At 66.7% G+C, this 48,960-nt stretch carries 39 protein-coding genes (1 of these 39 only partly in view); 22 read left to right on the top strand and 17 right to left on the bottom strand.

The window, feature by feature from the left end:
* The first annotated feature begins 480 nt into the window (after positions 1-480).
* The 12 genes from AC3A4T_RS03045 (at position 481) to AC3A4T_RS02990 (ending at position 18,602) form a co-directional block, all read left to right on the top strand.
* Positions 481-1,425: an energy transducer TonB gene (locus AC3A4T_RS03045; RefSeq protein WP_487674018.1), complete on the top strand. Its 945-nt coding sequence runs from the start codon at positions 481-483 to the stop codon at positions 1,423-1,425.
* 63 nt (positions 1,426-1,488) lie between these two features.
* Positions 1,489-2,772, top strand: coding sequence for a bifunctional tetrahydrofolate synthase/dihydrofolate synthase (folC, locus tag AC3A4T_RS03040; protein ID WP_487674040.1), 1,284 nt, complete (start codon positions 1,489-1,491; stop codon positions 2,770-2,772).
* 367 nt (positions 2,773-3,139) lie between these two features.
* Entirely contained in the window at positions 3,140-4,216 is a 1,077-nt protein-coding gene (locus AC3A4T_RS03035) for an SPOR domain-containing protein (RefSeq protein ID WP_487674017.1), read from the top strand.
* A 74-nt stretch (positions 4,217-4,290) separates the two neighbouring features.
* Complete coding sequence (locus AC3A4T_RS03030) at positions 4,291-5,160, top strand: CvpA family protein (RefSeq protein WP_487674016.1); 870 nt, start codon at positions 4,291-4,293, stop codon at positions 5,158-5,160.
* A gap of 193 nt (positions 5,161-5,353) precedes the next feature.
* Positions 5,354-6,823: an amidophosphoribosyltransferase gene (purF, locus tag AC3A4T_RS03025; RefSeq protein WP_487674015.1), complete on the top strand. Its 1,470-nt coding sequence runs from the start codon at positions 5,354-5,356 to the stop codon at positions 6,821-6,823.
* A 13-nt stretch (positions 6,824-6,836) separates the two neighbouring features.
* Entirely contained in the window at positions 6,837-7,652 is an 816-nt protein-coding gene (locus tag AC3A4T_RS03020) for a ferritin-like domain-containing protein (protein ID WP_487674014.1), read from the top strand.
* A 109-nt stretch (positions 7,653-7,761) separates the two neighbouring features.
* Complete coding sequence (locus AC3A4T_RS03015; RefSeq protein WP_487674013.1) at positions 7,762-10,212, top strand: S9 family peptidase; 2,451 nt, start codon at positions 7,762-7,764, stop codon at positions 10,210-10,212.
* Between the two features lie 11 nt (positions 10,213-10,223).
* Entirely contained in the window at positions 10,224-10,649 is a 426-nt protein-coding gene (locus AC3A4T_RS03010; protein WP_487674012.1) for a hypothetical protein, read from the top strand.
* Positions 10,650-11,241: 592 nt separating this feature from the next.
* On the top strand, positions 11,242-13,689 hold the full coding sequence (locus AC3A4T_RS03005; RefSeq protein WP_487674011.1) for a S9 family peptidase: 2,448 nt from the start codon (positions 11,242-11,244) through the stop codon (positions 13,687-13,689).
* 261 nt (positions 13,690-13,950) lie between these two features.
* Positions 13,951-14,187: a hypothetical protein gene (locus AC3A4T_RS03000; RefSeq protein ID WP_487674010.1), complete on the top strand. Its 237-nt coding sequence runs from the start codon at positions 13,951-13,953 to the stop codon at positions 14,185-14,187.
* Positions 14,188-14,824: 637 nt separating this feature from the next.
* Positions 14,825-17,089 (top strand): TonB-dependent receptor, encoded by a 2,265-nt coding sequence (locus AC3A4T_RS02995; RefSeq protein WP_487674009.1) that lies wholly within the window; start codon positions 14,825-14,827, stop codon positions 17,087-17,089.
* 229 nt (positions 17,090-17,318) lie between these two features.
* Entirely contained in the window at positions 17,319-18,602 is a 1,284-nt protein-coding gene (locus AC3A4T_RS02990; RefSeq protein WP_487674008.1) for a hypothetical protein, read from the top strand.
* 51 nt (positions 18,603-18,653) lie between these two features.
* Here AC3A4T_RS02990 and lpxH read toward each other — a convergent pair whose 3' ends face one another.
* On the bottom strand, positions 18,654-19,388 hold the full coding sequence (lpxH, locus tag AC3A4T_RS02985; RefSeq protein WP_487674007.1) for a UDP-2,3-diacylglucosamine diphosphatase: 735 nt from the start codon (positions 19,386-19,388) through the stop codon (positions 18,654-18,656).
* Positions 19,389-19,585: 197 nt separating this feature from the next.
* On the opposite strand from lpxH, the gene gltX reads away from it, so the two are divergent.
* Together gltX and AC3A4T_RS02975 are read left to right on the top strand one after the other, a co-directional pair.
* Entirely contained in the window at positions 19,586-20,983 is a 1,398-nt protein-coding gene (gene gltX, locus AC3A4T_RS02980) for a glutamate--tRNA ligase (protein WP_487674006.1), read from the top strand.
* Between the two features lie 31 nt (positions 20,984-21,014).
* Positions 21,015-21,512 carry a transcriptional repressor gene (locus AC3A4T_RS02975; RefSeq protein WP_036114650.1) on the top strand — a complete coding sequence of 166 codons (498 nt, stop codon included), beginning with the start codon at positions 21,015-21,017 and terminating at the stop codon, positions 21,510-21,512.
* Between the two features lie 475 nt (positions 21,513-21,987).
* Here AC3A4T_RS02975 and AC3A4T_RS02970 read toward each other — a convergent pair whose 3' ends face one another.
* The 3 genes from AC3A4T_RS02970 to AC3A4T_RS02960 all read right to left on the bottom strand — a co-directional run bounded on the left by AC3A4T_RS02970 (position 21,988) and on the right by AC3A4T_RS02960 (position 26,360).
* Positions 21,988-23,241, bottom strand: coding sequence for an MFS transporter (locus AC3A4T_RS02970; protein WP_487674005.1), 1,254 nt, complete (start codon positions 23,239-23,241; stop codon positions 21,988-21,990).
* Positions 23,242-23,737: 496 nt separating this feature from the next.
* Complete coding sequence (locus AC3A4T_RS02965; protein ID WP_487674004.1) at positions 23,738-24,133, bottom strand: MarR family winged helix-turn-helix transcriptional regulator; 396 nt, start codon at positions 24,131-24,133, stop codon at positions 23,738-23,740.
* Between the two features lie 202 nt (positions 24,134-24,335).
* Entirely contained in the window at positions 24,336-26,360 is a 2,025-nt protein-coding gene (locus AC3A4T_RS02960; protein WP_487674003.1) for a TonB-dependent receptor, read from the bottom strand.
* A gap of 103 nt (positions 26,361-26,463) precedes the next feature.
* Here AC3A4T_RS02960 and AC3A4T_RS02955 point away from each other — a divergent pair, with 103 nt between their 5' ends.
* The 3 genes from AC3A4T_RS02955 to AC3A4T_RS02945 all read left to right on the top strand — a co-directional run bounded on the left by AC3A4T_RS02955 (position 26,464) and on the right by AC3A4T_RS02945 (position 28,133).
* Positions 26,464-26,871 carry a MerC domain-containing protein gene (locus AC3A4T_RS02955; RefSeq protein ID WP_036114664.1) on the top strand — a complete coding sequence of 136 codons (408 nt, stop codon included), beginning with the start codon at positions 26,464-26,466 and terminating at the stop codon, positions 26,869-26,871.
* A gap of 182 nt (positions 26,872-27,053) precedes the next feature.
* Positions 27,054-27,260, top strand: a complete 207-nt coding sequence (locus AC3A4T_RS02950; protein ID WP_257720866.1) for a 30S ribosomal protein THX — start codon at positions 27,054-27,056, stop codon at positions 27,258-27,260.
* Positions 27,261-27,497: 237 nt separating this feature from the next.
* Entirely contained in the window at positions 27,498-28,133 is a 636-nt protein-coding gene (locus AC3A4T_RS02945; RefSeq protein WP_487674002.1) for an outer membrane beta-barrel protein, read from the top strand.
* A gap of 99 nt (positions 28,134-28,232) precedes the next feature.
* Here the strand turns inward: AC3A4T_RS02945 and AC3A4T_RS02940 are convergent, their stop codons facing one another.
* The 3 genes from AC3A4T_RS02940 to hutI all read right to left on the bottom strand — a co-directional run bounded on the left by AC3A4T_RS02940 (position 28,233) and on the right by hutI (position 32,019).
* A complete protein-coding gene (locus AC3A4T_RS02940; protein ID WP_487674001.1) occupies positions 28,233-29,069 on the bottom strand; it encodes a DUF6348 family protein in 837 nt (278 codons plus the stop codon).
* Positions 29,066-30,280, bottom strand: coding sequence for a dipeptidase (locus AC3A4T_RS02935; RefSeq protein WP_487674000.1), 1,215 nt, complete (start codon positions 30,278-30,280; stop codon positions 29,066-29,068). The genes AC3A4T_RS02940 and AC3A4T_RS02935 overlap by 4 nt, the downstream gene beginning before the upstream one ends.
* A 482-nt stretch (positions 30,281-30,762) precedes the next feature.
* Complete coding sequence (gene hutI / locus AC3A4T_RS02930) at positions 30,763-32,019, bottom strand: imidazolonepropionase (RefSeq protein ID WP_487673999.1); 1,257 nt, start codon at positions 32,017-32,019, stop codon at positions 30,763-30,765.
* 77 nt (positions 32,020-32,096) lie between these two features.
* Between hutI and AC3A4T_RS02925 the strand changes: the two genes are divergently transcribed.
* Positions 32,097-33,374, top strand: coding sequence for a formimidoylglutamate deiminase (locus tag AC3A4T_RS02925; protein WP_487673998.1), 1,278 nt, complete (start codon positions 32,097-32,099; stop codon positions 33,372-33,374).
* Positions 33,375-33,420: 46 nt separating this feature from the next.
* On the opposite strand, the gene AC3A4T_RS02920 is transcribed toward AC3A4T_RS02925, so the two are convergent.
* The 4 genes from AC3A4T_RS02920 to AC3A4T_RS02905 form a co-directional block, all read right to left on the bottom strand.
* Entirely contained in the window at positions 33,421-33,963 is a 543-nt protein-coding gene (locus AC3A4T_RS02920) for a methylated-DNA--[protein]-cysteine S-methyltransferase (protein ID WP_487673997.1), read from the bottom strand.
* Positions 33,960-35,561: a DNA-3-methyladenine glycosylase 2 family protein gene (locus tag AC3A4T_RS02915; protein ID WP_487673996.1), complete on the bottom strand. Its 1,602-nt coding sequence runs from the start codon at positions 35,559-35,561 to the stop codon at positions 33,960-33,962. The genes AC3A4T_RS02920 and AC3A4T_RS02915 overlap by 4 nt, the downstream gene beginning before the upstream one ends.
* A 951-nt stretch (positions 35,562-36,512) precedes the next feature.
* Positions 36,513-38,699: a DUF4082 domain-containing protein gene (locus AC3A4T_RS02910; RefSeq protein WP_487673995.1), complete on the bottom strand. Its 2,187-nt coding sequence runs from the start codon at positions 38,697-38,699 to the stop codon at positions 36,513-36,515.
* A 464-nt stretch (positions 38,700-39,163) separates the two neighbouring features.
* The gene (locus AC3A4T_RS02905) at positions 39,164-40,417 is read right to left on the bottom strand and encodes an alkaline phosphatase family protein (protein ID WP_487673994.1); all 1,254 of its coding nucleotides are present in this window, start codon (positions 40,415-40,417) and stop codon (positions 39,164-39,166) included.
* Between the two features lie 183 nt (positions 40,418-40,600).
* Between AC3A4T_RS02905 and AC3A4T_RS02900 the strand changes: the two genes are divergently transcribed.
* Both AC3A4T_RS02900 and AC3A4T_RS02895 read left to right on the top strand, forming a co-directional pair.
* A complete protein-coding gene (locus tag AC3A4T_RS02900) occupies positions 40,601-41,182 on the top strand; it encodes a YybH family protein (RefSeq protein WP_487673993.1) in 582 nt (193 codons plus the stop codon).
* 100 nt (positions 41,183-41,282) lie between these two features.
* On the top strand, positions 41,283-41,621 hold the full coding sequence (locus tag AC3A4T_RS02895) for a hypothetical protein (RefSeq protein ID WP_487673992.1): 339 nt from the start codon (positions 41,283-41,285) through the stop codon (positions 41,619-41,621).
* 136 nt (positions 41,622-41,757) lie between these two features.
* Here the strand turns inward: AC3A4T_RS02895 and AC3A4T_RS02890 are convergent, their stop codons facing one another.
* Positions 41,758-42,744 (bottom strand): hypothetical protein, encoded by a 987-nt coding sequence (locus AC3A4T_RS02890; RefSeq protein WP_487673991.1) that lies wholly within the window; start codon positions 42,742-42,744, stop codon positions 41,758-41,760.
* Between the two features lie 241 nt (positions 42,745-42,985).
* Complete coding sequence (locus AC3A4T_RS02885) at positions 42,986-43,567, bottom strand: TetR/AcrR family transcriptional regulator (protein ID WP_487673990.1); 582 nt, start codon at positions 43,565-43,567, stop codon at positions 42,986-42,988.
* A gap of 144 nt (positions 43,568-43,711) precedes the next feature.
* On the opposite strand from AC3A4T_RS02885, the gene hutU reads away from it, so the two are divergent.
* Entirely contained in the window at positions 43,712-45,382 is a 1,671-nt protein-coding gene (gene hutU / locus AC3A4T_RS02880) for a urocanate hydratase (protein WP_487673989.1), read from the top strand.
* A 123-nt stretch (positions 45,383-45,505) separates the two neighbouring features.
* Here the strand turns inward: hutU and AC3A4T_RS02875 are convergent, their stop codons facing one another.
* The 3 genes from AC3A4T_RS02875 to AC3A4T_RS02865 all read right to left on the bottom strand — a co-directional run bounded on the left by AC3A4T_RS02875 (position 45,506) and on the right by AC3A4T_RS02865 (position 46,752).
* Positions 45,506-45,949 carry a hypothetical protein gene (locus AC3A4T_RS02875; protein ID WP_487673988.1) on the bottom strand — a complete coding sequence of 148 codons (444 nt, stop codon included), beginning with the start codon at positions 45,947-45,949 and terminating at the stop codon, positions 45,506-45,508.
* A 132-nt stretch (positions 45,950-46,081) separates the two neighbouring features.
* Entirely contained in the window at positions 46,082-46,318 is a 237-nt protein-coding gene (locus tag AC3A4T_RS02870; protein ID WP_487673987.1) for a hypothetical protein, read from the bottom strand.
* Between the two features lie 83 nt (positions 46,319-46,401).
* Positions 46,402-46,752 (bottom strand): VOC family protein, encoded by a 351-nt coding sequence (locus AC3A4T_RS02865; RefSeq protein WP_487673986.1) that lies wholly within the window; start codon positions 46,750-46,752, stop codon positions 46,402-46,404.
* A gap of 207 nt (positions 46,753-46,959) precedes the next feature.
* Here AC3A4T_RS02865 and AC3A4T_RS02860 point away from each other — a divergent pair, with 207 nt between their 5' ends.
* Positions 46,960-48,753 (top strand): DUF885 domain-containing protein, encoded by a 1,794-nt coding sequence (locus AC3A4T_RS02860; RefSeq protein ID WP_487673985.1) that lies wholly within the window; start codon positions 46,960-46,962, stop codon positions 48,751-48,753.
* A 118-nt stretch (positions 48,754-48,871) separates the two neighbouring features.
* Here AC3A4T_RS02860 and AC3A4T_RS02855 read toward each other — a convergent pair whose 3' ends face one another.
* A protein-coding gene (locus AC3A4T_RS02855) for a CsgG/HfaB family protein (RefSeq protein WP_487673984.1) crosses the window boundary here: on the bottom strand, positions 48,872-48,960 show its final stretch. It continues 877 nt past the right edge of the window; the window shows 89 of its 966 coding nt (coding positions 878-966); its start codon lies off the right edge, out of view; it ends in the stop codon at positions 48,872-48,874.

Here is a 48,960-nt window from a genome sequence, read left to right as displayed (position 1 = left end):
GTCCGCAAGCGGCCGAGTTACTTTCTTTTGTCAAAAGCGACAAAAGAAAGGTAACCAAAGAAAAACGCTTTTTGTGATTCAAGGGCCCGCAAGCGCGGAGCGGACGCAGGCATGCGCCACACGAGACATCCTGTCTCGGTGGCGCACGGCGCACATCCATGTGCACCGCCCTACGGGTGTGCGTTTGCTAACGCGAGTTACAAGCCTCGCAGCGCTGGAAGGTAGGCGCGACTTCGGATTCGAACCCATCCAAAGCGTGGATTCGCCAGCACCAGCAGTGACGCTGACAGAGCCATAAGGCATAACAGGTGGCCGATTGGATCGCGACTGCGTTTCAGATTGCAGCGCCAATGCGGACCTCGCGAGCACTCGCCCCTTCGCGTCGTATTCGGCCTACAGCCCACGCAAACACCCAGCGCGCTCGCGCTTGTGCTGCAATACCAGCCGCCGCGGGAGGCGGTGCTGGAGCGGGGAAGAGCAGTGTCGAAATTCGCAAGCAGGTATGCGGCCGTACTGGCCACGCTGATCGCCGCGCCGGTCGCGGCGCAAACGATCAAGCCCGGCGCCGGAGCACCGATGCCGGCCGGCTGTCCCGTTGGCGGGCCGTCGCAGCCGACGCCGAAGTACCCGATGGAGGTTTACGGCGCCGCCGGCCGGGTGACCCTGGTGTTGGACATCGACCGCTGCGGCCAGGTCGATCAGGTCTGGATCGAGACCGACTCGGGCTACGCGGCGCTGGACCATGCAGCGGTCGAGACCGCGAAAGACTGGCGCTTGAGCCCCGAGTATCGCGACGGCGCCGCGGTGCCGTCGCGGGTGCGGCTGCCGGTCGACTTCGCCCGGCCCACGCCGCAGCAGATGGCCGACTATCACGCCCGAGCGCAGGCCGAATGGGACCGGGTCTGGCCCCTCGCCCAGGTGCCGGAAGTGACCGCCGCGCGCGACGGCAGCCTCGACGGCTACCTGCCCGATGCCTTGCCGATGGATGCGGGCAGTGCGACCGAGCTGATGATCAAGGCGCGTCGCGACGGTCACGAGGCGCCCGGTGGCGAGTTGGGTTGGCCGGCGCTGCGCATCAGCGACGATCGCGGCGCGTTTCAGTGGCTGTTGATCGAAGACAGCCATCCGGCCGCGCCCTCGCTGATCCGCCAGCGTCTGGTCAGCGACGGCAAGAAGTCGTTCTACGCCAGCCGGATGCTGTGCGGCGCGGCGAAGCCGTCGGACTGCGCGAAGCTGGAACGGATGGTGCGCGACTGGCCGCGCCAGTACCCGGGCGCGCCGATGCCGAAGCAGTTGTCGGCGGAGCCGCCATTGCCGCCGAGGCAGACCCCGTCGAAGCGTCCGCTGGGCCCCTCGCGGTTGGTCCCGGAGAATCCGGAAGCGCCCACCGATCCGGCGGCGCGTCCGGCGTGGCGGCGCGGCTGAGCGATCGGACCACCGGTGCCGGCCGATCAATCGAGCCGGCGAATTCGCGCGTTCTCTGCGAGAATTCGCACCATGCAACGCACTCTCGCCGACTGGCTCTCCCACATCGAACGCATCCACCCCAAGTCCATCGACATGGGGCTCGAGCGCATCCGCGACGTCCACCAACGCCTGGGCCTCACGCGCCCGGGCAAGAAAGTGATCATCGTCGGCGGCACCAACGGCAAGGGCTCGACGGTGGCCTTCATCGAGGCGATCGCGCGCGCCGCGGGCCGCCGCGTCGGCGCCTACACCTCGCCGCATCTGCTGGCCTACAACGAGCGCATCCGCATCGACGGACGCGATGCGGACGATGCCGATATCGTCGCCGCGTTCGAGGCGATCGAAGCCGCGCGCGGCGAGGTCGTGCTGACCTATTTCGAATACGGCACCCTGGCGGCGCTGTGGTTGTTCGAACGGGCCAAGCTGGATCTGGCGATTCTGGAGGTCGGCCTGGGCGGGCGCCTGGACGCGACCAATATCGTTGATCCGGACGTGGCGGTGATCACCACGGTCGATCTGGACCATCAGGATTATCTGGGCGACGACCGCGAGGCGATCGGTTTCGAAAAGGCCGGGATCGCGCGCGCCTGGAAGCCGCTGGTGCTGGGCGACGACGATCCGCCGTCGAGCGTGCTCGGCCATGCCTATGCGATCGGCGCCTCGGCGGTGCGCGCGGGCTGCGATTTCTTCTTCGAATCGACGCCGGGAACCGATCACTGGCGCTGGCGCGAGGTCGGCTATCGGGTCGAACTGCCAGCGCCTGCGTTGGCCGCGCCCGCGCAGCGGCGCAATGCCGCGGTCGCGATCGCCGCGTTGCGGGCGCTGCGGCCATCGCCGACCCGCTTGCAGTTCGCCGAGGGCGTCGCCGCGGCGCGGGTGCCGGGGCGGTTGCAGCGGTTCGAGCGCGACGGGGTCGAGATCGTGGTCGATGTCGGCCACAACCCGCAGGCCGCGCGAGAACTGGCGGCGTGGTTGCGGGCCGCGCCGACGACCGGGCGGGTGCGGGCGGTGTTCGCCGCGCTCGGCGACAAGGACGTGGTCGGCGTGGTCGACGCGCTCGCGGAGCAGGTCGACGATTGGTATATCGCCGGATTGGCCGACAGCGGCCCGCGCGGAATCGATGTGGATGCGTTCGCCGAACGCTTGAGGGGTAGCGCGGCGGGCGAGGGCCAGCGGCATGCCGATGTCGCCACGGCGCTGCGGGCGGCGCGGGCGCAGGCGGGCGAGGGCGAGGGCGATCGGATTGTGGTGTTCGGGTCGTTTCATACCGCGGCGGCGGCGTTGGCGTGGTTGGGGGCGGACTGAGTCCGGCGCTTTCACGAACGACGATTCGGCGAATGCTTCCCCTGTAGGAGCGGCGTGAGCCGCGACCAACCGAAGTCACGTACGCAAGCGCCCCCGTCCGAAGGCAATTCACTGCGAGCATTCGGAGCGAGAGCTTGCCGGGCGCTACGGCTTCGGTGGGTTGAGTGGTATTCGGCCACTTCGGTTGGTCGCGGCTCGCGCCGCTCCTACAGGGGCTGCCGCGGCATCGCATCGCCGTTAAAAACGACGTCTGGCACGCCCCGTTATCCTGAATACAACGCTCCGACCCGGCCATGTACACCGGACCGATGCCCACTCGGGGGTATAATTCGCGCCGGCATCCGGCCTTGAGAGTGATCGAGTAGCGATGGAACCTGCCCTGAAACAGCGATTGATCGGTGCGATGGTGTTGGTCGCGCTGGCGGTGATCTTTCTGCCCATGCTGATCAAGGGGCCGGCGCCGGCAAGCGGCGCCTCCGACGTGCCGCTGACCCTGCCCGACCAGCCGCAAGGCAGTGGCGAGCTCGAAACCCGCGAACTGCCGCTGGTCATCCCGGGCGATGCGCCCCACGGCGGCGTGGTCGGCATGGATCATCCCGCGCCCGCCGCCGAACAGACGCCCGCTGGCGACGGCCAGACCCTGCCGACCGTGGACACCGCGGCCGGCAACCAGGGCATGCTGCCGGCGTCCACCGCCGGTGGCGATTACGCGGTCAGCTTCGGCAGCTACGCCAGCGCCGGCGATGCCGACCGGGTGATCGCCGCGCTGCAGGCCGCGCGCCTGCCGGGCTATCAGGAAACCGTCGCCAGCGCCGCCGGCCGCACCGTGTACCGGGTCCGGATCGGACCGTTCGCAACCCAGGCCGACGCCGAGTCCGCGCGCCTGAGTTCGGCGAAGGTCCGCAACGACATCGGCGCCAAGGTCGTGGTCCTGAACGCCGACGCCGCCGATCCGGCGCTGAGCACGCCCGCGGCCGCCGCGTCCAAGCCGGCGGTCAGCGCGCCGCAGCCGCTGGCCGAAAGCAAGCCGGCCAAGCCCACGCCGCTGCCGCCGACGCCGGCCAAGCCCGAACCACCCAAGCCGGTCGCCGCCAAGCCGGCCGAGGTAAAGCCCAAGCCGGCCGAACCGATCAAGCCGGACACCAAGCCGGTCGCCGCCAAACCAGCGGAAACCAAACCGGCCGCACCCAAGCCGGCCGCCGCGGCCACCGGTTTCGCCGTGCAACTGGGCGCCTTCGGCAACGCCGAAGAAGCCAACAAGCTGCGCGACCGCGCGCGCGCCGCCGGATTCAGCGCTTTCGTCGAACAGGTCCGCACCGACAAGGGCACGCTCAACCGCGTGCGCATCGGTCCGGTGGTCAACCGTGCCGACGCCGACAAGCTCAAGGCCCAGGTCGCGAGCAAGCTCGGGGTCGGCGATGCCTTGGTCAAACCGCATCCGTGATCGGCGATCGCGGCGCGCAGCCAGGGCGGTCGCGGCGGTGAGCCGCGAGCGGAAACACTAAGGAGCGGCACGCTATGACGGCATTGGATTGGGGTTTGTTGTTGATCGTCGGGCTGTCGGCGATTTTGGGCATGGCCCGCGGCCTGATCGGCGTGGCGGTGTCGCTGGCGGCGTGGCTGCTGGCGGGCGTCGGCGCGTTCCTGTTCGGCGGCGAAGTCGGCCGCAGCCTCGGCGACGGCCAGATGGGCTGGGCCTCGTACATGGGCGGCTATGCGCTGGCGTTCGTGGCGATCTGGATCACGGTGGGGCTGATCGGCCTGGTGATCCGCCGGATCGCGCATTCCTACGGTCTGTCGGAGATGGACCGGTTGATGGGCCTGGGCCTGGGCGCGATCCGCGGCCTGATCTTCGCCTGCGCCTTGCTGGTGACCCTGGGCATGACCACGCTGCCGCGCGAACGCGCCTGGCGCGAGTCCAGCCTCGCCGCGCTGCTGATGCCGGGCGCCAAGCTGATGCGCAGCGGTTTGCCGGACGCGATGGCGCGCAAGGTCGATCTGGAAGGGCGCGGCACCTCGTTGCAGGCGACCGTGCAGTCCGAGGCGAAGAGCCTGGAGAAGAGTCTGAAACAGCAGGTGCCGCAAGGGCTGCCCGGCATGGGCGGCCTCGCGGGCGGTGGCGGCGGCGGTGGGCTGGCCGATCTGATCCCGGCCGGGATGAGCGGCGGCCAGAACAACCAAGACACCGGCGGGCCGCGCGACATCGCGTTGCCGCAGCCGCTGCCGGAAGAACAGGCCTCGGGCGGAGGTTTGCAGGATCTGCTGCCCGGCGCGATGCGCGATCTGTTGCCGCGCGGCGCCGGCAGCCAGGGCGCGGCGAACCGCACCCAGGGCGATCCGGCCCGGGTCGACGCGCAGAAACAGCAAGACGACAAACGCGTGAATTGAGCCACGCAGCGGCCACGGACGGCGGACGTATCGCAGCACTCGGCGAGGGATGGGTATCGCTCCTCGTCGCCCGCATTTGGCAGTAACCGTTGTTCGCAACCCGGCTTCATCAATCGTTCCGCAACGCGCGCCGTCCACGGCAATCTTTCCGGCGCGCCACGCATCATCGACATCTCAGCAGGATTCAAGCGCTATGTGCGGCATTCTCGGTATCGTCGGCAACACGGATGTCGCCGCTCAGCTCTACGACGGTCTTACGGTGCTGCAGCATCGCGGCCAGGACGCGGCCGGCATCGCCACCGCCGACGGCGCGCGCCTGCGCGTGCACAAGGGCAACGGCCTGGTCAGCGACGTGTTCGACGAAAAGGCCATGCGCCTGCTCGAAGGCCGCGTCGGCATCGGCCATTGCCGCTACCCGACCGCCGGCAGCGAAGGCTCCGACGAAGCGCAGCCGTTCTACGTCAACTCGCCGTTCGGCATCGCCCTGGCCCACAACGGCAACCTGATCAACACCGACATGCTGCGGCGCGAGGTGTTCGAACAGGACCGCCGCAACGTCAACACCGAATCGGATTCGGAAGTGCTGTTGAACGTGTTCGCGCACGAACTGGACCGCCAGCGCGTGCTCACCCCCGAGGCCGCGTTCGGCGCGATCGAGGGCGTCAACCGTCGCTGTATCGGCGGCTACGCAGTGGTCGCCACCGTGCTGGGCCTGGGCCTGGTCGCGTTCCGCGATCCGCACGGCATCCGTCCGCTGGTGCTGGGCAAGCGCAACACCGGTGGCCAGGACGAATACGCGATCGCTTCGGAATCGGTGGCGCTGGACCTGCTCGGCTTCGAGCGTCTGCGCGACGTACGTCCGGGCGAGGGCATCGTGATCAACGCGCGCGGCGAGCTGTTCTCGCGCCAGTGCGCGCAGCCGCGCCAGCACGCGCCGTGCATTTTCGAATACGTCTACTTCGCCCGTCCCGACTCGATGATGGACGACGTGTCGGTGCACAAGGCGCGCATGCGCATGGGCCAGACCCTCGGCGAGAAGATCCAGCGCCTGCGTCCGGACCACGACATCGACGTGGTGATCCCGATCCCCGACACCTCGCGCGATTCCGCGCTGGAAATCGCCAACACCCTGGGCGTGAAGTACCGCGAAGGCTTCATCAAGAACCGTTACGTCGGCCGCACCTTCATCATGCCCGGGCAGGGCGAGCGGGCGAAATCGGTGCGGCGCAAGCTCAATCCGATTCCGCTGGAATTCCGTAACCGTGTCGTGCTCTTGGTCGACGATTCGATCGTGCGCGGCACCACCTCGCGCCAGATCGTGCAGATGGCGCGCGACGCAGGCGCGCGCAAGGTGTATCTGGCCTCGGCCGCGCCGCCGGTGCGCTTTCCGAACATCTACGGCATCGACATGCCGTCGACCGACGAACTGGTCGCGCACGGCCGCACCGACGACGAAGTGCAGGCGCTGCTGGGTTGCGACTGGCTGATCTATCAGGACCTCGACGCGCTGGAACAGGCGGTGTCCGGGCCGAAGCACCGCATCGATCATTTCGATTCGTCGTGCTTCAACGGCGAGTACGTCACCGGGGTGGAACCTGGCTATTTCGAGCGCATCCAGCAACTGCGCTCGGACGACGCCAAGAAGACCCGACGCGCGTCGTAAGCGCGCGCCGGCCATGCTCGACTCGGGTTCGCTGTTCGACGCCGCACGCGCCTGCCTGGACGCGGCCACGCCGCAGGCCAAGGTCGAGCTGACCTTCGCCTGCGCGCAAGCCTACGCGCGCGGCGAACTGACCACGCCGCTCGACGCGCCCGCGCCCGAACCGATCCGCATGCCCGGCCGCCCCGCGCGGCCGGCGCTGGTGCATCCGCGCGAACTGCCCAAGCGCGGCTTCGGCACCGCCGAGGGCCGCGCCGCGTTCGTGCATGCGATCGCGCACATCGAATTCAACGCCATCGACCTGGGCTGGGACGCGATTTACCGCTTCCGCGGTCTGCCGGCGCAGTTCTATGCCGACTGGGTCGGCGTGGCCAACGACGAAGCGCGTCATTTCAGTCTGCTGCGCGCGCGCTTGCAGGAACTGGGTTACGACTACGGCGATTTCGACGCGCACAACGGCCTGTGGGAAATGGCCGAGAAGACCGCGCACGACGGCCTGGCGCGGATGGCGCTGGTGCCGCGCGTGCTGGAAGCGCGCGGGCTCGACGTGACCCCGGGCATGATCGTCAAGCTGCGTTCGCTCGGCGACAGCGCGACGGTGGCGATCCTGGAAACGATCCTGCGCGAGGAAGTCGGCCACGTCGCCGCCGGTTCGCGCTGGTACCGCTGGTATTGCGAGCGCGCCGGCATCGACCCGGCGCCGCGTTTCCGCGAGCTGCTGGGCGAATACGCGCGCGCGGTGCTGTATGGGCCGTTCAATTTCGAAGCGCGCAGCGCGGCGGGCTTCGACGACGAGGAACTGCGCATGCTGGAAGCGTTCGTCGAACGCTAGAGGCCGGATCGCCGCGTCGGACCGCTCGGTCGGACTGCCTCGCAATGCAAAGCCGGCTCCCTGGGGCCTGTGCCATCGTCGGCCTTCCATCAAAGGGAAGGGGGATGGCATGAGTCGTCATGGAATATGGGCCGCCGCGCTGCTGTGCGCCGCGGCCGGACCGGTGTGGGCGCAGCCCGCGTCGTTGAGCGCGCAAGATTACGCGCGCGCCGAGAAAGTGCTGGACTACAACCTCAAGGGTCAGCTTAAGAACGCGGAGATCGTCCCGCATTGGTTGGCCGACGGACGCCTGTGGTATCGCCGCGACGGCGAACAGGGCGCGCAGTACATCCTGGTCGATCCGAACGCGCGCAGTCGCGAGCCTTTGTTCGATCCGGCGCGGATGCGCGAGGCGCTCCGCGCGGTTCTGCCGTCCGCCGCCGAACGCGTACCCGAGCCGATTTCGGTCGCCGTGGAAGCCGGCGTATTGCACGCGCGTTTCGCCGGCGATGCGATGCAGCAGTTGTCCTGCGATGTCGTCGCCAACCAATGCCGCGCGATTGCGGCGAACACACCCGACCCGCTGTGGCTGCGATCGCCCGACGGGCGCCACGCGGTGTTCGTGCGCGACCACAACCTGTGGCTGCGCGATCTCGACAGCGGCCGCGAGCGCGCCCTGACCCGGGACGGCGAAGCCTACTACGGCTACGGCGTGCTGCCCGATCTCGCCCTGCACGCGGTGCCGTCGCGGCAGGGGCGATGGAAGGTGCCGCCGTTCGCGGTCAACTGGTCGCCCGACGGCAAGCGCCTGTTCGGTTCGCGTTTCGACGAACGCAAGGTGCAGCCGTATCCGATGCTGGCGATGGCGCCCGAGCGCGGCCATCGGCCGGAGTTGTACAACATCCGCCTGAGCCTGTTCGGCGACGCCGAGCAAGCGCGGGCCGAATGGTTCTCGGTCGATGTCGACGGCGCCGGCGAGGTTCGTCGCATCACCGCGCCCGAAGGCTGGTCGCCGGTGATCGAGGCCGATATTTTCGGATGGTCGGCCGACAACCGCCGTGTCTATGCTTCCATCGCCCATTACGGCCGTCCGGCGCGCATGCGCCTGGTCGAACTCGATCTGGACACCGGCCGTTCGCGTGACGTGCTGGAAGAAACATCCGCCACCCGCGTGCAGGTCAACGACTTTCTCTACAACCGCGCCGCGGTGCGGGTGTTGAGTCGCAGCAATCAGGTCGTGTGGTTTTCCGAGCGCGACGGTTGGGGCCATCTGTACCTGCACGACTTGCGCGACGGCCGCCCGATCCGTCGCCTGACCTCGGGCGAATGGTTGGTGCGCGACCTGATCGGCGTCGACGAAACCCGGCGCATGGCGTACTTCACCGCCGGCGGCCGCGAAGCCGGCGATCCGTATTTGCGCCGTCTGTACCGCGTGTCACTCGATGGCGGCGACCCGGTGCTGTTGACGCCGGAGGTCGCCGATCACGCGCTGGAGGTCGGCGCGAGTGCGATCCTCGGCGGTGACGGCATCGATCTGCTATCGCCCTCGGGCGATTACGTGATCGACAACTTCTCAACCCTGGATACCGCGCCGCGCACCGTGTTGCGATCGACCCGCGACGGCGCGATCGTGCTCGACCTCGAGCGCGCCGACACCTCGAAGGTGATCGCCGCTGGTTGGCGCGCGCCGCAACGGGTCGCGCTCAAGGCCGCCGACGGTCGCACCGATCTCTACGCGACCGTGTACTTTCCGCCCGGGTATTCGGCGAAGACCGCCAAGCCCAAGCAATACCCGGTCATCGACGCGTTCTACGGCGGCCCGCAAGTGACCAACGCACCGGTCGGCATGGCCGAAGCGGTGTCGGCGACCAATCCGATTTCGCGATCCAGCCTAGCCGCGTTGGGCTTCGTGGTGGTGACCATCGACGGGCGCGGCACGCCCGGACGGTCGCAGGCCTTCCACGATGCGAGCTTCGGCGCGTTCGCCGATCCGCAGATCGACGATCACGTCGCCGCCATCGGCGAACTGGCGCGGCGCTATCCGGGACTGGACCTGCAGCGCGTCGGCGTCTACGGCCATTCCTTCGGAGGCTACAGTTCGGCGCGCGCGATTCTGCGTCGTCCCGAGTTCTACAAGGTCGCGGTGTCCTCGGCCGGCAGTCACAACTACCAGGGCATGTACTCCAGCCTCAACGGCATGGAACGGCTGCTGGCCGGTCAGGTCGACTACGGCAACGGCCGCACCGTGCGCCCGACACCCGAGGCGATTCCGCAAAATTACCGCGACCTCGACAACGCCACCCTGGCGCAGAACCTGCGCGGCAAGCTCATGCTGGTGTATGGCGACCTGGACGAAAACGCATTGCCGGCGGTGACCGCGCAACTGTCCGAGGCCTTGATCCGCAACAACAAGGATTTCGATCTGCTATACCTGCCGAATCAGAATCACGAATTGTTCCGCAACGACGCGTACTACACCCGGCGCATGTGGGACTACTTCGTCGAGCATCTGATGGGGGTGAAGCCGCCGGTGGGCTACAAGCTGGCGCCGCCGCCGAAGTCGGGTGGGGGTGGATACTGAGGCGAGCATGCATGTCTATTGATCACAACTCGGTCCAGAAATTTTTCCGTTCGGTCACGCGCGAGCAAAGTCCGGCCGAGGTTGAACGCGCGCTTTCGATATTCATGTGCCGCTGTCTGATGACGATCCGCGATTTGTTACCGCGGCTCGGTCAGGATGCTTTGGATCTGGCTGGCTCGTATTGGCTCGAGGGAAAGGGCGAAATCAGCGCCCTGGATGCCGCGAGTGAGTCTTGTTGGAAGTACTTGATCGCTAAAGGGCGTGGCATCGACGTTCTTGATAAAGAAGACGCGGCGATGCGGGCGCTGATCTGTGTTCTTGGTCAGGGCGATAGCGTCGAGGATTCTGCTGATTCGCTGGAATGGTTCGTAAACATGTTTGAACGGCTCGGATGGCGCTACTCCGGGCGGTTCAATGAGCAGCTTAGAGTGGTTTGATGCGTGGTCTGGAACTGGCGGAGGTTCAGTTGCGCGAGGGCGCTGCGATGAATCAGAAAGACTATCCACACGCGGTAGATTGCGCCTGGAGCGCATCCGATGGACGCGGATTTGTAGGGGTTTTCATCGCCGCCGGGGAAGGACCGATTCCGGCGCAAGCTCTGCGCGGAGACTTCTTTCCTATCGAGGAAGTGGAAGACAGAGTGCTGCGCCTGAGCATTCGGCCCGGTCAGGCGGTGACGAACTTGAGCGACGCGCCTGACCCCCGTTCTTATATGGCGCTCGCGCAGCGGGGGTGTTCGTATACGACTGGACGGATTTCACGAGTATCAAAGGGCCATTGAACGCCTACGAATTGCTCGCCAGGCCACTGCTGCCGATTACCTGTACCGATCTGCCTATTGAATTGCGCGAGGTCGCGCAGGCCGTGAGGTTTGCCGACGTGTGCTTCGCTGACTCAAGCCTGGTCACAGTGAAATAGCTTTAGCGATTGCATTGCGCCGCAGCGCGTCATGCTGGAGCCAAGCTGGGTAAAGTCCGGGCGTTTGAGTTATGCGATCTTCCTCTATACCTACCTGGGGAAGGGGATGGCATGAAACGATGGGCGATCTGGGTCGCGGTCGCATGCGCCGCGATGTCCGCTGTCGGTCAGACGCAGCCGTTGGCGTTATCCGATGCCGATTATGCGCGCGCCGAGCGCGTGCTGGATTACAACCTCAAGGGCCGGATCAGGAATGCGACGGTCGCGCCGCAGTGGCTCGCCGACGGCCGCTTTTGGTATCGCCGCGATGGCGAGAGCGGGGCCGAATACGTGTTGGTCGACCCAGTCCGCGCCGAGCGCCGGCCGCTGTTCGACGCGGCGCGATTGGGCGAGGCGATGCGCGCCGCGCTGCCGGCGGCGACCGCGGCGCCCGAACTGCTGTCGCTGCATTTGGAAGGCGAAGCGTTGCGTGCGCGCTTGCGTGGCGCGGCCGCTCGCGAACTGGATTGCGATCTGCGCACGTATCGTTGCGAAGCCGTGGCGACCACGCCCATCGATCCGGGCTGGCTGTTGTCGCCCGACGGCAGTCGCGCGGTGTTCGTGCGCGAAAACAATCTGTGGCTGCGCGATCTGCGCAGCGGCGCCGAGCGTGCGTTGACTTCGGATGGCGAAGACCATTACGGCTATGGCGTGCAGCCCGATTTCGCGATGCGCGGCGTGCAGCGCCGGCAGGGCCGCGGCCAGACCCGGCCGTACGCGGTGTCGTGGTCGCCCGACGGTCGCTATCTGTTCGGCCTGCGTTTCGACGAACGCAAGGTGTTGCCGTATCCGTTCGTCGCGCTCGCGCCGGAGCATGGCTTTCGCCCGGTCGCCTACGAGTTGCGCCTGACTCTGCCGGGCGATCGCGAGCCGGCGCGCGACGAATGGTTCGCGGTCGATGTGGAGGCCGGCGCTGCGCGTCGCATCGCGATTCCGGGCGGGTGGAATGCGATGCGCGAAGCCGGCGTGTTGGGCTGGTCGCGGGACAATGGCCGGGTGTTTGCCGCGATCGCCAACGATGGGCGGCCGACGCGTGCGCGCATGGTCGAGATCGGGTTGCGCGACGGCGTCGTGCGCGAAGTGCTTGAGGAAACCTCGGACACCCGCGTACAGGTCAACGATTTCCTGACCCGTCCGGCCGCGGTGCGCGTGCTCGCCGCGAGCGATGAAGCGGTGTGGTACTCCGAGCGCGACGGCTGGGGGCATCTGTATTTGTACGATCTGCGCGACGGCCGATTGATTCGTCGCCTGACCGCCGGCGATTGGGCGGTGCGCGAGGTGATCGGGGTGGACGAACGCCGCCGCCGCGTGTATTTCACCGCGGGCGGCCGCGAGCCGGGCGATCCGTATCAACGTCGCTTGTATCGCGTGTCGCTCGACGGCGGCGAGCCGACTTTGCTGACCGCGGAGCAGGCCGATCACGACATCAATGACGCCGGCGGCGGCTTCGCACCGAGCGGCGCGGCCGATCCCTTGTCGCCGTCGCGCGAGTATGTGGTCGATACCTATTCCACCCTCGATCAGGCGCCGCACAGCGTGCTGCGCTCGACCGAGGACGGCGCGGTGATCGCCGAACTTGAACGCGCCGATGTGTCCGCGGTGGCCGAGGCCGGCTGGCTGCCGCCGCAACGGCTCAAATTCAAGGGCGCCGACGGTCGCACCGATGTCTACGCGACGGTCTACTTTCCGCCGGACTACGCGCCCGAACGCGCCAAGCCCGGCCAATACCCGATCATCGACGCGATCTACGGCGGCCCGCAGGTGACCAATGCGCCGGTGGCCTATGTCGAAGCGACCGCGGCGATCAATCCGGTCTCGCGTTCCAGTCTGGCGCGACTGGGCTTCGTGGTGATCACCATCGACGGACGCGGCACGCCGGGTCGTTCGCGCGCGTTCCACGATGTCAGCTACGGGCTCAATCACGACACCCAGATCGACGATCACGTCGTCGCGATCGAGCAACTGGCCGCGCGTTATCCCGGCCTGGATCTGCAGCGCGTCGGCATCTACGGCCATTCCTTCGGCGGCTATTCCTCGACCCGCGCGATCCTGCGCCGGCCGGAGTTCTACAAGGTCGCGGTGTCGTCGGCCGGCAATCAGAATTTCCAGGGCATGTATTCCGGCGGCGTGCTGGGTCTGGACCGGCTGCTGACCGGCCCGCTGGATTACGGTAACGGCGAGCGTTTACGGCCGGCGCCGGACGCGGTGCCGGCGGTGTATCGCGCCTTCGACAACGCCAGCCTGGCTGATCGTCTGCAAGGCAAGTTGCTGCTGGTGTACGGCGATCTCGACGAGAATGCTTATCCCGCCGTGACCGTGCAGCTGACTTCGGCGCTGATTCGCGCCAACAAGGACTTCGATCTGTTGTATCTGCCGAATCAGGATCACGAGTTATTTCGCAACGATCCGTATTACACACGGCGGATGTGGGACTACTTCGTCGAGCATTTGATGGGCGTCAAGCCGCCGGTGGGCTACAAGCTGGCGCCGCCGCCGAAGGCGGGTGAGGGCGGGTACTGAGGCGCATTAAGTCGACGGTTACGCGATCGTCCGCGAGACCGTCGCGCGAAAGCACGCGGTGGTTTGCGCGCCGGGAGTCGCGGTTTCAATGACCGCGGCTCTCGGATAAAGTCGAGCGCGCGTACGCATTCCACGCTGGGCGGTTTGACTCGGGAGACGGAACTCTTATGAACAGATATTGGACCCTGCTGGCGGGATCGAGCTGCTTGAGCGTGTTACTGAGCCAATGCGGCGAAGGTCGCTCATGAAATAGGAGGCGCCATGCAACGATTGGTCAAGATGCATCGGCTGTTTTTTTGGAGCGCCTTGAAGGCAGTGTCCGGACTCTGCCTGTTTGTGGGCACGGTTGTTTCTTGCTTCGCAGTCCGAAGCTTCGTCCTTGGGGACGGCGATTACGGTGTCGCAGTGCTTCCGTTCTTGCTTGTTTATATCGGCATGTGCCTGATTGTTTGGAAAGTATCGGGAAAGATGTTGTCCCGGGCGAAGGCGATGCCCTGAGAGGGATTCGTGACATCGTGGTTATTAACGATTCTTCATGACGCAGAGCCTGGGGTGTGGGCAGGCTAGCCATTTGTCCGAGGCACTTCCTCACTCGCCGCCACAGCCACCTGGGCGGCTTCAGTCCCGAGGCCTTTGAACGTGCCTTACTTTGAGGCTGGCGAGTGTCTTAAATTTCTGGGCAGTCCATAACGCCCTCGGCTTGTTTCACGGCAAACGCGATTTGCTCTTCGCTGAACTTCGACTTCTTCATGGCGATGGGCCTCCTTGGGCCTGAGTGCCGCCGAATCTTCTAGTTTTGGCTGGTCCCGATTAGCGGGGGACGTCACGATCGCGAGCGACAACGCACAGACTTCTCGCCATCGCAGCGCGCCGCCCCCTTTTCCAAAGGGGGCCAACTACCGCGCGCTTCGCGAAGAGCGACATCCTTCGAGTACTAACGTATCGCTTCGCTCCAGGTCACAGCCCGTATCCGGCACAGCTCACTCTCTGGCGACGCAAACTGACGCCGATCTGAAATATCCCTTTCACACGTCACCCACAGACTTCCGGGCTTCGCTCTCAAGCCGCCCAGAGTGATTCACGCAGCGGATTCTGCAACGCGTGCGGCGGCACTCTCTCCCAATGGAAGTTCCCCATGACGACGAAGACGACGCTCCTCGCCGCCTCGATACTGTTTGGTCTGTACGCAGGCAACGGCCGCGCCGCCGAAGCCGCCAACCTCGCCAGTTCTGCCGAATCCACCAGCGCCAGCGCCGATGCCGGCAAAGACGCCACCACGCTCGACGTCGTATCGGTGGTCGGCACCGGCCAGACCCGCCAGGTGCAGGCGCTCGGCAAGGCCGATTTGCAACGCGAAGCGGCCGGCACCAGCCCGCTCAAGGTCATGGCCAAGCTGCCCGGCGTGCATTTCCAGAGCTCCGATCCGTGGGGCAATTACGAATGGTCGAGCAAGCTGAGCATCCGCGGCTTCTCGCAGCAGCAGCTCGGCTTCACCCTCGACGGCATTCCGCTCGGCGACATGAGCTATGGCAATCACAACGGCTTGCACATCAGCCGCGCGATCACCGCCGAGAATCTGTCCGGCGCCGAACTCTCGCAAGGCAGCGGCGCGATCGATACCGCGTCCTCGGGCAACCTCGGCGGCACCTTGCGTTTCTTCAGTTCCGATCCGTCCGCCGACTTCGGCGTGCGCCTGGCCCAGACCATCGGCAGCGACGCGACCAGCCGCACCTACGCGCGCCTGGACACCGGCGATCACGACGGCTGGAGCGCTTACCTGAGCGGCGTGTTCCACACCACCGACAAGTGGAAGGGCGAAGGCCCGCAGCGCAACAGCCAGTTCAACGGCAAGTTCGTCTACAGCGGCGAAGATTTCAGGATCACCGGCTTCGCCGATTCCTCGCGTCGTCGCGAAACCGACTACGCCGACCTGTCGCTGGAATCGGCCAAGCGCCTGGGCATGGACTGGGACAACTACGCCAAGGACTGGCAGCGCGCGATCGACGCGGCCAACGGCACTTTCCGCGGCGGCGTGACCAGCCTGGACGATGCGTACTACATCGCCCGCGGCGTGCGCGATGACGATCTGGCTTATCTGAGCGCGGAGTGGAACCTCAACGCCGATGTGACCCTCGCGGCGACGGCGTACTACCACAACAACGAAGGCCAGGGCCATTGGGCCACGCCGTACGCGGTCTCGCCGACCGTGCCGCTGCGCATGCGCACCACCGAGTACGACATCGAGCGCACCGGTTTGATGCCGAGCCTGACCTGGCAGATCGGCAACCACCGCCTGCAGGCCGGGCTGTGGCTGGAGAAGAACGATCACGGCGTGCAGCGCAATTTCTATGACCTCAACCGCAACGAACCGCCGGACGAGATCTTCTTCTACCGCAACCCGTCCGCGCGGGTGTTCCGCCAACGTTTCGACACCGACACGCGCATGTACTACGTGCTCGATCACATGGAGTTCGCCGACGGCCGCCTGGCCGTGGATGCGGGTTTCAAGGGGTTGAAGGTCGAGACCGACGGCAAGACCCTGATCGGCGGCGCCAGCCGCGCCAGCGGCAAGCTGGTGTCGGAAGACAACTTCCTGCCACAGCTCGGCGCGCGCTGGCAGTTGAGCGAGCATGAGGAAATCTTCGGCTCCTACAGCGAAAACCTGTCGGCGTTCCGCACCGGCGTCAACGGCCCGCATTCGACCTCGCAGGCCGCGTTCAATGCCGCCGTCGGCACGCTGGAACCGGAAACCTCCAAGACCTTCGAAGCCGGCCTGCGCACCAGCCGCGACCAGATCGAGGCCTCGGTCGCGGTGTACCGGGTCAACTTCGAGAACCGCCTGCTGGCGATCGCGCGTTGCGCCGGCATCGTCGGTTGCGCGTCGAGCTTCGCCAACGTCGGCGACGTGGAAAGCCGCGGCGCGGAGATCACCGTGCTGTGGAAGCCGTTCGCCGGTTTCAGCTGGTATCACTCGCTGGCGTTCAACGATTCGCAGTACGAGTCGGACTATCTCGACGGCACCACCCTGGTGCGGACCAAGGGCAAGCAGGCGGTCGATGCGCCCAAGCGTCTGTACGCGACCGAGCTGCGCTGGGACCACGACGGCCTGCAATTGCAGCTCGGCGCCAAGTACACCGACAAGCGTTATCTGACCTACCTCAACGATTCGCACGTGTCGGGGTTCTGGGTGGTCGATGCGTCGGCGTCGTACGAATGGAAGGACATCGCCTGGGCGGACGCGTTCAAGCTGCAGTTGAACCTGACCAACCTGTTCGACAAGGAATACTTCGGCAGCATCGGCACCAACGGTTTCGTCGCCTCGGATCCGAACGGGCTGAACTACACCCTGCAGTCGGGCGCGCCGCGTCAGGCCTTCCTGACCGCGGAAGTGCGGTTCTGATCGATGCGGTCATGGTCGATACGGCTGTGATAGATACGGCTGTGATCGATGTGGCGCGATCGGCGCAAACCTGAGCGATGACATCACCCGCGTGCATTGATGGCACGCGGCCGCGAGCAGCGAACGCCCGGCACCGTCCGGGCGTTCGTGTGTGTGGCCGCAATACCCCTCGTTCGGCATGGCGAAAACTCGTTAGGATTCGTCCGGGGACGCGAACGTCGGGGGCCGCATGGGTATCGGGTTTCAGGTAGTCAGCACGCCGTGGAAGCGGCGCATGTGGGCCAAGCCCAGCGTGCCGGCCTTGCTGCGCGAATTTCAGCGCACCTACCTCGAGGCGCTGCCCGAGCCGGTGCTGCGCGAGCGCCTGCAGGTGTGGCAGTGCGAGCACGGCGCGACCCTCGCCTGGCATCCGGCCGAGGAGGGGCTGTCGATCGAGTTGCTCGCCGACGGCAGCCTGCTCGCCAGCGCGCGCACCAATACGGTCGGGCCGGGGTATCACGCGTTTCTGCTCGACGTGCTCGATCGCATCGCCGCGCAGTGGGGCCTGCGCTGGCGTTGGGACGACGACGACGCCGCCGCGGGTTACGGCGACGAGACCGGCTATGCGAATGGCCGCGATCTGACCCGACTGCAGGCCGAAATGGCGATCTGGTTGCGGCAGGTGGCCGGACTGTTGTTGCAGCGGCGCGATGCGCAGGATCTGTTCGTGTCGATGCCGATCGGGCCGATGCCCCGCATCGGCGATTTCGTCGGTTCGCCGATGGGGATCTGGAGCGAGCAGCGTTTCGAGCGCATCGCCGCGAGCGAAGCCGAGGCGCTGGCCGCGGCCAGCGAATTCTTTCCGTGGTGGCAGCCGGGTTTCGGCGCCGATTTCTGGGGCGGGCTGGCGCGCGTGGGCGTGTGGTGCGACGTGAACTGGGTCGGTCCTCGCGATCAGGCCGAGCGCGACGTGTTGCGGCGCGTGCTCGACAGCGATCGCCGCGCGAGCGCGATCGATCCGCGCCGCGCGCTCGAAGCCGAGGTGCGCGACGAACTGCAATGGCTGCTTGAACGCGGCGCGGAAATCGAACTGCCGCAGCGCGAGGGGCCGGGTTATAAGCGCCTGCCGACCCGGCATGCGCTGTACGGCGGCCCGTGGAGCGTCGAGGTGCCGGGGCATTTCAAGGAACAGCAGCTCAACGACGGCAACAATCTGCAATACGTCGGCGACCGGCGCGCGGTCTATGTCAGTTCGCTGAGCATCGCGGCCGCCGACGGCAGCCTGCCGCCCGCGGCGGAGCTGCTGGAAACGGCCAATCGCGACGGTCCGGCCGATCTGGCCTGGACCCAGGACGAGATTCTGGCCACTGGGCGCTGGGAAGAAGACGCCGAAGCGAGCGTGCGGCATCTGTACGCGGCCTGCGCGGTGGATGGCCGGGTGCTGCTGCTGACCATCAGCGACGAACTCGACGCGTCGCGCGAGTGGGCCGAAGCGGTCGCGCGTTCGGTGCGCTGGGCGCCGCCTGAAGAGTAGGTGGCGGCCGTCATGGGCTGGCGATTCGACGGCGAATGCGCGGCGCTGGTTTCAGCCCAGCGTCTGCAACTGCATGCCGTCGCGATCGACCCGCAGCACCGAGCCCTGTTCGTACCAATCGCCAAGCACGATGCGGGTGCGTGAGCGCCCACCGACCTCGAGCGTATGCACGGCCGGCCGATGGGTGTGGCCGTGGATGATCGTGTCGATGCCGTAGCGGGCGAAGGTTTCGACGACCGTATCCGGGGCGACATCGGTGATGGTTTCCATGCGCCCGTCGTCCTTGAGCCCGGCCTGATGCGCCTTGCTCGCCGCGCGCGCCTGTTGCGCGAACGCCAGCCGCGCCGCCAGCGGCTGGGCCAGGAACTGCGCCTGCCAGGCCGGATGCCGGGTCTGCGCGCGGAACTGCTGGTAGGCGACATCGTCGGTGCACAGCAGATCGCCGTGGCCGATCAGCACCGGCTGGCCGTACAGCACGATCACCGACGGATCGGGCAACAGGCGCATGCCGGCGCGCGCGGCGTAGTCGGCGCCGAGCAGGAAGTCGCGATTGCCGCGGATGAAGAACACTGGGACGCCGCTGTCCGCGAGCGCCTTGAGTTCGCTGGCGACGAAGGCGCCGGTGTCGGACGGGTCGTCGTCGCCGACCCAGGCTTCGAACAGGTCGCCGAGGATGTACAGCGCGTCGGCCTCGCGCGCCTCGCCGCGCACGAAGCGGCCGAACAGTTCGGTGATCCGCGGACGCTCTGCGTCGAGGTGGAGGTCGGAAATGAAGAGGGTCGTCATGGCGGCTAGTCTAAAACACCGCGCCATTGCGGCGCGGGTAAGCGCTCACAAGACTCGTTTCGTATGGGCCGAAAGCCTTGCGGGCCAGCGCTTTCGCGATGGCGCGGGCGCCCGGCCGCGGCGTCGCGCGGCCGTTGCCGCCATCGCCACCGCCAGTCCGTTAAAATGCGCGATTCCCCGATCCACCCGAGCCCCGCATGACCCGCACCCGTTTCGCCCCCAGCCCCACCGGTTACCTGCACATCGGCGGCGCGCGCACCGCGCTGTACTGCTGGCTGGAAGCGCGCCGCGCGGGCGGCCAGTTCATCCTGCGGATCGAGGACACCGACCGCGAGCGCAGCACCCAGGCCGCGATCGACGCGATCCTGGAGGCGATGCAGTGGCTGGGCCTGGACTACGACGAGGGCCCGATCTATCAGACCCATCGCCTCGATCGTTACCGCGAGGTCGCCGAGCAGATGGTCGCGGCCGGCACCGCGTACTACGCCTACGAGAGCAAGGACGAGCTGCAGGCCGCGCGCGAAGCGGCCGAGGCGGCCAAGGAGAAGCCGCGTTACAACGGCGCGTACCGCGATCGCAACGAGCCGTATCGCGACGATCCGAACCGGGTGATCCGGTTCAAGAATCCGCTCGACGGCACGGTGGTGCTGGAGGACAAGGTCAAGGGCCGGATCGAGATCGCCAACAGCGAGCTCGACGATCTGGTGATCTTCCGCGCCGACGGCTATCCGACCTACAACTTCGCCGTGGTCGTCGACGATCTGGACATGGGCATCACCGATGTCGTGCGCGGCGACGATCATGTCAACAACACTCCGCGCCAGATCAACATCTACAAAGCGCTGGGCGCGCCGGTGCCGCATTTCGCCCATCTGCCGATGATTCTCGACCACGAGGGCAAGAAGCTGTCCAAGCGCACCGGCGCGGCCGATGTGATGCAGTACCGCGACGAGGGTTATCTGCCGCACGCGCTGCTCAATTACCTGGTCCGCCTGGGCTGGTCGCACGGCGATCAGGAAATCTTCTCGATCGAGGAGATGACCGCGCTGTTCCAGTTGTCCGACGTCAATTCCAGCCCTTCGCGCCTGGATGCGGCCAAGCTGGGATGGATGAATCAGCAGTACCTCAAGAGCGACGATCCGGTTGAGGTCGGCAAGCACCTCGAATGGCACCTGCTCAACAACGGTTATGACTTGAGCAGCGGTCCGGCTGCGGCCGACGTGGTGATCGCGCTGCGCGACCGGGTGCAGACGCTCAAGGACATGGCCGAGCGCGCGGCGGTGTGGTATCGCCCGCTGGAGACTTACGACGATGCCGCAGTCGCCAAGCACCTCAACGCCGCCGCGCAGGCACCGCTCAGCGAAGCGCGCGCGCGTCTGGCCGCGCTGAGCGAATGGAGCGCCGACAAGGTTTCGGCGGCGCTGCACGAGGCCGCTGAAGCGTTGGGCCTGGGCATGGGCAAGGTCGCCCAGCCGCTGAGGGTGGCGATCACCGGCACCCAGGTCAGCCCGGACATCTCCCACACGGTGTACCTGGCCGGCCAGGCCGGGGCCTTGCAACGCATCGACGCCGCCCTTACTAAGATCCCTGCGTAGGTTCAACCGCGCCGCGACCACGGAGTCCGCAATGAGCACCAGCCACGCCTGCACCGATCCCCAACACCACGTCCACGACGGCGACGCCTTCGTGCATGAGGTCGAGCGGGCCTGCGAGCAACGCGGGCTGCGGCTGACGCCGATCCGCGCGCACGCCTTGCGCCTGATCGCCGCGGCCGGCAAGCCGATGAAGGCTTACGACCTGCTCGATCAGATGAAGGCCACCCACGACGCCGCGGCGCCGCCGACGATTTATCGCGCGCTGGATTTCCTGCTCGAGCACGGCTTCATCCATAAGCTCGCGTCGATCAACGCCTTCGTCGGCTGCCATCATCCGGGCGGCGCCCAGCATGCGGTGCCGTTCCTGATCTGCGACAACTGCCAGTCGGCGATGGAGCTGGAAGACGAACGCATCGTCGACCTGCTCGAAAGCCGCGCGCGCGCGCTGGGTTTCGTGCCGCAGGCGCAGACTTTGGAAGTGCATGGGTTGTGCGCGGATTGCGTTGAGGCGAAAGCGGCGCAGGCTTGAAGCGGTGAGCGAGGCGGAGCTTGCATAAGCCTCTTATAAGTTACGGCTGCACAGGCGTCTTAGCTTGCTCGGAATTTCGCACAATGCTGTGTCAGATGGCGTAAAGAGCCGCAACGGTCGCTTCGACAACGTATTCGCCGATCGACTGCGGCGCGCTGTCTAACCGCGGCAACTCGCGTATCGACGAATCACCACGAGAATTCGCCCCCTTTGAAAAAGGGGGCTGCGCCCTGCGTTGCTTGAAGTCCGATCGTCGCCGATTGGCGCGGGGGATTCGCTTTTCGCGGCAGTACGCGGCGATCTGATCGCAAGAGCAAATCCCCCCTGGCCCCCCTTTTTCAAAGGGGGGAATCGGTAGGGGGGGGCATGGGTGGGGTTCATTGCGTGCTCGACCTCCAATGCCGAGCATCGAATCATCACCCCGAATCCCGAATCCCGAATCCCGAATCCCGAATCCCGAATCCCGAATCCCGAATCAAGCCGCCGCCAACCCACCCACCCGCACCGGTCGCGCCTCGCGAATCGGCAGATTCGCCAGCGCCGCGATCAGCGCCAACGCGATATCGGCGTACCACATCCAGCTATAGTCGCCGAACTTGGCCATCGCCAAGCCGCCCAGCCAGGCGCCGAAGAAACCGCCGGTCTGATGCGACAGCAACGTCAGCCCGAACAACGTGCCCAGATAGCGCGGCCCGAACAGTTTGCCGACCAGGCCGGCAGTCGGCGGCACCGTCGCCAGCCAGGTCACGCCCAGGCCCGCGGCGAACAGGTAGAAGGTCAGCGGCGTCGGCGGCGAGATCAGATAGATCGCGATCATCGCGGCGCGGCTGGCGTACATCAGCGCGAGCAGATGCTTCATGCGGTAGCGCTGGCCGAGCCAGCCCGCCGCCAGACTGCCGGCGACGTTGAACAAACCGATCAAGGCCAGCGCCATCGCCGACACGTTGTCCGACAGCCCGCACAACGCGATCTCGCCGGGCAGATGGGTGACCAGGAAAGCGATGTGGAAGCCGCAGGTGAAAAAGCCCACGTGCAGCATCCAGTAGCTGCGATCGCGCAAGGCGATGCGCAGTTGCTCGCGCAGGCCGATGCCGGGCGCGGCGGCGGGCGTGGTCGCCGACGGCACGACCGGCTCGGCGCGGCGTCGCAACGGCCAGGCCAAGGGCAAGGTAGCGACCGCGGCCACGGCCAGCGTCCACATCGCCGCCATCCAGCCCGCCGCGGCGATCACCGCCTGCACCAGCGGCGCGAATACGAACTGGCCCAGCGAGCCGCCGGCGTTGATCACCCCGGCCGCCATCGAACGCTTCTCGGCCGGCAGGCGTTGCGCGGTCGCGCCGATCAGGATCGAGAAACTGCCCGCGCCCGCGCCGGCCGCGCCGAGCAGGCCCAGGGTGACGATCAATCCCCATTGCGAAGACACCAGCGGCGTCAGCGCCATGCCGGCGATCAACAGCACGCCGCCGAACACCAGCACCCGCCCGGGCCCGCGCTGATCGGCGAGCGCGCCGAACACCGGCTGCACCGCGCCCCACACGAACTGCCCGATCGCCAGTGCGAAACTGATCTCGGCGATGCCCAGGCCGGTGCTGTGACCGATCGGCTTGATCAGCAGCCCCTGCGATTGGCGGATGCCCATGGTGATCATCAGCATCGCGGTGGCGGCGAGCAGCAGCGGCCAGTAGGAGGCGGGCTTGGGGCCAACAGACGCGGTGGGGGTGGGGCTCATGGGGATCTCGGCGGTGGCTGAGGCTGGACGGCGTTGGGGTTTTCAGTGCGGGTCACGGACACCATGTTGCAGTAGCAGTAGCAGTAGCAGTTCTAATTTCAGTTGCAGTTGCAGTTGCAGTTGCTGCCTCAGCCGCGTGACTTACTCTTTTGCCGTCATTCCCGCGAAGGCGGGAATCCAGTGACTTTCGTGCGAGAAGCTTTGAAGTCTGGGTGTGTTGCTTTTAAGCGCATAGGCCAAAGAGCACTCATATCCCGACGTCCAACTCTTACGCACGAAAGTCACTGGATTCCCGCCTTCGCGGGAATGACGGTGGAAAGGTTGCGCAACGGTCGAAGGTTGCGTGGTACACAGAAGCGTCGTTGTCCAAGAAAGTTGCGGGCGTCGTCGTCCAAGAAGATTGCGTCGCGCAGGCAGCTTTCGTCGCGGAGTAACGTTGCGCGACCTCGGTTGCCCGCACGCCCCAGGCGCATGGATGAGCAAGCAACCGACCTCATCACCGACTCGCCCCCTGCAACTGCGCAATCGCCGCATCCAACTGCGCATGCAACAACGCGATCCCATCCACCCCCAGCCCGCGATCAATCTCGTCCTGCGCCACCCGCCACAGCGGCATCGCGCGGTCGATCACCTTGCGCCCGGCGCGGGTGATGCGCAGGCGCCGCTGGCGCGCGTCGTCGCCGGCGACCGCTTCAATCCAGCCCGCTTCGATCAGAGGCTTAAGGTCGCGGCTCAAGGTGCTGCGGTCCATGCCCAGTTCGTGCGCGATCTCACCCAAGGGCCGGCCCTGGCCGCCGGTGCGGCGCAGGATCGAGTACTGGTTGAGATTGACCCCGGCCGGCGCCAGCGCCTGGTCGTAGCGTTGGCTCATCAGGCGCGAAAGCTTGCGCATGCGAAAACAGGTGCAGACGCCGGGCGAGGGTGCGGAGATTGCGACGAGGTCGTTGCTGTCGGTCATTATGTGTATATACACCTATCTGCGCCAGCACCGCAAACGCCGGCGCGACGGCCGGCGTTCGGGGCTGTGGGGAAGTGCTACAAACGACCTGGAGAGAGTCGGTTCAACCCCGCAAACGATGCATCGACGGCAATGGTCAGAAGAACACGCGCACGCCGAAATCGACGCCGCGGCCCGGCAGCACCACGCTGTCCTTGAGGAACGAGGTGTGCACCCGCGCGACCTGGTCGGTCAGGTTGGTGCCGTCGAGAAACACTTCGTAACCCAGGTTGCCGGAATCCCAGTGATAGGCCATGTGCGCGTCGACCAGGGTGTAGCCGTCGGTCGGGGTTTCGTTGAGCGCGACCTTGTCCTGCTTCATGTAACGGGTCGCGCCGAGCGACGCGCGCCAGCTGTCGGCGTCCCAGCGCAGTTCGCCGCCGATGCGCGACGGCGCGATCCGCGGCAGGTTGCCGCCGCCGTTGTCGAGCTTGGCGCGCACCGTGTCGCCGAACAGGCGCACGTCGAACCTGCCGGCGTCGCCGTCGAACAGATGAGCGATCGCCTCGCCTTCGAAACCGGTGAAGGTGGCATCGGCCTGGCTCCACTGGCGCACCGGATTGTCTTCTTCGAACGCGCCGGTGTCGAGCAGATAGATGAAGCCGTCGAAACGGGTCTGGTACGCGGCCAGTTTCGCTTCGAACTTCGCGCCGTGGTAATGCAGGCCGAGTTCGAACTGGTTCGCGCGCTCCTTGCGCAGATTGGCATCGCCGATCTCGAACGAGGCGGTCGCCGCGTGCAGGCCGTTGGCGAACAGTTCTTCCTCGGCCGGTGCGCGTTCGGCGCGATCGAGGTTGAAGGTCAGGCGCCAGGCGTCGTTGAATTTCCACAGCGCCCCGGCCGACAGGCTGAGCGGATTGAAATCGCGCTTGGCCGCGCCGCTGGGCGAGCTTTCCACCTTGTCGATGCGCGCGCCCAGTTCGATCTGCAGCTGATCCCACTTGCGCTGTTCGGTCAGGAACAGGCCGGCCGCGCGGGTCTTGGTCTTCGGCACGAAGGCTTCTTCGCCGATCGCCTGGAAGGTGCGCTCGTACCCTTGCAGGCCGATCGCGCCGATCCAGCCGGCCAGCGGCTTGTGGGTCAGTTCCAGCCGGCCTTCGGTCGCGTCGTTGAGGAAGCGCGTGCCGACCTCGCTGCCTTCGAATTCGGTGTGCTCGTATTCGGTGTCGGCCACGCTCGCGCGCAGGCCGCTGAAGATGCCGAATTCCTGGTTGATGCCGCCCTTGAGTTCGAACCGGTTCTGGCGCATGTCGATATGCACCGGCGATTCGCCTTCCTCGGCGTTGCCCGGTTCGCCGGGATTGCCGTACTTGTCTTCATAACGCGCGGCGGAAAAACCCAGGAAACCGACATCGCCGACCAACGACGCGCCGAGTGCGCCGGTCTTGGTGTCGACGAAGCTGTTGCGCTGGCGGCCGAGCGGGGTGTCGTAGTCGTCGTTGTTGCGGTACACGCCGTCGGCGTGCAGTACCAGCGCGCCGTCGGCGCCGCTGGCGTCGACCCGGGCCATGCCGGTGACGCCGTTGCTGACCGAGCTGCGGCGCACTTCGGCGCGGCCGGACACGGTTTCGTCGAGCGGCTTCTCGGCGATGCGGCCGTCGACGATGTTGACCACGCCGCCGATCGCGCCGCTGCCATACAACAAGGTGGCCGGGCCCTTGAGCACCTCGATCTGGTCGGCCAGGAACGGCTCGACCGCGGCGTTGTGGTCCTGGCTGACGGTGGACACGTCCTGGCTGGCCAGGCCGCCGGTCATCACGCCCACGCGCGGGCCTTCCATGCCGCGGATGATCGGCCGGCCGACGCCGGCGCCGAAGTTGGAACTCTGCACGCCCGGCAGCTTGCCGACGGTTTCGCCGAGGGTAGCGCCGCGCGCTTCGTCGAGCTTCTCGCCCGACAGCACTTCCACCGGTTGCGCCAGTTCCTCGGCGCTGGACTGCAGCGGCGTGGCGGTAACGACCACCGCGTCCAGGCTGGTAGCCTTGTCGTGGCGGGTATCGCTGGGGTTGGACGGGCTGGCGGTATCCTGGGCGACCGCCTGGGTCAGCGGCAGGGCCAGGGTCAGGGCAAGGACGAGTGCGCTGCGGCGAGCTAGCGGAGACGACACGATGGGCTTGGGCATGGCGGACCGACTGGAAAAGATGGGTGGGGGAGGCTGGCGGGCCTGGGTGAAATGTTATAAAGTAACGTTACTGAATTGACAACTATCCCAGAAGTCATCCCCCATGCCTTCATTTCTACGCGGCTTGTTGGACCGTATCGGCGCCGTCGGCTCGCTGGCCTGCGCCGTGCATTGCGCCGCCTTGCCATTGCTGATCGCGGTGCTGCCCTCGCTGGGCCTGTCCAGCTGGTTCGGCCATCGCTTCGAACTCGCGTTCGTGATCTTCGCCACCTTGCTGGGCGGTTTCAGCGTGTGGTCGGGCTATCGCCGCCACCACGCGGTGCGCGCGCTGTCGCTGCTGATTCCGGGCCTGATCGTGCTGTGGAGCGGGGTTTTGTACCCGCCGCTGCACGGCGCGCTGTTGCCGCATGCGATCGTGATGACCTTCGGCGGCACCCTGGTCGGCCTGGCCCATCTGGCCAATCTGCGGCTCAACCACGGCCACGTCCACGACGCCAGCTGCGCCCACTGAAGCCCTTCGACGCCGGCCTGGAGACCGAGTCCGGACGCTTGTGCTAGGCTTCGCAGCCTCGCGCGCGGCCGCGCTGCGCCGGTAGCCGGTCCGATCTCTTCATCGAGAGGCGGTCCGGATCTTCCGGCCGACCCGCCTGCAGTCTGCGCGGACCACCATTCGATACAACGTTCAACGTCTTAATTAGGAGCACGACCATGGGTAAAGGCGACCGCAAGACCGCCAAGGGCAAGCGCTACAACTCCAGCTACGGCAACGCCCGCAGCAAGGCCGTGACCAAGGCCGCCGGCACCGCCGCCGCCCCGGCGGTGAAGAAGGCCGCCAAGACCGCCGTCGCCAAGGCGCCGGCCAAGAAGGTCGTGGCGAAGAAGGCCGCGAGCAAGGAGTAATCCGTCCCGCCGGTTGTTCCGCCTGACGAAAAGCCCCGCATCGCGGGGCTTTTTTTTGCCCGCGAGTCACTGCGATTACGCATGCGATGTCGATTACGGTGCCGGGGCTTGCATGGAATTTGTGTGTTTGTGTGAGCGCCGTCAAAAAAACTTCACGGAATGTGATTTTTTCATTAAGATGCGCGCCGTTCCCGAGGAAAGGGACGTCTAACCAACTCAAGGATCAAGGGGATCTTTATGAAGAAGCAACTCGCGCTGGCCATCCTTCTCGCCACCGCGTCCTCGGCCGCCGCGGCCGCCGACGGTCTGAGCTATTCCTACGTCGAATTCGGCGCCTCGCAGAGCAAGGTCGAACTGCCGACCGTCGACAGCGAATATTCGGTCGACGACATCAAGGCCGGCGGCGGCTACATCAAGGGTTCGGTCGCGCTCGGCGATGCGTTCCACCTGTTCGGCGGTTACCGCCAGGGCGACGACGATGTCGCGGTGCGCTTTCAGGACATCAAGCTGGGCGAAGTCGGCATCGACCTGTCCCAGTACGAAGTCGGCTTCGGTTACCACCACACGCTGTCGGACCGCGTCGACTGGACCGGCGAGCTGAGCTACGTGGGCACCGATGTCGAGGTCGATGAGGACGACGAGTTCGATCGCGCCGACGACTTCCGCGCCTCGCTCGGTCTGCGCGGCAAGCTGGCCAGCAACTTCGAAGGCTGGGTCAAGGCCAACTACACCGACGGCGACGCGTACGACAGCGAGTTCAGCGGCACCATCGGCGCCCAGGTCAAGTTCAATCACATCTGGGGCCTGGTCGGCGAAGCCGAATTCGGCGACGACCACAATCAGCTGAGCCTGGGCATCCGCGCCAGCTTCTGATCGTTGCGTTCGTTTGAAACGAAAAAGCCCGGTGCGAACCGGGCTTTTTTTTGCGCCTGCGATTCGTGCAATCGCGATCGCGATCGCCGAGCCGTCGCTTCAGTCGACGACGTTCTGCACGATCACGTACTGCTTGCGATATTCCATATGCGTGCCCGGCCAAGTGGCGGCATAGGCGCGCAAGGCCTCCAGGCCCTGCGGCCATTCCTCGCCGTTGGCGCGGCAGTCGGACTGGCACTCGCCGTCTTCGTCGCGCGAGGCGAACAGGCGCAGGCCGTACAGCGCTTCGCTCTGAAGCAGCGGTTTGAAGGTGTCGATGGAGTGGGTGAACAGACAACACGGACAGAAGTCGTGCTCGTCATCGTCGCCGTCTTCATTGGTGGCGGCCTCGCGCGGCACCCGGCCGTAATGCGCGACCGGTCCGAACAACACCCGGCGCGCGTACGCCGGTCGACCGCCTTCGGCGGCGAAGTCCATGCGCATCTGCATGCAGGCTTCGGCCGTTTCGCGGGTCGCATCGAGTAGCACCGGCAGGTCGGTGCGCGCCCATTGATTGAAGCCGAGCGCGGCGGCTTCGTCGAAGGTTTCCTGGACCGCGTACTGGTATTCGAACAGGCCTTGCGGAAGCAAGCTGGCGTGATTGCACTGCATGGTCGTGGCGACGTGGATGTTGCCGTCGGGACGGATATCGAACTCGATCAACTGCGGCAGCAGATACAGGCCACTGGAAGGTAATTCGATCCAGTCGCCGTCCACGCGGACTTCGTGGCCGAGTTCGCCGAGCACCTTCGCCGCCAACTCGGTCAGGTCGAACGGTTCGACCCAGCTTTCCTCGCCCTCGGGGGCGAAGGTCAGATGGCCGTAACTGGCCGAACCCGGATTGGCCGGGTTCGGTTCGAATGCGTGCGTCGTCTGCGCGTCGGTCGGTTCGCTCATGGAGTCGCCAAGGCCTCGACCCGCGTCCACACGCGCAGCAGATTGCCGCCGAGCACCTTGCGGATGGTCTCGTCGGAATGGCCGCGCGCCTTCAGCCCTTCGATCAGATTCGGATAATCGGCGACCGACTTGAGCCCTTCGGGCAGGGCGCCGCTGACGCCGTCGAAGTCCGAGCCGATGCCGATGTGATCGGCGCCGAGCAACTTGACGCCGTAGTCGATCTGATCGAGCACCGCATCGATCTTGACCGTGCGCGGCGGATGCGCCGCCTGCCAGGCGTCGTCGAATTCCTTTTCGCTGCGCGGCTTGTCGCCGCGCGCGCGCGCGGCGGCCTGTTCTTGTTCGAACTTGGCGCTGGCGTCGAAATACGCTTGCGTGTCGGCGGCCGAGGCCGGATCGACGAAGGCGTTGCCGAACACCACCTGGACCACGCCGCCCTTGGCCGCGACCGCCTTGGCCAACTCGTCGCTGAGGTTGCGTTCGAAGCCGGGGGTGAAATGGCGCAGGCCCGAGTGGCTGGCGATCACCGGCGCCTTGCTGCGCGCGAGCACGTCGCGCACCGCGTCGTCGGACAGGTGCGAGACGTCGACCATGATGCCGAGCAGGTTCATTTCGTCGACGACTTTCTCGCCGAACGGGCTCAGGCCCTTCCATTTGCGGTGTTTGTCGTAGGACGAATCGCTGATCCGGTTGTCCTCGCTGTGGGCGAGGGTGATGTAGCGCACGCCGCGCGCATGGAACAGCTTGAGCCTGGACAGGTCGTCGCCGATCGGCGCGCCGTTCTCCATGCCCAGCGCCAGCAGCACGCGCTGGCCGCGTTGGTGCAGGCGTTCGAGATCCTTCGGGCTGCGCAGCACCGCGAACTGATCGGGACGGCGTCCGACCATCGCCTCCACCGCATCGATCTGGGTGTGCGCGGTTTGAGTGGCGGTGCCGGCGGCGTCTTCGGCCGGCGAGGTGTAGATCGACATGAAGGCGACATCCAGCCCGCCCTGACGCGCGCGCGGGTAGTCGAACTCGACCTTGGGCGTGTCCACGCCGAGGTCGTTCCAGTTGCGCAGCAGCAGGCTGGGCGCGTCGATGTGGGTATCGACGATGATCGCGTCCTGGGCGAAGCGCTGGCCAGCGCTGAGGGGCTGGTCGGCTTGCGCGATCAGCGGCGACGACAGGGCGACAGCGGCGACGGCTAAAGCGAGAACGGCGATGCGCACATGACCTCCGGATCGGGATGACCGCGCGCACGATGCGGCGCGGTGGGCGCTCAGCGTACAACAGCGCGGGGACGGAGCCTTGCGGCGGCGCAGCGTTGGTGGGGGCGCCGTTGTCGAGGAGCGTAGACGCGAGCGGATGCTCTTGCTAGCGCGTGGCTGCTCGTCAGGCGGTTGCTGTTTCGTCGTTGAAGTCCGCTGCGTAGGCCCCCAACGCCGTGCTGTTCCCCCCTTTGGAAAAGGGGGGCAGGGGGGATTTGCTTTTAGCCACGAAGCCCAGCGCAGCCACGGTGAAAAGCAAATCCCCCCGCGCTATCGGGTATGCAAAGGCTTCGTGCCTGCGTCGGCGCGGCCCCCTTTTTCAAAGGGGGCGATGTTATTTCGCGCGGCGCTCGAACGTCGGTGTCGATAGGCCCGGCCGCCGATGCCTTGGCTGCGCATGCGGCACTCAACGCGTAATCGTTACGCCATCGCGCGCCAGCGCATCAATCCTGCTCGCCACGCTCGACCAATACCCGCCCATCCGCGACCACCCGCCGCGCCAGCCGCCCGCCGAGCCAGTAACACAACTCGGCCGGATGCCCGATATCCCACTGCACGAAGTCCGCGCGCGCCCCGACCCGCAGCACGCCCGCGTCGTCGAGCCCCAACGCGCGCGCCGCATGCACGGTCGCGCAGCGCAGCGCTTCCTCGGGCGTCAGGCGGAAATGCGTGCACGCCAACTGCATGGCCTGGCGCAGCGACAGCAAGGGCGAAGTGCCCGGGTTGCAGTCGGTCGCCACCGCCATCGCCACGCCGTGATCGCGGAACGCCTGCAGCGGCGGCAGCTTGGTTTCGCGCAGCACATGGAACGCACCGGGCAGCAGCACCGCGACCGTGCCGTGCTCGGCCATCGCGCGCACGCTGTCGAGCGAGGTGTGTTCGACGTGATCGGCCGACAGCCCATCGAACGCAGCGGCCAATGCGCCGCCGCCGAGATCGCTGAGCTGGTCGGCATGCAGCTTGACCGGCAGGCCGAGCGCGCGCGCGGTTTCGAACACGCGCCGGGTTTGCGCCGGGCTGAAGCCGATGCCTTCGCAGAACGCATCGACCGCGTCGATCAACGTTTCCGCGTGCAGGCGCGGCATCCATTCGCAGACCGCGTCGATGTAGGCGTCGGCGCGGTCGCTGAATTCCGGCGGCAGCGCATGCGCGCCGAGGTAGGTGGTGCGCACCCGCACGCCGAGGAGCTCGCCGATCCGGCGCGCGACCCGCAGCATCTTGCGTTCGTTGTCGAAGTCCAGGCCGTAGCCGGACTTGATCTCCAGACTGGTGGCGCCGTCGGCCAGCAGCGCGCGCGCGCGCGGCAGCGACTGGCGCAGCAGTTCGTCCTCGCTGGCCTCGCGGGTGGCGCGAACGCTGGAGACGATGCCGCCGCCGGCGCGGGCGATGGCTTCGTAACTCGCGCCCTGCAGGCGCAGCTCGAACTCGCGGGCGCGGTCGCCGGCGAACACCAGGTGGGTGTGACAGTCGATCAGGCCGGGGGTGATCCAGCCGTCGGCCTGGATCACCGTGGCGGCCAGTTCGGCCGGGTCGCCCGCCAGCGCGGCGCGCGGCCCGATATGGGCAATGCGGCCGTCGCGCCAGGCCAGCGCGGCGTCGGCGACTTCACCGTAGCCGTCGGCGCAGTCGAGGGTGGCGAGCGAGGCGCCGAGGATCAGGCCGTCGTAGCGGCGATGGTCGGGGGAGGTCGAGAGGCTCATCGTGCCGATTCTAGTCGCTTGCCCTGTCCGCTCGCGCGAAGGTCGCGTTGCGCGGCCGCGCAGGCGAGAATGCGCGCATGACCACTCCCGCCTCCCACCGCATCTGGACCCCCGCCGGCTGGCGCGGCGACGCCGCCGGCGATCGCGTCGTTCCGGGCATCGCCAACCTGCATTCGCACGCGTTCCAGCGCGCGATGGCCGGCATGGCCGAGCGCCAGACCAACCCCGCCGACAGCTTCTGGACCTGGCGCGAAACCATGTACCGGTTCGCCGCGCGCTTCACTCCCGAGGCGCTGCACGCGGTCGCGACCCAGTTGTACGTGGAGATGCTCGAAGCCGGCTACACCAGCGTGTGCGAGTTCCATTATCTGCATCACGCGCCCGACGGCCGGCCGTACGCCGACCCGGCGGCGATGTCGCGCGCGCTGATCGCCGCCGCGCGCGAAACCGGCATCCGCATGACCCTGTTGCCGGTGCTGTACATGACCGGCGGCTTCGACGAACGCCCGCTCGGCGAACGCCAGCGCCGCTTCGGTCACGAGGTCGACGCGTATCTGACATTGCTCGACACCTTGCGCGGCGAAGCCGATGAACTGCTGCGGGTGGGCTGCTGCCTGCACAGCCTGCGCGCGGTGCCGCCCGGACCGATGCGCGAGGTGCTCGCGGCGCTGCCGGCCGACAGCCGCGTGCATGTGCATATCGCCGAACAGGTCGCCGAGGTCGAGGACTGCCTCGCCGTGCGCAAGGCGCGGCCGGTGCAATGGCTGCTGGACAATGCGCAGGTCGACGAACGCTGGACCCTGGTGCATGCCACCCACCTCGACGAGGCCGAAGTGCAGGGCATCGCCCGCAGCGGCGCGACCGTGGCGATCTGCACCACCACCGAGGCCAATCTGGGCGACGGCTTTTTCCCGCTGCGCGATTACCTCGATGCCGGCGGGTTTTGGGGCGTGGGCTCGGACTCGCATATTTCGGTGTCGCCGGTCGAGGAACTGCGCTGGCTCGAATACGGCCAGCGCTTGCTCACGCGTCGACGCAATATCGCGGTGAGCGAAGCGTCGAGCAGTGTCGGCGAAACCCTGTTGCGCGACGTGGTCGCGAGTGCATCGCGTTCGACCGGTTTCGATCGGGCCAGCCTCGACGGCGACACGCTAACCCTGGACAGCGACGCGCCGGCGCTGGCCGGCGCGAGCGACGAGGATTGCATCGACCGCTGGTTGTTCAGCGGCAATCGCAGCGTGCTGCGCGAGGTGCATGTCGGCGGCCGTCAGGTCGTGGCCGACGGGCGTCATCGCGAGCACGCGGCGATCGCGGCGCGCTATGCGCGGACCTTGCGGGCGTTGCTGGCCGATTGATTTTTTCTGGATGGGGTCGGCGATCTGACCTTTCGATCAGCCGCGATCAAACCGCGAACAGATCCGCGATCGGCGCCGGCTGTCCCAGCACGCCTTCGTGGGTCAGCAGGAATTGCTTGGTCGGCAGGCCGCCGCCGAAACCGGTTAGACTGCCGTCGGCGCCGATCACTCGGTGGCAGGGCAGCACGATCGGCAGCGGGTTGCGGCCGTTGGCGGCGCCGACCGCGCGGGTCGCGCTCGGTTGGCCCATGTGCCGCGCCATCTGCCCATAACTCCAGGTTTCGCCCCAGCCGATCAACGCGAGCGTGCGCCAGCACTGCATCTGGAACGGCGTGCCGTGCGGAGCCAGCGGCAGATCGAAGGTCTTGCGGTTACCGGCGAAATATTCGGCCAGTTGCCTGCGGGTTTCGGCGAGCACCGCATCGTCGCCCTCGCGCCAGCCATCGCCCATCGACACCGGATGCCACGGCGCTTCGAATTCGATCAGGCGCAAACCGTCGTCGCCGCTGGCGAGCAGCAGGCGCCCGACCGGGCTATCGATGTGCTGGTAGGTGACCGCGCCGTCCTTGAGTCGGATGTTCGTGCTCATGCGGCCTTCCTCGCTCTGCGCGTCTTCATCGGCGCTTCGCCCGGCGGCGCGATCGCGGGTGCGGGCTTGACCGCGTTCTTCGCGAGCGGCGTCGACATGCTGTCGCGCCAGATCTGGATCACCGCGTACGCGCGCCACGGTCGCCACGCTTCGGCGCGCGCGTTGAGCGCCTTCGCGCTCATGCGGATGCCGTCTTCGGGCAGGGCTTTTTGCAGGACCAGATCGTCGGCCGGGAACGCATCGGGATGGCCGAGCGCGCGCAACGCGATGTAGTGCGCGGTCCACGGCCCGATCCCCGGCAGCGCGACCCAGCGCGCGACGAACTCGTCGAGCGTGCGTTCGGTGCGGAAGTCGACCCGGCCGTCGAGCAATGCGCGCGCCACGGTGCGCACGGTGTCGGCGCGGGCGCGGGTCAGACCTATTTCGGCCAGATCCGCATCGGCCAGCGCTTCGGGCGTCGGGAACAGATGCTCCAGTCCGGGGCCGAACGCTTTCGGCAGCGGTTGTCCGAAACGTTGCGCGGTGCGCGAAGCGAGCGTGCGCGCGGCGGCGACGCTGACCTGTTGGCCGAGGATCGCGCGCACCGAGATTTCGAAACCGTCCCAGCCGCTGGGCAAACGCAGCCCGGGACGCTTCGCGACCAGCGCGCGCAGTCGCGGATCGACCGACAGCGCCGCGCCGATCGCATTCGGGTCGGCGTCCAGATCGAACATCCGCCGCAGGCGGTTGATGATCTCCAGCAACCGCGCCGGCGCCGGCCCGTGCAATTCGAGCTTGAGCGCATGCTGTGGTTCGTTTTTGGCGCTAGGCCAGGCGCTGACCCGCAACCAGCCCGGCGATTGGATCGGTCCGATCACCCGGCTGTAACTGTGCTCGTCGACGACCTCCACGCCGGGCAGGGCGCGGCCGCGCAGGAAATCCAGCATCAGCGCGAAGTCGTACGGCGGCCGATAGCCCAGCCGCAGCACCAGCGTTTCGCCGTCGCTGTCGGGGGTTTCGTTCGGATGCCGGCGCAGATCGCGCGGCGCCATACGATAAGCCTCGCGAAACGTGGTGTTGAAGCGGCGCAGGCTGCCGAAACCGGCGGCCATCGCGACTTCGGTGATCGGCAGGCGGGTTTCGGTGAGCAATTGCTTGGCGAACAACAAACGGCGGGTGCTATGCACACCGATCGGCGGCGCACCGAGGCGGTCGACGAACAAACGCCGCAATTGACGTTCGCCGAGCCCGACGCGTTCGGCCAGCGCGGCCAGCGGTTGTTCGGCCAGCGCGCCTTCGTCGATCAACTTGAGCGCGCGCGCGATCGCCGCATCGCCGCGGCGCCACGCGCCTTCGGCCGGCGACAACTCCGGACGGCAGCGCAGGCACGGCCGAAACCCGGCGGCTTCGGCCGCGGCGGCATGGCCGAAGTATTTGACGTTCTCGCGCTTGGCCGCGGGCGCCGGGCACACCGGTCGGCAATAGATGCCGGTGCTGGTCACCGCGGTGAAGAACAGTCCGTCGAAGCGCGGATCGCGGCTGAGCCGGGCCTGTTCGCACACCTGCCACTGCGGCAGCGAGGCGCTTGGGGTGGCGACGGGGTCGGGTTTGCTGTTCATGGGGGAAGGCTAGCATCGGGCGGGGAGGGGGACTCGCCGGATTCGGACATCAATGCTGGAAGGATTCAGAGGGATGAATTGGCGGGGTTGTGAGGCTGCTCAACCGGGTTTTTTGCTGTCGCGGCATCGGCATCGGCATCGGTAGCGGTAGCGGTAGCGGCAGCGATGGTTCTTGCCTTCGCCGTTGCTGTTGATCGGGCCGGATTTCGCATTTCACTTCCAGCGCTGCGAGGCTTGTAATTCGCGTTAGCAAAAGCACACCCGAAGGGCGGCGCACATGGATGTGCGCCGCGCGCCACCGGGACAGGATGTCCCGTGTGGCGCGTGCCCGCGTAAGCACCGCACTTGCGGGCCTTTGATGCACAAAAAAGCATTTTTCTTTGGTTACTTTTCTTTTGTTGCTTTAGACAAAAGAAAGTGACCCGCCGCTTTAGTGGCGGAAGCTTTTGATCTAGCTTCAGCTTTGAAGCTTTGAAACCGAAGGCAGGATCAACAGCTTTCGTCCGCAAGCGGCCGAGTTACTTTCTTTTGTCAAAAGCGACAAAAGAAAGGTAACCAAAGAAAAACGCTTTTTTTGGATCAAGGGCCCGCACGATCGGAGCAGACGCAGGCATGCGCCACACGGGACATCCATGTCCCGGTGGCGCACGGCGTGCATCCTGCACGCCGCCCTTCGGGTGTGCTGGTGCTAACGCGAGTTCCAAGCCTCGCAGCACTGGATGAACTGCGCGGCTTCAAGCGCAAGCAAAAGCTGCATGCCCTACCTGTAGGAGCGGCGCAAGCCGCGACATCGTTCGATCAGCTCGCGGAGATTGTCGCGATCAGGTCCGAAATCATCGGGATGTAGCCTTTCCACAAAAGCAATGGCAAGAGACCGACCGCCAAGAAAAACCCCGAGACCAACGCGCGGCCTCGGGGTGGACCAAACCAGCCATGCCTGCGATGAAACGACTACTGGCAACTAGGCAGCGGCGTCCCATCGTCCCAGGCATTGCGCAACCACTTCAGCCCCTCGCTGCCGTTGTACGCAATCGTCGGCGAATGATTGGCCGGACTGTTGTTGCCCACGTAACACGCGCTGCCCCATTGCGAATTGCGCACGAACCGGGTGTCGCTGACTTCGATCACCACGCCCGAACCCAATCCGGAATCGTACGGCGCCAGCGTGTAACCGCCGCCGGCGAGCCGGCTTTCGCGGATGGTCAGGGTCGAACCCGCGCCCGGGCGATCGGCCCAGAACACCGCGGCGTTGCCGTAGCCGGAGGCGTTGACCGGACGCGCGTCGATGTTGCTGTGCAGGATGCTGACGTGTCCGACCTGACCCGGCGAATAGAATTGCACCGCGTCGAGATGATCGTCGGGATAGAAACACGTGTTGTGGATCAGGCTGTCCTGGATCAGCACCGGTTCGCCACCGCCGGCGATCAGCATGTCGTCGCCGTTGTGGTGCAGGTGGGCGCGGATCAGGGTGTAGCCGTTGTCGCCGGTGATCAGGCGGCGCCCGCCGTTGTTGACCGCGGGGCAAGCGTCGGGGCCGACGTCGACGTCCTTGAGCACCAGATTGCGGACGTTGCGATTGTCGACGAAGCCTTTGATCCGGCTGTTGGTCACGGTGACGTTGTGATGGCGGATGACCAGGTCGCCGGTGATCAGCATGGCGTTGATGACCTGCCCGTCGCGGGTGCTGCTCAGATTGCCGTTGATCGTGGTCAGCGCCTGGCCGGCCGGTACGCCGGTGCAGGCCGCGTTCGGGAACGCCGGGAACGGCGGGCAACTGCGCGTGCTGCCGGTTGGCGGGGTGGTGACGATGGTCGCCGGCGAACGCGCCGATTCGTTGCCGGCGGCGTCGATCGCGCTGACCCGATAGCTGTAGGTCGTCTGCGGCTGCGCGCTGTCGTGCACGAAGGTGGGCACCTCGATTTCGCCGAGCGCTACAGGATTGCCGTCGACGTAAACGCGGTAACGCGCCGCGCTGGTGTCGTCGCTGCTGGCGTCCCAGTTCAACGATACGGTGGTCGCATCGCCGACGATCGCGCGCAAGCCGGTTGGCACGCTTGGCGCGGTGGTATCGCCGTCCAGCGGGGCGAATTCGACATCGACCCAGTAATTCGCCGAGCGCCAGGTCGCGTCCGGAAACGCGCTCTGCGCGCCGTAACGATAGTTGCCGTTGCCGCCGTCGCTGCCGTCGCGCAATGCGCGCAAGGGGCCGTTGGCGTAGTCGGCGGCGGCGAAGTAATCCAGGTCGGCCGAGTAATGACCGCCTGGCGCGTAGTACGACACCACATAGGTCGTGTCGGCGGCGATCCGCACCGGCGTGGCGAAGACGACGCGCTGCCAGCCCGACGGTGTTTCGTCGACGAAGTTCGCGCGCGCCAGCAAGGTGCCGTCGTTGCTCCACAGGTTGCCGACGTGGATGCCGGTATTGGCCGCGGCCTTGTAGAAGCGCACGCCCTTGATCCAGCCCGGCTGGACGCTGCGGAAGCGCAGCCCCAACTCGACTCCGTCGCTGTCGGGCGCGTCGACCACGGTCGGCACGGCGCTATCGGTCCACAGGCTCATGCGGCCGGCTTCGAACGCGCGCACTTCGCGGATATTGGCCCAGTACGAACTGTTGTGGGTGCAGTGCAATTGACCGGTGATGCGCACCGCGCGCACTTCGCTCGGCGGGCCGCGGAAGGTGTAGGTGACGCCGGCGGTCTGCGAAGAGTCGTATTGATACGCCGGCTGCAGAGTCCAGCCGCTGTCGCGCCAGTCGCCGCTGAAACTGTTGGAGAACTGCAGGGTCAGGCCCGCGCAGAACGCGCCGTCGCCGCTGCTGTTCCAACTGCCGTGGACGATCTCGACCCGGTCGATGGTGCGCAATCGATCGCGCCACATCACCCCGGCGGCTTCGTAATTATTGATCGGCTCGGGCTGGCCGCCGCTGAGATCGACGTCGACCGTGTCGTCGCCGTCGTTGAGCAGCGGCGCGGCGACGCGCACGCTGGTCGGCTCGGTCTCGCTGCGGCCGTCGGCGCCGGGCGTGAACCCGTGCGCCCAACGGTAGGCGGTGCCGGCCGGGGCGATGTTCTGCGCGCCGGCCGCGCCGACGCACAGCAGCGCGGACAGCGACAAGACGCAGGCCGATAGCAGACGCATCGCATCGGTGCGGGTTCGGCTGGATTCGGGAACTGCGGAACAACAATGCGCGCGGCGACGCGCAGGCTCGGTGCCTGGGGTGGTGTGCATGGGCGGATCTCGGCAATGGATCGCGATGACGCGGCGCGCCCAGGCGTGGGCGCGCCGTCGCTTGGACGCTGGCGGTGTGGGAACCGACTCGTTGAATTCCCGCGGCTAAGCTAGCGCCACGCAGGTCGGCGAAATTCGGGCGGCGGTCACCAAAATCCGCATCGATGACAAACGTCAGCGCGGCGGGCTGTTAGCGATGCCGGCGAAGCGCCGATTCGCGCATCACGGTCTGCGGGTTGTCATCGCGTGGGCATGACAACGCCCGCATCGTGATGCGTCGCCGATGCGGTTTCTTGGGTATGTGCACGGCTATGCGCAAAGATCGCCGTCGCCCTGCATGTCGCAGCGGTCGCACCTGGTGCGCGCCGCGATCGTCAGCGCCGCTCGGGATCGCGCAATGCCGGCAGCAGCGGCGTGATATCGCCGTCGTTCCTGGCCGGGCGGATGCCGATCAGGCGCGCCAGCAGCGGATACACATCTACGTTGTCGAACGCGGGGATGCTCGCGCCGCGTTTGAACGCCGGTCCGCGGGCGAGAAAGATCGCGCGCATCGACGGCAGCGCCGGATCGAAACCGTGCGAGCCGCGGGTCTGGACCTTGGTCGCGCCGCGCAGCTTTTCGCCTTCGATCGCATCCCAGCCTTCGTGCATCTGACACACGATCGGCGGCACCCGCGGATGGGTGCCGTAGTGCCAGCGCGCCGGCAACTCGCTCTTGCGCCAACAGTCGTATTGCGCGTGCGCGCCGAGCAGGCGGCGCTCGACCTGCGCTTCGAAGCCCGGATTGGGGGCGATACCGATCGACTGGCCGACCGAGGTGACCACGGCCTGCTCGGGGGTGACCATGTCTTCGACCGCGATGCGATGACCCGGCACGACTTCGGCCATGCCATGGTCGGACACCACGATCAGATTGACGTGTTCGAGTTGATCGCGCGCGGCCAGGCCATCGAGCAGGCGGCCGATCGCCGCGTCGATGCGCACCATCGCCTCGCGCGCTTCGGGCGAATTCGGACCGTGCTCGTGGCCTTCGTGATCGAGCGCGTCGAAGTACAAGGTCGCCACGTGCGGGCGGGTCGAGGCCGGCTCGCCGAGCCAGCCCAGCACTTCATCGACTCTCGCGTTTTCGCCGACCTTGGCGTCGAACGGGTGCCAGCGGTTCGGGCGCAGGCCGTGGATCGGCGCTTCGCTGCCCGGCCAGAACAAGGTCGCGCTGCGCAGTCCGGCTTTCTGCGCGCCGATCCAGATCGGTTCACCGCCGCTCCACCACCGCGTATCGCCGACCGCGTCGCGATCGGCGACCTTGAACTTGCCGATGGCCGCGTCGCTCATGCTGTTGTGGATCACGCCGTGGTGGTCCGGACGCAGCCCGGTGACCAAGGTGTAGTGATTGGGAAAGGTCAGCGACGGATAGGACGGCGTCATCCACTGCGCGCGCACGCCGTCGCCGGCCAGCCGTTCCAGGTTCGGGGTCTGGCCCAATTCGAAATAACTCGCGCGAAAGCCGTCGATCGAAATCAGCAGCAGGGGCGTGTCGGCCGGCGGCGCCTCGGGGCGGGTCGGCGAAGCGCAGGCGGCGAGGGCGAAAACGAGCAGGGCGGCGCGGGCCGCGGTAAGAATCGAGCGCATCGCGACATGATAGCCGGCGCCGATGGCCGGCCTGTGTCACCGCATCGGCGGCGCGCGCCGCGCGGCGAATCGCCAGGATCGGCACGAGGCGTTCGGCATGAGGCGGCCGGCATGACTTCCGTCGCTGGCGGCGGCCCCGCGCGCGGCCGATAGTGATCGCGGGATCCCGTCGCGAGTCAATCCATGCGCCGCATCGTTCGCACCGTCTGCCTGCTGGGCTCGTTGAGCGTATCGGTCGCGGCCGCGCAGACGCCGCCTGCGCCGCATGCGCCACCCGCGACACCCGCGACACCCGCGCCGCCGTCGCCGCAACTGAGCGCGGACGAATGCGCGGTGTGGGCGCGCGAACTGGGTTTCGCCCGCTCGATCGCCGAGCACGACCGCAAGGCTTTCGCCGAGCATGTGCATGAACAGGCCGCGTTCGGCGCCGGTCGCGCCCAGCCCACGCGGGGCCGCGACCGCATCGTCGAAGCATGGGCGGACCTGATCGAGGGCAAACGCCTGCGCCTGCGTTGGTATCCGACCCGAGTCACCATCGCCGGCGCGCCCGATATCGCCTGGTCGACCGGGCCGGCGCTGTACCAGACGCTCGAGCCCGGCGCGCAGCCGCGTTACGCGATCGGCGCCTATCAATCGGTCTGGCAGCGCGGCGCTGACGGGGTATGGCGGGTGTTGTTCGACGACGGCATCGCGCCGCGGCCGGCGACCGAGGCCGAAGCGATGGCGTTCCAGAACGGCCGCCGCGAAACCTGCCCACAACGCTGACAACCGGCTAAACGGCGCGCATGACACTCGCGTCATGCCGATCTGGCCGGCGTATGGTGATGGAGCCCTTTCCCAACCCTGTTCGTACAGGAGGCGCTTCATGAAACGTCTGATGCTCGCCACGGCGTTGAGCGCATTCGCGTTCGTCGCCGCGGCGCAAACCCCCAATCCGCAAGCGCCGGTCGAAACCGCGGCGCAGCCCGCCGTGCAGGCCGATGCACGCGTCGATGCCAACGCCAACGCCGACACCCAGGCGCAACCGGCGAAGAAAAAACTCAGCGACGCGCACTGCCTGCGCCAGACCGGCTCGCGCATCCAGTCCAAGGCCAAGCAAGACTGCGCCGCTCACGGCCGCAGCTACAGCCGCGACGATCTCAACGGCACCGGCGAGGTCGATGTCGCCAGCGCGCTGCGCAAGCTCGATCCGGCCGTGCACTGAGGCCGCGCTCGCGTAATAAGCAGTAACTGTTCGCTTAACTTCTGGTCCGACTCTGGATCGATCGAACGCCCGGCTCGTGCCGGGCGTCTTTTTGTCCGCGGCCGGGCTTGTCCGGCGCAGCCCGCACGCGCGACGCTCAGCGTTCGAACACCGCCACGCCGCTCGGGTAATCGATGCTGATCTTCAAGTCCGAAAACGCGTTGCCGCCGATCGCGCCGTCTACGCGCTGGTCCATCCATTGCGACATGAACTCGTGGAAATTCTTGTCCGGCCGTTCGGCGAACCAGACCGGGCCGACGCGGTAGCCGCCGACCTGCACGTGCGGCACTTCGATGATGCGCACGCGGCCGTCGGCATCGGCCTTTTCGATCACCCGCCATCGCGGATGGCGTTCGCGCCAGCGTTTCAAAACTTCGCTGGTGATGAAGCTGCCGGCGCGCACGACCGGGCCGTCGTCGAGTTCGCGCGCGGCCTGCGCGCTAAGGCGCAGGCTCGCGCCGGTATCGAACAGCAGCTGCAGGGTCTCGCCTTCGATCTGTACCGGGATGCGCGGGAAATGCGTGGTCGGTTTGCCGTCCGCGTCTTTCTGGAATCCAAGTGTGATCCGATGCCTGGCCGCGACCCGCGGCAAAGCGTTCGCGGGCAGCAGGCGCAGTTCGCCTCGCGGGTAATCGAACTGCCAGCTGCGTCCGCCGAACCAGTCCGCGCCGAGCATGCCGTCGCCCAGGTGACGGGCTTGATCGGGCGGCGCCTGCATCAGCGGTACGCCGCGCTGGCTGCGCAGCGAGGCGGGAATCCAGGCGTCGGCCTGGAATTGCGGCCAGTTCACTAGTTGCGGCTGCTCGCGCGATGCGTTCGGGTCGGGAGTCACGCCCAGCGCTTTGGCGCCGGTCTCGGTGAACAGCAGGCCGCCGCCGGTGTCGGAAAACAGGCGCAGCGCGCGCCCGTCGGCCAGTTTCGGATGCAGGTAGAACAAGCCGGCTTCGAGCGTCGCCGGCAAGGTCAGCGGTTTGCTTTCGTCGATCGGCGCTGGCGTCTGTGCCAGCGCGGGAATCAAGAGCGATGCGGCGATCAATATCATCGCTAGCGCGGCGCGCGGACGTGGCTTGGAGCATGCGGGCATCGTGCGAGGTCCTGGTCGGTGGTACCGCGACTTTGGCCGCGCCCGATCGCGGGCGGGAGTGCCGAATGTAAGCCAACCTTTGGCGCAGACCCGGGCGGTTGCCCGGATCGAGCCGATGGTCGCGATCGGAGCCGCCGATCGCTGCGGATCGGTCCATCCAAGTTCGACGCGAAGACAGTGCGGGCTGATAGCGAAGTATCGCGAAGAACGGTTGGTCGCGATCCGGATCGTCGCCGCGGTCTCAGACTTCGATGCCCTTCAGCAAGCGCGCCAGCGAGGCCTGATAGAAATTCCGGAATTCGCGCTCGTCGTAACTGAAACGGCCGGCCCGGTACAGCACGATCAGACCGTGCGTATGCGCCCACAAGGTCATCGCGATGTCCCAGGCATCGCCGGGGCGCAGGCGTCCGGCCTGTTGCGCTTCGATCACCACATCGGCGACCACGTTCAAGGTCGGCGAGCGGCGCGCGCGGAAATCCTCGGGAAAGCGCCGCGCCTGTTCGCGCGGCATCGAGAAGGCGTGATCGAACAGGTGCGGATGCGCCAATGCGTAGTCGAGGTAGATCTGCTGGATCGCCAGCAGCCGCGCGATCACGTCGCCGCCTTCGTTGCGCGCGCTCCAGTGGCGGGAGATCTCCTGGAAGCTGTCGTCGCTGATCCGCTGCAGCAGCGCTTCGCGATTGGGGAAGTGGCGGTAGATCGCCATCGGCGTCAACCCGACGGCCTGAGCGATGCGGCGCATGCTGACCGCCTGCGCGCCGCCGCGTTCGAACAGCGCGCGCGCGGCGCGCAGGATGCGATCGGCGGTGGCGGGCGCGCACATGTGTACAGCGTATACATTTTCGCTCCGGCGCGACAGTTTCGGGCGCAAACGCCGCTTTGCCGACGCCCGCGGCGCTGCCGGCGCTGGCGAGCGCGTGGAACGCGGCGCGATAATTCGGGTCTCTTTCGCGCATCGGAAACCGCCATGTCCGCAGCCACTCGCAACGATCCCACCCGCGTCATCCGCGCCCCGCGCGGCAGCGAGAAGAGCTGCAAGTCCTGGCTCAGCGAAGCCGCGTTCCGGATGATCCAGAACAACCTGGACCCGGACGTGGCCGAGAACCCGGCCGAACTGGTGGTGTACGGCGGCATCGGCCGCGCCGCGCGCGACTGGCCTTCGTTCGATGCGATCTTGAAATCGCTGCGCGAGCTGGAAGACAACGAAACCCTGCTGATCCAGTCGGGCAAGCCGGTCGGTGTGTTTCCGACTCACGCCGACGCGCCGCGGGTGTTGCTCGCGAATTCCAACCTGGTGCCGCATTGGGCGAACTGGGAGCACTTCAACGAGCTCGATAAGAAGGGCTTGATGATGTACGGGCAGATGACCGCCGGCAGCTGGATCTATATCGGCTCGCAGGGCATCGTCCAGGGCACGTACGAAACCTTCGTCGAGATGGGCCGCCAGCACTACGGTGGCGATCTGACCGGCAAGTGGATCCTGACCGCCGGCCTGGGCGGCATGGGCGGCGCGCAACCGCTGGCCGCGTCGCTGGCCGGCGCGTGTTCGCTCAACATCGAATGCAAGCAGAGCAGCATCGACATGCGCCTGCGCACGCGTTACGTCGATGAGCAGGCGAGCGATCTCGACGATGCGCTGGCGCGGATCGCGAAGTACACCGCTGCGGGCGAAGCCAAGTCGATCGCGCTGCTCGGCAACGCGGCCGATGTGCTGCCGGAACTGGTGCGTCGCGGCGTGCGTCCCGATGCGGTCACCGATCAGACCAGCGCGCACGATCCGGTGCACGGCTATCTGCCGATCGGCTGGACGGTCGAGCGCTGGCTGGCCGAGCAGAAGAGCGATCCGCAGGGCGTGCGCGACGCGGCCAAGAAGTCGATGCGGGTGCATGTCGAGGCGATGCTCGCGTTCCAGCAACAGGGCATCCCGACCTTCGACTACGGCAACAACATCCGTCAGATGGCGCAGGATGAAGGCTGCGAAAACGCCTTCGATTTCCCCGGTTTCGTGCCGGCCTACGTGCGCCCGCTGTTCTGCCGCGGGGTCGGTCCGTTCCGCTGGGTCGCGCTCAGCGGCGATCCGCAGGACATCTACAAGACCGACGCCAAGGTCAAGGAAATCATCGCCGACGACGCGCATCTGCATCGCTGGCTGGACATGGCGCGCGAGCGCATCAGCTTCCAGGGTTTGCCGGCGCGCATCTGCTGGGTCGGCCTGGGCCTGCGCCACAAGCTCGGCCTGGCGTTCAACGAGATGGTGCGCAACGGCGAGTTGAAGGCGCCGATCGTGATCGGCCGCGATCATCTCGACAGCGGTTCGGTGGCCTCGCCCAATCGCGAAACCGAAGCGATGAAGGACGGCAGCGATGCGGTCAGCGACTGGCCCTTGCTCAACGCCATGCTCAATGTCGCCGGCGGCGCGACCTGGGTGTCGCTGCATCACGGCGGCGGTGTCGGCATGGGCTATTCGCAGCACTCCGGCGTGGTCATCGTCTGCGACGGCAGCGAGGAAGCCGACAAGCGCATCGCGCGGGTGCTGTGGAACGATCCCGGCACCGGGGTGATGCGGCATGCCGATGCGGGCTATGAGATCGCGCAGCAGTGCGCGAAGGAACAGGGCTTGAAGCTGCCGATGCTGTAAGCGCGGCGGTTTTCTGCAGATCGAAACGGCCCGGGTTTCCGGGCCGTTTTTTTATCGGGACTTTGTTACTGGAACAGTTCCGCTGGCGGCGTGATGGCACAGGCGCAACCACCTCGCGGCCGCTCAGCCCGGCGCGTTTTCCGGCGGCTGCGTCCACTCGATCTCGAGCCGGTTCCATTGCCCCGGAAACAGTTCGCCCTCGATCGATGCGCGGCGGATCTCGCCGTGACGGCGCACGGTCTGCGCCGCGAGCCGGTCGATGGCCTTGTCGAGCAGGGCTTCCAGTTCGTTGTAGCGCGGATCGAAATGGCCGTACTTGGGATGCGAGTCGGCGCTCAGCCGGCCGGCATGGGCCTCGGTTTCCCAGCGCTGCCAGATCGCCCAGTGCTCCTGCGCCCAGGCGAAGGTCTCCTCGTCGATCGGGGTGATGTCGAACAGATCGCCGTAGATGCCGAGTTCTTCATCGAACACGCAGGAGAAGTAGTGCGGGCGGCCGTTGTGGTCGGCGATGCCGGTACGCGGGCCGTCCGCGTAATCCCAGATCATGCGCAGGGGTTCGTAGGCCATGGGGCGATCGGTGAGTGGAAGCGATGGGCATAGCATGCGCGATCGTCCGGCGCGGTCAAGATGGTGGCGGTTCGATCTCATGCGCCGGAGCAGGCGTCGTGGTCCGCGGTGCCGGTCCAGCGGTGAGGGCGGTCAGGCCGGCGACTGCACGTAGCGATATGCCATGAACGCTACGACCGCGAATGCAGCCCAGGCCAGCAGGCCGACGAGCGTGCACAAGCCGTCGCTGGGTTGCTTGTCGCGGTAGAAGGGTTTGAGCAGCAAGTGGCCGGTGCCATACAGCAATAGTTCGACCACCAGTTCGAACAGCATGCGTCCGATCACCCGGAACACGCCGCCCAGCAATTCGCCTACCGCATCCAGGGCCATCGAGATCGTTCCTTCGCCGATTCGCGGATCATAAGCCGGGCGGGCGCCGATCGCTTGGGCGATGCGGCGCGGTGTCATCGGAGTTATTCCTGAGTCCACACCGCCAGTTCGTAACCGTCCGGATCGGTGAAGTGGAAACGCCGACCGCCGGGAAACTCGTGATTGGCCACGATCGGCGCGCCGGCGTCTTCGACCTTGCGTCGCGCCTTGTCCAGATCGTCGGCGTAGATGATCACCAGCGCGCCGCCCGGTTGCGGCCGGCCTTGCGTGGTGAAGCCGCCCTTCATGCGGCCGTCGTCGAACTCGCAGTAGGTCGGGCCGTAGTCGGTGAAGGTCCAGCCGAACGCTTCGGCGTAGAACGCCTTGGACGCGGCGATGTCGGACACGGTGAATTCGATGTAGTCCAGACGCAGATTGCGGTCGGAAGGAGGCATTAGCGTGATCCGGTGGCGAACGACCTTCCTTTGTACACGCTCGCAGGCATCGCGTCGTCGTGAGACTGCGGTCGCAAGCGTTTGCGACGCGGAGCAATGCTTCGCGGCGTCGCATCCGGGCCATTAGCCACCGTGACCTCCGGCGCAGGGTGCGGTGTGCGCGCAATCGCTAACATCCAGGCGCGGATGACCGCCGGGGAGAGGCGTATGCGACGCGACAAGCAACGAATCGGATTGCTGGCCCTGGCTCTCGCGTTCGCGCTGCAGGCGCTGCCGGCGTTGGCGGCCGCGGCGACGGCCAAGGGCGATGCGCCCAAGCAAGGCGCCGCCGCCAACGACGCATCCGCCCAGGTCGACGCGATCGCCGACGAGTACCTGGCCGCGGTGCTCGAATTCGATCCGGGCCCGGCCTATCAGACCGGCCTGCCGTTGCAGCGGCACGACTACCTGCCGCACAACGCCGCCGCCGATCTGCGCGCGTTCGAACGGCGCGAGGACGGCTTGTGGCAGCGCTTCTCGGCGATCGACCGCGCCGCGGTCGGCGACGATGGCGCGCAGTTGCTGTACGCGCAACTGCGCGAGATGCTGCAGGCCAGTCGCGGCATGCGCGTGTGCAAGAGCGAAGGCTGGAACGTCAACCACATGGGCGGCTGGCAGAACAATCTGGCCGACTTGGCCGATCGCCAGCCGGTGGCGACGGCGGAGCAGCGCAAGCAGGCGCTGACCCGCTGGCGCGGTTTTCCGGGCTATGTCGACAACGAGATCGCCAATCTGCGCGCGGGCCTCAAGGCCGGTTATTCGGCGCCGAAGACGCTGGGCGCGCGCGTGCTCAAGCAGATCGACGCCTTGCTGGCGATGAAACCGGCCGAGTCGCCGTTCTACGCACCGGCGCAGCACAGCGACGATGCCGCGTTCGGCAAGGAATTCGAACGTCTCGTCGCCGATCAGATCCAGCCGGCCCTGCGCCGCTACCGCGATTTCCTCGCCGACGAATACGTCAAGCAAAGCCGCGACAGCATCGGCCTGTCGGCCTTGCCCGACGGCGTCGCCTGCTATCGCGCGTTGCTGCGCCAGTTCACCACCCTGGATCGAGCGCCCGAGGAGGTCTATGCCTTGGGCCAGCGCACCGTCGCCGACAACACCCGCACGGTGAGCGAACTCGGGCAGAAGCTGTTTGGTGTCAGCGACCTGCCGACCATCGTCAAGCGCATGGACGAAGCCGCGGACAACCGCTTCGCCTCGGCCGAGGAGGAACTGGCGTTCTCGCGCGGCCTGCTCGAACGCTCGCGTGAACGCAGCGCGAAGTATTTCGTCGCGATGCCGTCGCAGCCCGCGGTCGTCGAACCCTTGAAGGAAGAACAGCGCGGCTCGGGCGTGAGTTCGCACTACGAGATGCAGCCCGACCAGACCAAGCCGGGCATCTACCGCGCCAACCTCGACCGTCCCGGCGACGATCGCCGCGGCGCGGCCGAGATCACCCTGGTGCACGAAACCTGGCCCGGCCATCACCTGCAGATCGCGCTCGCGCGCGGCGTGCAGCGCCATCCGTTTTCGGCGCTGGCGTTCAATTCGGCCTATGTCGAAGGCTGGGCGCGTTATGCCGAGGCGCTGAGCGAGGAAGCCGGCATCTACACCACGCCGTATGCGGCGATCGGCCGGCGCGCGTGGCCGGCGCGCGGCATGGTGCTGGACCCGGGCATCCATCTGTACGGCTGGACCCGCCAGCAGGTGATCGACTACATGGTCGAGAGCGGCCGTTTCAGCGCCAAGGTCGCCGAGGAATCGGTCGATCGCTATGCCGCGATGCCGGGCCAGATCACCTCTTACGATTCGGGCGCGCTGGAGATCTTCGCCTTGCGTCGCGAGGCCGAGCAGGCACTCGGCGAGCGTTTCGACATCCGCCAGTTCCACCAGCAGGTGCTCGGCGACGGCATCGTGCCCTTGCAGTACTTGCGCGAGCGGGTGCAGGCCTGGATTGCGCGCAGCCGCGAGGCGAAGTAAGGCGACGTCGCGCGCGAGTTGGTTGCGATCGCGCGCGCGGTTGGGGCAACAAAAAGGGCTGCCGTCGCCGGCAGCCCTTTGGTTTTTTCCGTTTACCGACGATGCGAACGGCGAAGACTTACTTCGACAGCTCCAGCGCCAGCGAAGACACCCAGCCCTTGTTGCCGAGTTCGTCCTCGACTTCCCACATCGCGCCCTGCTTGTTGC

The organism is Lysobacter sp. Soil_N_51, from assembly GCF_057655755.1.
This window is presented reverse-complemented; position numbering and strand designations above follow the sequence as displayed.

Coding starts and splice junctions, on each gene's coding strand:
- AC3A4T_RS03035 (WP_487674017.1), top strand. CDS start 3,140: ATGGAACCTGCCCTGAAACAGCGATTGATCGGTGCGATGGTGTTGGTC.
- AC3A4T_RS03030 (WP_487674016.1), top strand. CDS start 4,291: ATGACGGCATTGGATTGGGGTTTGTTGTTGATCGTCGGGCTGTCGGCG.
- purF (WP_487674015.1), top strand. CDS start 5,354: ATGTGCGGCATTCTCGGTATCGTCGGCAACACGGATGTCGCCGCTCAG.
- AC3A4T_RS03020 (WP_487674014.1), top strand. CDS start 6,837: ATGCTCGACTCGGGTTCGCTGTTCGACGCCGCACGCGCCTGCCTGGAC.
- AC3A4T_RS03015 (WP_487674013.1), top strand. CDS start 7,762: ATGAGTCGTCATGGAATATGGGCCGCCGCGCTGCTGTGCGCCGCGGCC.
- AC3A4T_RS03010 (WP_487674012.1), top strand. CDS start 10,224: ATGTCTATTGATCACAACTCGGTCCAGAAATTTTTCCGTTCGGTCACG.
- AC3A4T_RS03005 (WP_487674011.1), top strand. CDS start 11,242: ATGAAACGATGGGCGATCTGGGTCGCGGTCGCATGCGCCGCGATGTCC.
- AC3A4T_RS03000 (WP_487674010.1), top strand. CDS start 13,951: ATGCAACGATTGGTCAAGATGCATCGGCTGTTTTTTTGGAGCGCCTTG.
- AC3A4T_RS02995 (WP_487674009.1), top strand. CDS start 14,825: ATGACGACGAAGACGACGCTCCTCGCCGCCTCGATACTGTTTGGTCTG.
- AC3A4T_RS02990 (WP_487674008.1), top strand. CDS start 17,319: ATGGGTATCGGGTTTCAGGTAGTCAGCACGCCGTGGAAGCGGCGCATG.
- lpxH (WP_487674007.1), bottom strand. CDS start 19,388: ATGACGACCCTCTTCATTTCCGACCTCCACCTCGACGCAGAGCGTCCG.
- gltX (WP_487674006.1), top strand. CDS start 19,586: ATGACCCGCACCCGTTTCGCCCCCAGCCCCACCGGTTACCTGCACATC.
- AC3A4T_RS02975 (WP_036114650.1), top strand. CDS start 21,015: ATGAGCACCAGCCACGCCTGCACCGATCCCCAACACCACGTCCACGAC.
- AC3A4T_RS02970 (WP_487674005.1), bottom strand. CDS start 23,241: ATGAGCCCCACCCCCACCGCGTCTGTTGGCCCCAAGCCCGCCTCCTAC.
- AC3A4T_RS02965 (WP_487674004.1), bottom strand. CDS start 24,133: ATGCGCAAGCTTTCGCGCCTGATGAGCCAACGCTACGACCAGGCGCTG.
- AC3A4T_RS02960 (WP_487674003.1), bottom strand. CDS start 26,360: ATGCCCAAGCCCATCGTGTCGTCTCCGCTAGCTCGCCGCAGCGCACTC.
- AC3A4T_RS02955 (WP_036114664.1), top strand. CDS start 26,464: ATGCCTTCATTTCTACGCGGCTTGTTGGACCGTATCGGCGCCGTCGGC.
- AC3A4T_RS02945 (WP_487674002.1), top strand. CDS start 27,498: ATGAAGAAGCAACTCGCGCTGGCCATCCTTCTCGCCACCGCGTCCTCG.
- AC3A4T_RS02940 (WP_487674001.1), bottom strand. CDS start 29,069: ATGAGCGAACCGACCGACGCGCAGACGACGCACGCATTCGAACCGAAC.
- hutI (WP_487673999.1), bottom strand. CDS start 32,019: ATGAGCCTCTCGACCTCCCCCGACCATCGCCGCTACGACGGCCTGATC.
- AC3A4T_RS02925 (WP_487673998.1), top strand. CDS start 32,097: ATGACCACTCCCGCCTCCCACCGCATCTGGACCCCCGCCGGCTGGCGC.
- AC3A4T_RS02920 (WP_487673997.1), bottom strand. CDS start 33,963: ATGAGCACGAACATCCGACTCAAGGACGGCGCGGTCACCTACCAGCAC.
- AC3A4T_RS02915 (WP_487673996.1), bottom strand. CDS start 35,561: ATGAACAGCAAACCCGACCCCGTCGCCACCCCAAGCGCCTCGCTGCCG.
- AC3A4T_RS02910 (WP_487673995.1), bottom strand. CDS start 38,699: ATGCGTCTGCTATCGGCCTGCGTCTTGTCGCTGTCCGCGCTGCTGTGC.
- AC3A4T_RS02905 (WP_487673994.1), bottom strand. CDS start 40,417: ATGCGCTCGATTCTTACCGCGGCCCGCGCCGCCCTGCTCGTTTTCGCC.
- AC3A4T_RS02900 (WP_487673993.1), top strand. CDS start 40,601: ATGCGCCGCATCGTTCGCACCGTCTGCCTGCTGGGCTCGTTGAGCGTA.
- AC3A4T_RS02895 (WP_487673992.1), top strand. CDS start 41,283: ATGAAACGTCTGATGCTCGCCACGGCGTTGAGCGCATTCGCGTTCGTC.
- AC3A4T_RS02890 (WP_487673991.1), bottom strand. CDS start 42,744: ATGCCCGCATGCTCCAAGCCACGTCCGCGCGCCGCGCTAGCGATGATA.
- AC3A4T_RS02885 (WP_487673990.1), bottom strand. CDS start 43,567: ATGTGCGCGCCCGCCACCGCCGATCGCATCCTGCGCGCCGCGCGCGCG.
- hutU (WP_487673989.1), top strand. CDS start 43,712: ATGTCCGCAGCCACTCGCAACGATCCCACCCGCGTCATCCGCGCCCCG.
- AC3A4T_RS02875 (WP_487673988.1), bottom strand. CDS start 45,949: ATGGCCTACGAACCCCTGCGCATGATCTGGGATTACGCGGACGGCCCG.
- AC3A4T_RS02870 (WP_487673987.1), bottom strand. CDS start 46,318: ATGGCCCTGGATGCGGTAGGCGAATTGCTGGGCGGCGTGTTCCGGGTG.
- AC3A4T_RS02865 (WP_487673986.1), bottom strand. CDS start 46,752: ATGCCTCCTTCCGACCGCAATCTGCGTCTGGACTACATCGAATTCACC.
- AC3A4T_RS02860 (WP_487673985.1), top strand. CDS start 46,960: ATGCGACGCGACAAGCAACGAATCGGATTGCTGGCCCTGGCTCTCGCG.